The organism is Metabacillus litoralis, assembly GCF_007994985.1.
GTDB lineage: Bacteria > Bacillota > Bacilli > Bacillales > Bacillaceae > Metabacillus > Metabacillus litoralis.
Map to the genome: position 1 here is coordinate 1 of NZ_VOQF01000014.1, position 57,671 is coordinate 57,671.

Genomic DNA, 57,671 nt, shown 5'->3' on the forward strand with positions numbered 1-57,671 from the left:
GTGCAGTGTAAAATGTCGTATTTTACATGTGTCTATTTATTGGGGGCTTGACCACAGGCACCAAAAAAACTATTGACTGAATGCTCATTCATTTATTATCATAGAGGTATAGTTAAAAAGGGAAGAGTTTTAGGGGTAGTGACCAAGAAGTATTGTTACAACTGGGAGATTGGGGGAAATTGAGATGGATGCACTTTTATGGGTGAATTTTATTGCATTCTTAATTGTAACCGCTTACGCTGTACATTTATTTGTTTACTTAATTCGTACAAGGATGGCTTACATTAAGCTTGGAAAAAAAGTTGAATTTGATGGCAAGGTAAAGGAAAGATTCGAAAAGATTTTGGTGAATGTATTTGGTCAGAAAAAGTTATTGAAAGACAAGAAAAGTGGAATTATCCATGTGATGTTTTTTTATGGCTTTATTCTTGTTCAATTTGGAGCACTTGATTTTATTATTAAAGGACTGATACCTGGTGCACATTTACCATTAGGACCACTGTATCCTGCGTTTACATTTTTCCAAGAGATTATCACATTTATGATTTTAGTTGCGGTCGTTTGGGCATTTCATCGAAGATATGTTGAAAAACTTGTTCGACTTAAGCGTGGCTTTAAATCAGGTTTAGTACTGATCTTTATTGGTGGACTTATGTTATCTGTATTACTAGGAAATGGGATGGGTCTTGTCTGGCATGGTCATGATTTAACATGGTCAGAACCTATTGCTTCTTCATTTGCATTTTTACTTAGCTTTGTTGGAGAAACAGGCTCGATCGTTATTTTCTATATTGCTTGGTGGATTCACTTATTATTTTTATTAACGTTCTTAGTGTATGTTCCACAATCAAAGCATGCACATTTAATTGCTGGACCGGCAAATGTTTATTTTAACCGTGTTTCAAATCCAGGAAAGCTTGAGAAAATTGACTTTGAAGATGAAACACAAGAATCGTTTGGTGTAGGGAGAATTGAAGACTTTACACAACCACAACTGATTGATTTATATGCTTGTGTAGAGTGTGGACGCTGTACAAATATGTGTCCAGCAACAGGTACAGGTAAAATTCTCTCTCCGATGGATTTGATTCTAAAATTAAGAGATCATTTAACCTTCACAGGAGCTGCTGTTACACAGAAACAGCCTTGGGTACCTGCGGTTGCATTTAGTGGGACAAAAGGTAATCAAATCGCTATGATGGCTTCTGGTGCTGGTGCAAATGAATCTGCAGCAACAGCAGTTGACTATAGTCCATCATTAATTGGTGATGTAATTACAGAAGAAGAAATTTGGGCTTGTACTACTTGTCGTAACTGTGAAGATCAATGTCCAGTTATGAATGAGCATGTTGATAAAATTATTGATATGCGTCGCTATTTAGTTTTAACAGAAGGAAAAATGGATGCTGATGCACAACGTGCGATGACAAATATTGAGCGTCAGGGAAATCCGTGGGGTCTTAATCGTAAAGAGCGAGAAACATGGCGTGAAGCACGAGAAGATGTTGTTGTACCTACTGTTAAGGAAATGAGCAAAGCTGGAGAAGAGTTTGAATACTTATTCTGGGTTGGATCTATGGGATCTTACGATAATCGTAGTCAAAAGATTGCTCTTTCTTTTGCAAAACTACTTAACGAAGCTGGTGTGAAATTTGCGATTCTTGGTAATAAAGAGAAAAATTCAGGAGACACACCACGTCGTCTAGGAAATGAATTTTTATTCCAAGAGCTTGCAACAAAGAACATTGATGAGTTTGTGAAAAATGACATCAAAAAGATCGTTACAATTGATCCACATGCGTACAATATTTTCAAAAATGAATATCCTGACTTTGGACTAGAAGCAGAGGTTTTCCATCATACAGAATTGCTAGCTGAGCTAGTGAAATCAGGAAAGCTAAAACCAAAGCTTGCTGTTGAAGAAACAATTACCTTCCATGATTCCTGTTATTTAGGAAGATACAATGAGGTATATGATGCACCACGAGATATTCTAAAAGCAATTCCAGGTGTGAAGCTTGTTGAAATGGAGCGTAACCGCGACAAAGGAATGTGTTGTGGAGCTGGTGGTGGACTGATGTGGATGGAAGAAGATACAGGCAGTAGAATTAATGTAGCGAGAACAGAACAAGCATTAGCTGTTAAGCCATCTGTCATTAGTGCAGGCTGTCCATATTGCTTAACAATGTTAAGTGATGGAACAAAAGCAAAAGAAGTAGAAGAAACGGTAAGCACTTATGATGTAGCAGAGCTACTGGAAAAATCGATTTTTGGTGAAATAAAAGAATTAGTTTCTTAAGTTATTTAGGAAGAAAAACGATCATAAAATGAAGAGAGGGGGTCAGACCCCCTCTTCAAAATCGTAAGAAATCGAGCGAGCGTTCAGTCAATTATGTAAGCGCTTGCTATTAGATAAAATTTTATCTTTATTTGAGGAGGAAGTTAACTATGACAAAAACAGTGATTTTAAGTGGTGTAAGAACACCAGTTGGAAAGTTCGGAGGTACACTATCTTCTTTAACAGCTGCTGAACTAGGAGGCATTGCAATTAAAGAAGCTTTAAAAAGAGCAAATGTTGATGGAGAGAAAGTGGATGAAGTGATTTTAGGGAATGTACTACAAGGTGGGCAAGGGCAAATTCCTTCTCGTCAGGCTGCCCGTGCTGCAGATTTGCCGTGGAATGTAAAAACGGAAACAATTAATAAAGTATGTGCATCAGGATTAAGAAGTGTGACATTAGCAGATCAAGTGATTAGAGCTGGTGATGAAGAAGTAATCGTTGCTGGTGGTATGGAATCGATGAGCAATGCTCCTTATTTATTACCAAAAGCACGATGGGGCTTAAAGATGGGAGATAGTGCAGTAAAGGATTCCATGATTCATGATGGCTTAACATGTAGCTTCACAGGTGTACATATGGGCACTTACGGAAATAGTACCTCAAAAGATTTAGAGCTAACTCGTCAAGTGCAGGATGAATGGGCATTAAGAAGCCATCAGCGAGCAGTACGAGCACAAGAAGCAGGATTATTAGCGGAAGAAATTGTATCCGTGCCTGTTCCACAACGAAAAGGTGATCCAATAATCGTTGATCAAGACGAAGCGCCACGAAAAGACACATCAATTGAGAGATTATCAAAGCTAGCACCTGTATTTGATCATGATGGCACAATTACCGCTGGAAATGCCCCGGGAATTAATGATGGAGCAGCTGCACTTGTATTAATGAGTGATGAGCGTGCACAAAAGGAAGGCTTACAACCACTAGCAACAATTTTAGCTCATACGGCAATCGCTGTTGAAGCAAAGGATTTTCCTAAAACGCCAGGTCTTGTTATTAATGAACTTTTAAACAAAGCAGGTAAAAGTGTTGAAGATATTGATTTATTTGAAATTAACGAAGCCTTTGCAACAGTTGCACTAGCTGCAAATCAACTAGCTAACTTAGATCCTGAAAAAGTAAATGTAAACGGTGGAGCCGTTGCACTTGGACATCCAATCGGAGCAAGTGGAGCGAGAATCATCATAACACTCATTCATGAATTAAAGCGCAGAGGTGGAGGCATTGGAATTGCTGCGATTTGTAGCGGCGGTGGGCAAGGTGATGCGATCATGATTCAAGTTTGAGGTGAAAATTAACGTCATTTTTTAGGGGAGATAAGAAATGAGTATAGATAAAATAATGGTTGTTGGAGCTGGGCAGATGGGATTAGGCATTGCCCAGGTTTGTGCGATGTCAGGGATAGAAGTTGTTCTACATGATATATCAGAAGAAATTGTTGAGAAAGGAATAAATTCGATTGATAAACAGCTTACTAGATTAGTAGAAAAAGGAAAAATGTCCGAGAATGAGAAAAATGAAACACAACAAAGATTAACAACCTCAGTTAACCTCTCAAACGCAAGCTCCGTTGATTTAGTTATAGAAGCAATTGTTGAAAAAATGGAAATTAAAACAAAGCTCTTTAAGGAACTAGATAAACTAACACCAGATCATACGATTTTAGCAACAAATACATCATCACTACCAATTACTGAAATAGCTGCTGCGACAAATAGACCAAAAAGAGTCATTGGAATGCATTTTATGAATCCTGTACCTGTGATGAAATTAGTCGAAATCATTCGTGGTCTAGCAACAGCAGATGAAGTTTTTGACCAAATTAAGAATTTAACAGAGAAGATAAACAAAGTTCCAGTTGAAGTAAATGACTTTCCAGGCTTTGTTTCGAACCGAATTTTAATGCCGATGATTAATGAAGCAATATATACCGTTTATGAAGGTGTTGCCGAGCCAGAAGCAATTGATGAAGTGATGAAGCTAGGAATGAACCATCCAATGGGACCTTTAACTTTAGCTGATTTCATCGGTCTTGATACATGTTTATATATTATGGAAACACTTCATGAAGGCTTTGGAGATGATAAATATCGACCTTGTCCATTGTTACGAAAGTATGTAAGTGCTGGCTGGTTAGGGAGAAAATCAGGTAGAGGCTTTTATACTTATTAAATTGCGATACTAGTAGATTTCTAATTCAAAGGGGTATTTTTTTAGAGTGCAAAGTAACGCAAAGGGGTGGATTCGCGTGAATCTACATTTCACAGAAGAACAAATGATGCTGCAAAAGATGGTTAGAGAATTTGCTAAATCAGAAATTGAGCCATTTGTTGAGGAAATGGAAAAGGGGATTTTTCCGAGGGAATTATTAAATAAAATGGCAGCACTAGGTTTAATGGGTATTCCTGTTCCTGAAAAGTATGGTGGAGCGGGAATGGATTTTACAGCATACACAATCGCTATTCATGAAATCTCAAAGGCTAGTGCAACGCTTTCTGTCATCTTATCTGTTCATACTTCAGTCGGTACGTATCCAATACTTGCTTTTGGAAGTGAAAAACAAAAAGAAAACTATGTGAAAAAACTCGCAACAGGTCAGTACTTAGGCGCATTTTGTTTAACAGAACCAAGCTCTGGCTCTGATGCAGCAAGCATGAAAACACGTGCTGTCAATAAGGGAGATCATTATCTATTAAATGGATCAAAGATGTTTATCACAAATGGTGGAGAAGCAGATACGTATATCGTTTTTGCACGGACGGGTGAAGGCAAAGGAAGTGAAGGGATATCAGCTTTTATCGTCGAAAGTGACACTCCCGGATTTGTTATTGGTAAAGATGAACATAAGATGGGGTTAAATGGATCACGAACCGTCTCATTAATGTTTGAAGACGCAAAGGTGCCAGCAGACAATCTTTTAGGTCAAGAAGGAGAAGGCTTTAAAATTGCCATGGCAAACCTTGATGGTGGAAGAATTGGCATCGCAGCACAAGCACTTGGTATTGCTGAAGCAGCACTAGAAAAATCAATTTTATATGCAAAAGAAAGACAGCAGTTTGGCAAACCAATTTCCGCTCAACAAGGAATTGCCTTTAAGCTAGCTGATATGGCAACAAAGGTTGAGGCAGCAAAGCTATTAGTCTATCAAGCAGCATGGCTCAAACAAAATAATCTACCTTGTGGAAAACAAGCAGCAATGGCAAAGCTACTCGCCTCTAAAGCAGCTATGGAGGTGTCAACTGATGCAATACAAGTCTTTGGTGGCTATGGATATACAAAGGATTATTCAGTTGAAAGATACTTCCGCGATGCAAAGGTATGTGAAATCTACGAAGGTACAAGTGAAATTCAAAAAATAGTGATTAGTAAGCATTTATTAAAATGAAGCTATATTCGTAAACTTGTTGTTTTTAGAAATCTGAAGAAAATAGCACTGTATAATCTTTAGAAATATCTTTATATTTTGTCCTTTTAAATAAAATTTACCTGATCGTAATGAGTCCGTTCCATTTCGCTCCAGAAACTTGCTTTCCGCGGGGAGGAAGCTGAGCCTCCTCGGCGCAAGCGCCTGTGGGGTCTCACCCTTTCCTCTGCGCCCGCAGGAGTCAAGTTTCTTCCGCTACATTGCACTATAATTACTGTAAATATTTTGCTTAATTAACATCTTTAGAAAAATTGTTTTACCAAATAAAATACGATAATTTCCAACAGAAAAGGGGAGAAACACTATGTTTTTTAAACTATCAGAAGAACATGAAATGCTAAGAAAAACAGTACGAGATTTTGCTAAAAAGGAAGTTGAACCAACAGCAGCAGAACGAGATGAACAAGAGCGCTTTGATATGGATTTGTTCAAGAAAATGGCTGATTTAGGATTAACAGGTATTCCATGGGATGAAGAGTACGGTGGAATTGGAAGCGATTACTTATCATATGTGATTGCGGTAGAGGAGCTATCAAGAGTTTGTGCAAGCACTGGGGTTACATTGTCTGCACATACTTCATTAGCAGGCTGGCCTTTATATAAATTCGGATCAGAGGAACAAAAGCAAAAATACTTAAAGCCTATGGCATTGGGTGAAAAAATCGGTGCATATGGATTAACAGAGCCTGGCTCTGGTTCTGATGCTGGCGGAATGAGAACAAATGCAAAAGAAGATGGAGATCATTATGTGTTGAATGGTTCAAAAATCTTCATTACAAATGGAGGAATTGCTGATATCTACATCGTATTTGCTATAACAGATCCTTCTAGTAAAAATAAAGGAACAACAGCCTTTATTGTGGAAAAAGACTTTCCTGGATTTTCAGTAGGTAAAAAAGAAAGTAAATTGGGCATTCGATCTTCACCTACGACAGAAATCATTTTTGAAGATTGTAGAGTGCCAAAGGAAAATATGCTTGGTCAATTAGGTGATGGCTTTAAAATTGCGATGATGACATTAGATGGTGGCAGAAATGGAATTGCTGCACAAGCTGTTGGAATCGCTCAAGGAGCGTTAGATGCTGCAATCGCGTATGCAAAAGAACGTGAGCAATTCGGGAAGCCAATCGCTGCACAGCAAGGAATTAGCTTTAAATTAGCAGATATGGCAACAAACATTGAAGCTGCGCGTCTATTAACCTATCAAGCTGCATGGCTAGAATCAGAAGGTCTTCCGTATGGAAAAGAATCTGCTATGTCAAAATTATTTGCTGGTGATACGGCAATGCAGGTAACAACAGAAGCTGTACAGGTATTTGGTGGCTATGGCTATACAAAGGATTATCCGGTAGAACGCTTTATGAGAGATGCAAAAATCACCCAAATATACGAAGGAACACAGGAAATTCAACGACTTGTTATCTCGAGAATGATTACAAAATAAATGATGCTACGGAAATGAAAGGAACTAATAGATAATCATAAGAAAAGAGGTGGGGAGGTAGATGGAAAAACGTGAAGTTCTTGCATCTGTAAAGGATGAAAAATTAATAGAGAAGCGGCGAAATCAAATGATTAAAGGAGCGGTCACTCTTTTTAAGGAAAAAGGATTTCATCGCACAACAACAAGAGAAATTGCCAAAGCAGCAGGTTTTAGCATTGGTACTTTATATGAATATATTAGGCAAAAGGAAGATGTCCTGTATTTAGTGTGTGACACAATTTATGACCAAGTTCATAATCGACTTGAAGAAAATATCGATACGAAGCTAGGTACAATAGAGAGCTTGCAGCTGGCAATAAATAATTATTTTAAAGTGGTAGATGTGATGCAGGATGAAGTGTTAGTGATGTATCAAGAAGCGAAGTCTTTATCAAAAGATGCGCTTCCTTATGTTTTAAAGAAGGAAAATGAAATGGCAGCTATGTTTAAGAAAATTATTGTAAGATGTGTGGAAAATCGCGAGTTAACACTTACAGAAGAGCAGTGTGATATGGTTGCTCACAATATTATTGTTCAGGGGCAGATGTGGGCGTTTAGAAGATGGACACTTCAAAAAAATTACACACTTGAAAAATACATTGAACTACAAACAAAGCTAATTCTACAAGGGGTTGTGGAGAAATAGTCTGCGGACACTTTTGGCATAAGCTTTAGGTGTTACGTAAAACACAGGGGTGGATGTTTATGACAATATCAGAGGTGTATAAGCCAGTAAATGATGTTCGATTTGTTACAGCATCAAGTTTATTTGATGGCCATGATGCTTCAATTAATATTATGCGCCGAATTTTACAAGCAAGCGGAGCTGAAGTGATTCATTTAGGACATAATCGTTCAGTTGAAGAAATTGTTGCAGCAGCAATTCAAGAGGATGCACAAGGTATAGCGATTTCCTCTTATCAAGGCGGTCATGTGGAATTTTTTAAATATATGCATGATCTGCTACAGGAAAAAGGTGCAGGACATATTCGTCTTTTTGGTGGAGGCGGTGGAGTTATTATTCCCCGTGAAATAAGAGAATTACATGAATATGGAATCGCAAAAATCTTTTCTCCTGAAGATGGAAGAGAGCTTGGTTTACAAGGCATGATCAATCATATGATCAAAGAATGTGATTTTTCTACAGTTGAAAATGAAAGAATCGACCTTGAGCACCTTAAGGAAGGGCAGCACAAGGCTGTTGCAAAGCTGATTTCATATGCAGAATCAAAGGTTTCCAAACGAGAAACATCACAAAATGCTGATCAGCTGTTTAGACAGCTTCAAGATATATCTTCATCTGCACCAGTCATTGGGATTACTGGAACAGGTGGCGCTGGGAAAAGTTCATTAACAGATGAATTAATTAGAAGATTTTTAAATGAAGTGCCGGATTTAAAAATTGCTGTGTTATCGATTGATCCTACAAAACAGAAAACTGGTGGAGCATTATTAGGAGATCGAATTCGAATGAATGCGATCTTTTCTCCGCGGGTGTTTATGAGAAGCTTAGCAACTCGTCAATCGAAATCAGAGCTTTCACTTGCTATTCATGATGCGATTTCTGTAGTGAAGGGTGCAGGCTTTGGATTAATAATCGTTGAAACAAGTGGAATTGGTCAAGGTGATGCTGAAATTGCGGAAATCTGTGATCTTTCTATGTATATTATGACAAGTGAATTTGGAGCTCCATCACAGCTTGAAAAAATCGATATGCTTGATTATGCAGATTTAGTTGTAATTAATAAATTTGAACGCAAAGGATCTGAAGACGCAAAACGTCAGGTACAAAAGCAATATCAGCGTAGCCGTCTCTTATTTGATGAGCCTTTAGATAACATGCCTGTGTACGGAACAATTGCAAGTCAATTCAATGACTTAGGTACAAACACGTTATTTTCAAAGCTATTAGAATTAATAAATGCAAAAACAAATCAACAATGGACATCATCACTACCAATCGTAAAAGATGTTGAAAAACAAAATGTCATTATTCCACCAGAACGTCGTTATTATTTACGAGAAATTAGTGAGACGGTAAGAAATTATCATAAATTATCAGAAGATCAAGCTGAAATTGCAACGAAGTTATTTCAAGTAAAAGGAACAATCCAGGCTATTGCAGATCAAGATGATAACGAAGATGCTATGAAAACTTTAGTAGCTTTAAAAGAGCAATTAGAAGGAAAGCTAACAGCTGATTCAAGAGCATTGCTTATTAATTGGAATGACCTAAAGGAAAAATACTCCGCAGACGCATTTACAACAGTTATTCGAAATAAAGAGATTGTGACTAAGTTAAAAACAATATCCTTATCAGGACTGATGATTCCTAAGGTCGCGCTACCAAAGTATAAAAATGAAGGCGATATTTTGGCATGGTTATACAGAGAAAATGTTCCTGGGGTATTTCCATATACTGCTGGTGTTTTTCCTTTCAAACGCGAAGGTGAAGATCCTAAGCGACAATTTGCTGGAGAAGGAACGCCAGAACGAACAAATCGACGTTTTCATTATTTATCAAAAGATGATGATGCAAAACGGTTGAGTACTGCATTTGATTCTGTCACTTTATATGGAGAAGATCCTGCATATCGTCCAGATATCTACGGGAAAATTGGTGAAAGTGGTGTGAGTATTTGTACACTCGAAGATATGAGGAAGCTTTATGCTGGCTTTGATCTTTGCGCACCATCTACTTCTGTTTCGATGACAATTAATGGTCCAGCACCAATCATTTTAGCGATGTTTATGAATACAGCAATCACTCAGCAAGTTAGTAAAAAGGAAGCAGAGCTAGGAAGACAGCTTAGTGCAAAAGAGTTTCAAGAAGTGAAAGCCTTTACTCTACAAACTGTTAGAGGAACAGTTCAAGCTGATATATTAAAAGAAGATCAAGGTCAAAATACTTGTATTTTTTCAACAGAATTTGCTTTAAGACTGATGGGAGATATTCAACAATATTTTATCGATTATAAAGTGAGAAATTACTATTCTGTCTCAATTTCAGGCTACCATATTGCTGAAGCAGGAGCGAATCCTATTTCACAGCTAGCTTTTACCCTTTCAAACGGGTTCACATATGTTGAGTATTATTTAAGTAGAGGAATGGATATTGATTCTTTTGCACCAAATCTCTCATTCTTCTTTAGCAACGGCCTTGATCCAGAATACACAGTGATTGGAAGAGTAGCGAGAAGAATATGGGCTACTGTTATGAGGAATAAATATGGAGCAAATGAAAGAAGTCAAAAGCTAAAGTATCATGTACAAACCTCTGGACGATCTTTACACGCTCAAGAAATTGATTTTAATGATATTCGTACTACATTACAGGCGTTAATGGCTCTGCATGATAACTGTAATTCTCTTCATACAAATGCGTATGATGAAGCAATCACAACACCAACAGAAGAATCCGTTCGCCGTGCAATGGCCATTCAAATGATCATCACAAAAGAACATGGCTTAACAAAAAATGAAAATCCACTTCAAGGCTCCTTTATTATCGAAGAACTAACAGATTTAGTAGAAGAAGCTGTTTTAACAGAATTTGACCGCATAAATGAACGTGGCGGGGTACTCGGTGCGATGGAGACTCAGTATCAACGAGGCAAAATCCAGGATGAATCGATGCATTATGAAATGAAAAAGCATACAGGTGAGCTACCGATCATTGGAGTGAACACCTATCTAAACCCAAATCCACCATCACAAGAAATGATGGATAACATGGAGCTAGCAAGGGCAACTAAAGAAGAAAAAGAAACACAAATTAAAAACCTACAAAATTTCCAAAAAGCAAACGAAGATAAAATCGAAGAAGCTCTAAACCAACTAAAAAGAACAGCAATAGAAAACGGCAATATCTTTGCAGAGCTAATGGAAACAGTAAAAGTAGCAAGCCTAGGCCAAATCACAACAGCACTTTATGAAGTTGGCGGGCAGTATCGTAGGAATATGTAAGGGTGCATAAAGTATAAACTGTATTTTACTTGCTCATGAAATGAAATTCTACTTTATCATGAATATCTTCTTTAACTTTTTTAGAACATTAAATTAAGTAAAAGTAATTTTTAAGTAAATCTCTTTAATAAAGTATAGTTTTTAAATATGTCTTTAGCAGTAACTAATGTAAGGTTGATTGGAGCGGAAGGTGCGAGACTCCTGCGGGTGCGCGGGACAGGTGAGATCCCGCAGGCGCTGTGCGCCGAGGAAGCTCACCGCACGCCCCGCGGAAAGCGAGCAACCTGTAGCGCAAATCAACCAGCACCATACTTTTACAAAGGGTTTAAGAAAAAACTCCAATAATAGGTATTTATCATAACAACAGAGTGACTTAATTGATTAGAAATAATCTAAAAAGTAAGTAATTAATTAAAGCTACCACTAATATAAACTCTGACACAAAGGTGCAGAAGCATTTTTGTGTATTTTTTACGTTATAAAGGTGGCATAAACTACTAGAATTTGTTTATAATGAATGGTATGGTTTGTTGACTTTACAATTTGTACATAATGGTAACGAATAATACTAATGTTCTTATTTCTTAATTTATAGATTGATGACCTAGAAAGGGAGTGCCGTATTTGAGTCTAAAACAATTAACAGATGAGCAAATAAAAGAAATGGCAATGGTTGAGGTTGCATATGAACTTTTTATAGAAGGTAAAAAGCCTTATGTATTCAGTGAATTAGTAGAGGAAATAGCAACTTTACTAGGACTTACAAAAAAGCAGGTTGAAGATAAAATAGCTCAATTTTATACAGACATCAATATCGATGGACGCTTCATTTGTGTTGGAGAAAACATGTGGGGACTGCGTACTTGGTATCCGTATGAGCAAATTGAAGAAGAAATTGTACCTGTTACAAAACCTAAAAAGAAAAAATCTAAAGCTTCTGATGATGATTTAGAAGAAGTGTTTGATGAACTAGAAGATGATTTAGATTATGATGATCTAGATGATTTCGATGATACAGATGATGAAGAAGAAGATGATGATTTCGACGACATTGATGAAACAGATATCGATGACGATGATGATGATCTAATTGATGATGATGACGAAGATTTAGATGAAGATGATGAAGATGACGAGGAAGACGAAAAATAACAGTAAATCGTCTTGACTTTCTTTTTCACAGTAGGTAGAATCTATTTTGGGCTCTTAAAAAGCTATCGTTTGTAATTTTACATTTACAGCTCCCTTTCAACTAGTTTGGAAGGGAGCTTTCTTATTTTGTAGAGAAAAAAACTATGAGAAACTACGGTCCTTTACTATAAAGAACCGTTTTCCAATAAATAAGATGGACAAGCAGTATTGAAACCTTTTTTAGGGAAATATTGCAAGTATATTTCACATTAGCTTAGCACCTCACACTTTACTAATAAGTTTTCCAAATTTATTTTTTAATTTAGTACAAAATAAAAACATATAGCTTCTTTAGGGGGAAGATCATGACAAAGTATATTTTTGTAACAGGTGGAGTTGTTTCATCTTTAGGAAAAGGCATTACAGCTGCTTCTTTAGGTAGATTGTTAAAAAACCGTGGTATGAGTGTGACAATTCAAAAGTTTGATCCATACATAAATGTGGATCCAGGAACAATGAGTCCGTATCAGCACGGTGAAGTCTTTGTAACGAATGATGGTGCTGAAACTGATCTGGATTTAGGTCACTATGAGCGTTTTATTGATGTGAACTTAACGAAGTTCAATAACGTAACAACAGGTAAAATTTATTCAACAGTATTAAAGAAAGAACGTCGTGGAGATTATCTTGGTGGAACAGTTCAGGTTATCCCACATATTACGAATGAAATAAAAGAAAGAGTGTTCCGTGCTGGTAAAGAAACAGGTGCAGATGTTGTTATTACTGAGATTGGTGGAACTGTTGGTGATATTGAATCACTACCTTTCTTAGAAGCGATTCGCCAAATTAAGAGTGATATCGGCCGTGATAACGTAATGTATATCCACTGTACGCTTATTCCATATATTAAAGCTGCTGGTGAATTAAAAACGAAACCAACACAGCATAGTGTAAAAGAGCTTCGTAGCTTAGGTATTCAGCCAAATGTCATTGTTGTTCGTACAGAAATGCCAATTTCACAAGATATGAAGGATAAAATTGCTTTATTCTGTGATATTGATACAAATGCAGTTATTGAATGTCGTGATGCTGAAACTCTTTATTCGATTCCTTTAGCTCTACAAGATCAGAATTTAGATACAATCGTTTGTAATCACTTAAAGCTTCAATGTAATGAAGCAGATATGACAGAGTGGACTGAGCTTGTAAAACGAGTGACTAATCTTTCTAAAACAACGAAGATTGGCTTAGTTGGGAAATACGTTGAACTACAAGATGCCTATATCTCTGTTGTTGAAGCACTTCGTCATGCAGGTTATGAGTATGATTCTGATATTGAAATCAAATGGGTAAATGCAGAAACATTAACTGAAGATACAGTGAAAACACAGCTTGAGGATGTTGATGGAATTTTAGTTCCTGGTGGCTTTGGCGATCGTGGTGTTGAAGGTAAAATTTTAGCAACAACATATGCTCGTGTGAATAAAGTCCCATTCTTAGGAATTTGTCTTGGAATGCAAGTGGCTTCTATTGAATTTGCACGTAATGTAGTTGGGTTAAAAGGAGCAAATTCTTCAGAAATTGATCCAAGCACACAATACCCGGTTATTGATTTACTTCCAGAGCAAAAGGATATTGAGGATCTTGGTGGAACTCTACGTTTAGGTTTATCACCAAGTAAGCTAGTAGAAGGAACTCAAGCTTATGAAGCTTATCAAGATGAAGTGATTTATGAGCGTCATCGTCATCGTTACGAGTTTAATAATGAATACCGTCAAGTGATGGAAGAAGCAGGATTTGTATTCTCAGGAACAACACCTGATGGTCGTCTTGTTGAAATTGTTGAGCTTAAGGATCATCCTTGGTTCGTAGCATCTCAATTCCATCCTGAATTTACATCAAGACCAACAAAACCACAGCCTTTATTCCGTGATTTTGTTCGTGCATCATTAACAGCTGCTGAGAAAATCTAGTACACATTTCTATATATTCTTAAATTAGCTATAATCTAGAGCTAGTTGTTCCTCTTTCTATTGAAAGAGAGGTCAACTAGCTTTTTTTTATTTTATATAGGTATTGGTGAACTTTGGCTTTCTACCTCTTAAAGAAGGATATCCTTATTTGGGCTTGGCTATAACTTATCAGAGCTTGTGCTTTTCCTCTATTATTATGTTCTACTTTCAAAAATTGAGCATAATATCCAATAATAAGAAACAAAAAATCATTCGTTCATTTAGCCTATATGTATATGTTTATTACATTTTACGAAACCGGTTTTTATAAATTTTTAAAAAAATCAAAAAAACAGTTGAATAAAATGTAATAAAGTTATATAATTCTACTTGAAAGCGGTTTCTGTTACTAATAATTGCAACTGATTCTCTAATTTTAGAAATCGGTTTCGTGTAGGTAACTGTTTCCGGTTCAATATGATTAATATTATAAGGGGGAAATACAGATGAAAAGCATGAAAAAATGGTTAGCTTTAGGTTTAACATTAGTGCTTGCGTTCTCATTAGCTGCTTGTAGTGGCGGTGGAAATGAAGGGGCTTCTAATGATGGTGGCGAAGGTGGAGACGAAAAAGTAGAATTAACGTTCTGGGCTTTTGGTGCTACTGGTTATGAAGAATTAGTAAAAGAATACCAGGAAGAAAATCCAAATGTTACAATAAAATTTAAATCATCTGAAACAGCAGAACATCATGATGCATTATTTACAGCATTATCAGCTGGTAGTGGTGCTCCTGATATCGCGATGCTTGAGGTTGATCAATTTGATCGTTTCAAAGTAGCGCAAGATCGTTTTGCGAATTTATATGACCTTGGAGCTAAAGACGTTCAAGATCAATATTTAGACTGGAAATGGAATGCTGGAGAAAATGCTGATGGCGATTTCTTATTCGGTCTTCCTACAGATATAGGTCCTAAAGCTTTATACTATCGTACAGATGTTTTCGAAGCAGCTGGTTTACCAACTGAGCCTGCTGAGGTAGAGGCATTAATTAGTTCTCCTGAAGCTTTTAAAGAAGCTGGTTTACAAGTTAAAGAGAAAACAGGAAAACCGTTTGTTGATAGTATCGAAATGGCATACAGAGCTTATTTAGATTCAGCTGTAGAAACTTATTTAAATCCTGAAGGCGAGTTACTTATTGCAGAAGAAGGAAATGCAGTTAAAAAAGCTTATGATTATGCAGTTGAGTTAAATGAAGCAGGAATTGTTGGTAACTTTGATATGTGGACACCAGAATGGTCTAATGCTGTAAACACTGGTGAATTTGCTGCAGAATTAGGTGCTGGTTGGTTAAAAGGTTGGATGGAAGGTAATGCTCCAGATGCTTCTGGTAATTTCAAAGTAGCTACTTTACCAACTGAATTTGCTGCAAACTGGGGAGGATCTTATATTGCAATCCCAGGTGAAACAGAAAATGCTCAAGCAGCATACGATTTTGTTGAATGGTTAGTATCACCTGAAAATCAATTAAAATCTTTCCAAAGCAATGGATTATTCCCTTCTGCACCAGCTGTGTATGAAATGGAAGAGTTCACTTCTAACCAAGACGAGTTCTTTGGTGGTCAAGTAACTTCTGAAGTATTTGCACAAGCTGCACAAGATATCGAAGGTGCTGTTTATAAAGGTGAGAAATACTTCCCGGTTCACCAAGAAGTTCTGAATGCACTTAAGAACGTTCAAGTTGGTGGAGATCCTGAGGAAGAATGGGAAGCTGCTGTTAAGCGTGCACAAGATCTAGTAAGTCGCTAATCTGACTATTCAATTATTTTGGTTATGGTGCTCATTTGGGCACCATAGCCAATTTATAAAGGAAACGGGGAGTGAAAATGGTTTCTGCAAATGAAAAAAAAGTCAAAACCAAAAGATTTTTGTCTGAAGAAAAGAAAGATATGATATCTGGGTATTTATACGTTTCACCATTCTTCATCATTTTTGCGGTTGTAGGTCTTTATCCAGCGCTATTCAGTATGTATTTAGCTTTCCAAAAGTGGAATGGATTAAGTCCAATGGAATTTGTAGGGTTGAATAATTTTAAGATTGTTTTAGTAGATCCGCTATTTTGGAAATCTGTTTATAATACACTGATTATTGGATTAATGGGAACTGCTCCACAATTAATTGTAGGAATTATTCTTGCATTTTTACTTAACTTATCGTTTCTCCGCTTTAGAAATTTCTTCAGAGTTACGATCTTCATGCCGTATATTACGTCAATGGTTGCAGTGGCCCTCATATTTAGTGTTTTATTTAGTAATCATGAATCTTCCCTAGCCAACTATGTATTGGGTGTATTTGGTTTCGATCCTGTAAGTTGGGGGACTTCCGAATGGGGTACAAAAATAGCCATTTCAATCATGGTTTTCTGGAGATGGGTTGGATATAACACAATTATTTATTTAGCTGGACTCCAAAGTATTTCTAATGATCTTTATGAAGCGGCAACAATTGATGGAGCTAATAAGTTTCAACAACTTATGTATATTACAATGCCGTTATTAAAACCATTTATCACTCTAACTGTTTTCTTCTCAACTGTTGGAGCATTACAATTATTCGCAGAACCAACGGTATTCCTTGGAGCAGCTGCATTTACTAGAGATGAAGCAATGACTGTCGTGATGTATTTATATCGTGATGCATTCAAGCTACAATCCTTTGGTACAGCTTCAGCAACTGCGATTATCTTATTAATCATCATTATCGTATTCTCAGCGATTAATACATTACTAACTTCAGGTTATGGTAAGAAGAGGAAGGAGGCAAAATAATGGGTGAAGTAGCTGGATCAAAGAAGTTTTCGTTAGGAAGAATAGCAATCTATGTTTTTATGAGTTTAGCATCCTTGCTTTCGCTTTTTCCATTTTATTGGATGTTTGTTATGGCAACAAGTCCAAGTTCTGCCTATAACTCGATCCCACCAACAATTACACCGGGTAAACTGTTGGTTGAGAACTTTCAAAAAGTATTAGGATCAATCGATTTCTTCCAAGCAATGTGGAATACGATTATCCTATGTACGTCAGTAACAATTGTTGTTTTGATTATTAGTTCTTTAGCAGGTTTTGCATTTGCTAAATTCAAGTTTCCAGGAAAGAATGCATTGTTTATAGGTATTCTATTAACAATGGTTATCCCACCACAGCTTGGGTTAATTCCACAATTCTACTTAATTTCAAAAGCAGGATTATTGGATACCTTGCAAGGGGTAGCACTATTGTTCTTCTTGAATCCTTTAGGAATCTTCTTGATGAGACAATATGTGACAGGATCAGTGCCAGATGAACTTATAGAGGCAGCAAAGCTTGATGGTTGCTCTAACTTCAGAATCTACAGAAGTATTGTCTTGCCAATTATACTACCTGCATTTGCAACATTAGGAATCATAGTCTTTACAGCTGTATGGGGAGAATTCCTATGGCAATTTACGATTTTAAGAGATCCAGAGATGTATACAATACAAGTTGCGTTAGCGAATTTAAGTAATACGTTCAATATCGACTTTGGAATGATACTATCAGGTGTTTTCTGGGCGACTGTACCATTAATTATCATTTTCTTACTGTTTAATAGATTATTTATTTCAAGTATTACAGATGGAGCAGTTAAGTAACTCTTCTTACCAATATATTCATTGTAGAAGGACATTTATAAAATTGAATTTTCGTGAAAATAATAGTAATCTAACAGTATTAACTTATTATGAAGGCGAAAGGCAAACGGGGACCACTATGAATTTAACAATAAAAGATATCGCGAAAATGGCTGGAGTATCTCCAGGAACTGTATCTAAAATTATAAATAATTATAGTGGCATTAGTGAGAAAACGAAGAAGAAAGTTATGGATATTATAACTGAAACAGGATATCAACCTACTTTTTCTGCAAAGGCACTTGCCACTAAAAAGTCTAATTTAATAGGGTTAATATACGCTGGGAAGGTAAATGTTGACTTTACTCATCCATATTTCAATGAAGTTGTTACTTCGTTTAAAAAGGCGATTGGACTGTTAGGTTACGATATTATTATGTTTTCGAATGAACAATTTTATAAAGATAATGGTAGTTACTTAGCAAGATGTAGACATTTTCATGTTGATGGATGTGTCATCATTGCTGGAGAAGAAATTGAGGATGCCATTTATGAATTAGTAGAAGCTGGCATCCCATGTATGGGAATAGATTTAGAATTATCTGGACCAAGTGCAAGCTTTGTTATGAGTGATAATGTTAACTTGTCAAGACAGGTGATTCAGCATTTTTATTTACATGGTATTAGAGATGTTGGTTTTATAGGTGGAAAACGTGATTCTGCTATTGCCATGTTTAGAGAAAAAGGATTTATAGATGCGATGAACCAGCTTGGTCTAGACGTGAAAAAAGAGTGGATGTATTATGGAGATTTTCATGAGGAAAGCGGTTATGTTGCAATGAAAAAAATATTTGAAAACAAAACGCTTCCTCGTGCAATATTTGCTGCTTCTGATATGATGGCGTTTGGCGCAATCAGAGCAATTAAGGAACAAGGCTTAAGAGTGCCAGAGGATATATGCATTATTGGCTGTGATGATATTGATGCTTGCCGTTATAGCAGTCCTAAATTAACGACTGTCAGACAGGATAAGGATCGACTCGGAAAGCTTGCTGCTTATATGTTAAACGATTTAATTAACGGAAAATCAGAATTAAAGCCTATCTTTATTGATTCGAAATTAATAGTACGAGAATCATGTGGACGTTAATAAAAGGCTCTTTTCTGAATGATTGTTGCTATTTGGCCTAATTATGTAGTAGAAACATTTTTGTTTTAGCAAAAAGGGTACTAATTTCTGAAGAAAAGATGCCACCATGCTTTATACAGTGTTGTTTACTTGGAGTTATTATAAGCAACAAAGTTTACGAAAATAGTCTAATAAAAAGATAGAAAAAATTTAGTGGAGGCAAAAAAATGGCTATCATAGAATTTCCAAAAGATATACGATGGGGAGCTGCTACAGCAGCATACCAAATCGAAGGAGCTGCAACGAAAGATGGAAGAGGTCTTTCAATATGGGATACATTTTCAAAAACGCCGGGTAAAGTTTTAAATGGAGATAATGGTGATATAGCTTGTGATAGCTATCATCGCTATGAAGAAGATATCGAGCTTATGAAAGAATTAGGTATTGATATTTATCGATTCTCAGTTTCTTGGCCACGTATTTTCCCAACAGGAACGGGTGAAGTAAATCAAAGTGGTCTTCAATATTATCACGATTTCGTTGATGCCCTTTTAGCAAATGGAATTGAGCCAATGTGTACTCTTTATCACTGGGATCTACCACAAGCTTTACAGGATAAAGGTGGCTGGGAAAATCGTGAAACAGTTGATGCCTTTGCAGAGTATTCTGATTTAATGTTTAAAGAATTTGATGGAAAGATTAAAAAATGGATAACGATCAATGAACCGTGGTGTGTTTCATTTCTTTCTAACTTTATAGGGATCCATGCACCAGGGTATCAAAATCTTCAATTGGCAACAACAATTTCACATCATCTTCTACTTGCTCATGGTAAGGCTGTAACGAAATTCAGAGAATCAGGTCTTACAGGTGAAATTGGTTATGCTCCAAACCTTGAATGGAACGAACCATATAGCAATAAACAAGAAGATATTGATGCATGTAATAGAGGAATGGGCTGGTTTATTGAGTGGTTCTTTGATCCAGTTTTCAAAGGAAGCTACCCACAATTTATGCTAGATTGGTTCGAGAAAAAGGGAGTAACACTTTCAATTCAAGATGGAGATATGGCATTTATTCATCAGCCAATTGACTTTGTTGGGATTAATTACTACACAGGTAGTGTTGTAAGATATAAAGAAAACCATGAATTATTTGATAATGAAAAAGTAGATATTGGTTATGAAAAAACTGATTTTGATTGGAATATCTACCCTGAAGGTTTTTATAAGGCGTTATCAAAATTAAAAGATCAATATGGACAAATTCCAATATATATTACTGAAAACGGAGCTTGCTATAATGATGGTGTAGAAAATGGGCGTGTTAAGGATCAAAGAAGAATTGATTACTTAAAACAGCATTTAACATCATTAAGTAGAGCAATAGATTCTGGTGTAAACATCAAAGGTTATCTAACATGGTCATTACTTGATAACTTTGAATGGGCTGAAGGATATGACAAACGTTTTGGTATTATTCATGTTGACTTCAATACATTAGAACGAACAAAGAAAGATAGCTACTACTGGTACAAGCAAACAATCAAAAATGGTTGGTTTGATATGTTTTATTAATTTATAGACCCCAATTGGAAATCGGTTTCTGGTTGGGGTTTTTTTCTTATCATTTTTAACAGGTAGATTATGGTTATTATTATATATTTGCAGCGAGAATTGGGGAGATTATAGTGAGGAAATACTGGGGTGAAATCAAGCAATTTTTCAATAATCGAGGAAAAAGGTATAAGGAAGATACACATAGATTCACAGTTGGAAGAAAAATATTTATTGCATTTGCTATTATTTTTATTTTAATTGCAGGATTTAGCTTTTCTGCTTTGAGTGGGATGAATTCAATTAATAAGAAATCAACTGAAGTTGAGGAAACATGGCTTCCTACAGTTGAGAGATTAGGAGAAATGCGCTATCTTGTAGAACAAGTTGTGGCGTTTCAATTATTTTATGCATCAGCAGAAACAATCGGTGAGATGAATAACTTTGATGGTAGATTTGAAGAAATTTTCACTCGGTTAGATGAGTTATTTGTAGAATATGAAAAGGTTTTAACTTCAACTGAAGAAAAACAAGTATATAATGATTTTAAAGCTGAATGGAGTAACTATCTTGAAGTACATGATGAAGTACTTACCTTATCTAGAGCAAATGATGATGATTCAGCTAGCACAATGATAAAAGCTTCTCGTCAACAAATAGAAGTAGTTGAAAGTCATATAAGTAAGCTTGTTGAAATGAATCAAAATAATGCAAGTAAAGCAGCTGAGCAAGGCAAAGAAATATTTGTAAACTCTATGACAATAACAATTGTTCTTATTGCTTTTGTATTAACTGCTGCCATTATCATGGGTATACTATTAGCAAGAAGCATTTCGAAACCAATTTCTGAAGTGTCGGCGAGTGTTAATCAGGTAGCACAAGGAAATTTAACAATTGAGCCGATTATTGTAAAGAATAAGGATGAAATTGGAACATTAGCTAATGATTTTAACAAAATGACAAACAGTTTAAGAATGTTAATACTACAGGTTATGGAAAATTCCGAACAAGTAGCTTCAACTTCTCAGCAACTATCATTAAGTGCTGATCAGACAAAAAAAGCAACAGAGCAAATTGAGTTTGTTATTAAAGAAGTAGCTAGTGGTGCAGAAACACAGGTGAATCGCGCATCTGAAGCAAATCATGCTGTATCGGAAATCTCAAAAGGCATGGAGCAGGCGGCTTCCTCTATTCTAGCTGTTTCTGATTTGACAGTTTCCACAAATAATAATGCACATATGGGACAAGAAGTTGTTTCACAAACAATTAGTAGAATGAATGAGTTGGAAAACAAAGTGAAACATGCGTCAGCTGTTATTGATAATGTCGGTGAATTATCTAAAGAGATTGGTCAGATTGTGTCACTAATTACAGGTGTAGCAGATCAAACAAATCTTTTAGCATTAAACGCAGCTATAGAAGCAGCAAGAGCAGGAGAGCATGGTAGGGGATTTGCGGTTGTTGCAGATGAAGTACGAAAGCTTTCTGAGCAAACGGGTCAATCTGCAGAAAAAATCAAACACCTTATTCAAGACATGCAGATAGAGGTAGAGAAGGCAGTAGAATCAATGACCGATGGAATGAATGCAGTAGATAATGGGATGATAATGGTTCGAAAAACGGGTGACTCTTTTGAAGAAATTGTGCACATGATTACTGAGGTATCATCGCAATCACAAGAGGTATCTGCTATTGTTGAAGAAGTAAATGCTAGTACTCAAAGTATGGTCACATTAATTGAGGGAATTGCCAATATTTCTGTGCAATCTGCTGGGAATTCTGATTCTGCCATAGTATCTGTTGTACAACAAAATGCTACAATGAATGGTATCACCACTTCATCTGAAGAGTTAAGCACCAAAGCCTCTGAATTACAGGAGCTAGTAAAGAAATTCAAGGTTAAATAAAAAAGACTGAATTCTCAAAGATTCAAGACCAGCCTAAGAGAATATATCAATTATTAAGGCTCTTTTCTGAAAGATTGTTGTTAATTAACGTAATTTCCTATTAGAAACAATGTTGTTTTCATATAAAAGTTACGAGTACAAGAAGAAAAGATGCCACTAGACTTTATACAGTGCTGTTTTCTTCATATTACAAAAAGCAACAAAGTATACGAAAACAGCCATTATTAAAGAGAAAGAAGAAGGATATTATGCGAGATAAAATTCAAAGAATATTAGAGATTTTAACAGCATTCTTTTTTCTAAATATGCTATGGATCATTTTTTGTTTACCGATCATCACAATCTTTCCTTCTACAATGACGATGTTTAGCATCGTGAGAAGGTGGAAGCAGAATGAAATTGATTATGATTTAGCAAAATTATTTTTTTCAGAGTTTAAAGAAAATGCAAGGAAATACTTCTTGCTAGGTGTTGTATGGCTAATTTTTGGTATATTGCTTATCATTGATTACTTCTTTATCATTACCATCCAATTTGAAGCGAGAAATCTACTTTTTGGACTTCTCTTTTTGGGTACTTTTATATATTTAGGTATGTCGCTATTTATCTTTGGAATTGCTGTGAATTTTGATCTTCCTAAAAAGGCAATTATCAAGAATGCCTTTTTATATACAATAGGAAAATTAGGAACAACAGTATTAACGGTTATGATTTTAGTAAGTATGGTGATTATTTGTTATATTGTGCCTTATTTGTTATGGATAATCGGTAGTATTACAGCATTTTTCATTTATACGACAATGAGTAATATGAACCGAGCTACATGGGAAAAAGATAGCAGTCAAAAATAAATGTTTTTTTCATGGATAGTAGCTTTCAAAATTCTTCAAAAAAGAGACAACATAAGTATTTAAGCAAATGATAACCCTAATTAACAGGTGATATGTCAATTAATCTTTCACCTGATAGTTAGGGTTTTTTTGTTGTCTTCAATAAATTTTTTGATTGTTCCTATTATTTAGTGGAATGGAGCGGCAGGCACTCAACTGCTACCATTAAGATTTAATTGTCTTAATAGATGAATTATTTAATGATATCCCAACCCCTTTTTCATTTTGGGAAAGGGGTTTCCTATTAGAAAAAGTATTTATCAGAAAATTTCAGTTTATTAAAGAATATTCCTTTTATTTTATTTGAAAAACTAGTATAATTAAAAATGTTAGCGTTTACAATCTAATAATAGCTTTCAAATACTATAAAAAGAGAGTAATTGCTTAAAATTACATAAGGGGGAGAAGGGGAACGGAGTTTTTTTATATCTATCAATGAAACCGTTTTCGTTAATTATAATCTTTTGAGAAATCGGTTTCCAAACAAAAACAAGGGGGATTTATTTTGATAAAAAAGATGTTGAAAAAATTCACAGTCTATATGATGATTTTCGGATTAATAGCTTCCATGCTTCCATCTTTGGCAGCTGCTGAGGAATCTGATTATGGTAGTTTACTAGGTAATCCAGGTAAAAAACCATCTCAAGCTGGAGCTTTAAAGCTAAATGAAGTAAATGGACAAAAAACACTTACTGATAGTAGTGGTGCCCCAATTCAATTACGTGGAATGAGTACTCATGGGTTGCAATGGTTCCCAGAGATTATTAATGATAATGCATTTACAACACTATCAAACGATTGGGGTTCAAATTTAATTCGTCTTGCAATGTATGTTGGAGAAAATGGATATGCAACAAATCCAGAGGTTAAGCAAAAGTTAATAGAAGGAATTGAACTTGCAATTAAGCATGATATGTATGTAATCGTCGACTGGCATGTTCATGCTCCTGGAGATCCTAATGAAGAAGTTTATAGCGGAGCTTTGGATTTCTTTGATGAAATTTCTACTAAATATAAAGATGTTCCAAATATTATTTATGAAGTAGCTAATGAACCAAGTAGTAATAGCAATGGTGGTGATGGAGTAACAAATGATGAAGCAGGTTGGAATGCGGTAAAGTCGTATGCTGAGCCTATCATCGAAAAGATCCGTGAAAATGGAGCAGAAAACATTGTTATTGTTGGAAGTCCAAACTGGAGTCAACGTCCTGATTTAGCGGCAGATAATCCTATTAATGACGAAAACACAATGTATACTGTTCATTTCTACTCTGGCTCACATCCAGCAGCAGCTGATAGCAGTGATCGTGAAAATGTGATGAGTAATGCTAGATATGCGCTTGAAAATGGAGTAGGTGTTTTTGCAACAGAATGGGGAACAAGTGAGGCTAATGGTAACAATGGTCCTTATTTGGATGAAGCTGATGTGTGGATTAATTTCTTAAATGAAAACAATATTAGTTGGGCAAATTGGTCTTTAACAAATAAAAATGAAACGTCTGCAGCATTCACACCATTTCAACTAGGTAAGTCAGAGGCAACAGATCTTGATCCAGGTGCTGACCATATGTGGTCGCCAAAAGAATTGAGTATTTCTGGTGAGTATGTACGAGCTCGTATTAAAGGTGTTTCATATGAGCCAATCGATCGTACGAAGTTTACAGAGGTTTTATGGAATTTTAATGATGGAACATCACAAGGATTTGGTGTTAATGGTGATAGCCCTGTAAAGGATATTACTACTACTAATCAAGATGATGCGCTTAAAGTTTCAGGTTTAAGTAATAGTGAGAATGATCTTTCAGAGGGTAATTTTTGGGCAAATGCTCGACTTTCAGCAGATGCTTGGGGTCAATCTGTAGATATACTAGGAGCAGAAATGCTAACTATGGATGTCATTGTTGATCAACCAACAACTGTATCTATTGCTGCTATAGCACAAGGACCATCAGCACCATGGGTAAATCCTGCACGTGCAATTCAAGTGAATAGTGAGGAATTTGTGGCTCATGGAGATCAATATAAAGCAGTTTTAACAATAACAAAAGAAGATGCTCCTTCACTTGCTACTATTGGGGAAAGTCCTGATGATAGTACAATGAACAATCTTGTTCTTTTTGTAGGTGCTGAAAATGCGGATAGTATTTCTTTAGATAACATTACAGTTTCAGGAACAATGACTGAAGTAGAGGTAATAAATGACCCAGAAGGTGTAGCAACAATTCCGTCTACCTTTGAAGATGATACACGTCAAGGTTGGAAATGGAGTGGAGATTCTGGTGTGAAAACAGCTTTAACCATTCAAGAAGCAAATGGCTCAAAAGCTCTTTCATGGGATTTTGCTTATCCAGAGGTTAAACCATCTGATAATTGGGCATCTGCGCCTCGTTTAGATTTTTGGATGGATACATTAGCACGTGGTGATAATGATTATGTTGCATTTGATCTTTATATGGATCCAACTCGTGCATCAACAGGAGCGATAGCGGTTAACTTAGTATTCCAACCAGAAGCTCTTGGCTATTGGGCACAAGCACCAGGAACATATGAAATCAATTTAGAAGAACTTGACTCTGCAAAGAAAACATCTGATGGCTTATATCACTTTGAAGCAAAAATAGATGTAAGTACAATTGAAAACTTACAAGACGACACCTTGCTTCGCAATATGCTGCTTATATTCGCAGATGTCGAAAGTGACTTTGGTGGAACAATGTATGTTGATAATGTGAGATTTGAAAAAGCGGATCCAGGCACAGGTGGAGAAGAAGGAGAAACACCAGCACCAAACCCAGGTGAGGGAGAAGGAGAAACACCAGCACCAGGAACGGGTGAGGGAGAAGGAGAGGCACCAGCTCCTAACACAGGTGAAGAAGAAGAAAAAGCACCATCTTCAGATAAAGATAAAGATAAAGAAGGAGAAGTACCAACAGTCGAAAAAGTTAGTTCAGGTAAAGAATTACCCGATACTGCTACAAGCTCATATTCTACTTTATTAGTGGGAAGCTTGTTATTTCTTGCTGGAATCATGTCTTACTTTTTTATTAAAAGAAGAATAAGTGTGAGTAAGTAATAAAAGAAGATAGCACATTTGATTAGTAGAGATTCAACAACAAAAAGCACCTTATCTTAGGTGCTTTTTGTTATATATTATTTTAAATGGAATTATCGGCTAGTGATCTCTTTTTAAAAGGCTGTTTTCACAAACTTTATTGCTTACAAATATCCGGAGAATTGAGTATTGTATTAAGTCTAGTTGCAACTTTTCTTCATAAAGTAGTAGCCTTATATGCGAAAATACACTGTTACTACTGCATATTTTAGTTACATAGCAACAATCTTTCAGTAAAGAGCCTCTTTAAATGGTCCTAAGTTATTGTTCTCTAATCATATTTGGCTTTCTAAATATGAAAGGGGTTATTAATCTTCTTCATATTCATTCAAAATCTCTTTAATTGTAAAACTTAACGCGTAGTATACATATAATGCTGTCATTAATGCAGGGTAACCATATCTTTCACCGTCATCACCAGGAATTAATGGTTGACGAAGCTTAGCATCTATATGTAAATCTGTGTTTTGATTTAATCCATCGACTGTATTTTTTATTAAGGCAGAAACGCCGACTGTTTGGATACCTTTATCTGAAAGTTCTTTTGCAATTGTAATCGCTTCTTCATCAGTTGAACGGTATGTGAATAGAATCACTCTGTCTGCAGATGTGACCTTTTTTATAGCTCCCTCTGAATCCAATAATGATTCTGCTCCTACTAAGCTTTCCGAACCCGTTAAAGCCTCTAACACAACCCCATGTAGCTCTTTGTGTCCATACAAATAAACTTTGCCGTCCCCCACTAAAGCTTGTGCTAAGAGTCTTGCACTGTCTTCTATGTTCATTTCCTCTTGTTCAAGAATCCGATTAAAATGTCCCGTAATTTGTGTTGTGAAAATTTTCATCATTGAAAGTGAACTCTCCTTCTTTTCAAATACTATTCGTATTATAACGAAGAAACATAAAATCTAAAAATGTTTAAAATCATTGAATTGACCATAAATGTGATATTCTAAAGAAGGATTTTAGGATAAATTACGACAAACTAGGCAGAATTTGTCGACAAAAGATTAACTAAGAATGCAGGAGATAAACGGAAAAAGAAGAATTATTAATAAACAAGAAACCGTTTTAGTCGTTCAACTTTTTTTGATAGAATTGAATACTTTAACAAAATTGTCACCAAGGTTTATACATAGGCTACGTAAAAACGTGATATTCAAATAATAATTGTGTGGATTTCAGCAGACAAAGGAGCTGGAAGATGACCAATTTTTGTTCACAACTTTATATTAAGCTTTTTAAGTGCTAACTAGCGTTTAATAATAATGAGAGCAAAGGTACTAAAGGTATCAGTCCTAGAGAAAACTAAAAAAATTAAGAGGTGTAATATAACATGTTAAAAGAAAAAATATTAATTGTTGATGATCAATACGGTATTCGTATATTGCTAAATGAAGTATTTCAAAAGGAAGGCTATCAGACATTTCAAGCAGCTAATGGCTTTCAAGCTCTAGAAATCGTTGATAAGCATTCTCCAGATTTAGTTCTTCTAGATATGAAAATACCAGGTATGGATGGGATTGAAATTCTAAAAAGAATGAGAGTTGTTGATCAGGATATTCGTGTCATTATTATGACTGCATATGGCGAGTTAGATATGATTCAAGAAGCCAAGGATCTTGGAGCACTTACTCATTTTGCAAAACCATTTGATATTGATGAGATTCGTGGAGCTGTAAAGAAATACTTACCACTTAAAGCAAACTAGTAACATTATATTACCCAAATATCTGCAGAAATGTTGCCGTTTTCCGGGATTATTGGTATGCTAGTACATATGAAAAGTGATCATGCGGAATCTACATATTAGTGATAAATTCTGGTCAAGCTAGGTATGATATACTTTTCTGTACTAGAAAAATAAGGTTTCTTAGGAGGATTTTTCGACATGCCTTTAGTTTCAATGACAGAGATGCTGAACACAGCAAAAGACAAGGGATATGCAGTAGGACAATTTAATTTAAACAATCTTGAGTTTACTCAAGCAATCCTGCAAGCAGCTGAAGAAGAAAAATCACCAGTTATTCTTGGTGTATCTGAAGGTGCTGCTCGTTACATGGGTGGATTCAAAACAGTTGTTAAGATGGTAGAAGGTTTAATGGAAGATTATAAAACAACAGTTCCTGTTGCAATCCATTTAGATCATGGATCAAGCTATGACAAATGTAAAGAAGCAATTGATGCTGGTTTTACATCTGTTATGATCGATGCTTCACACCACCCATTCGAAGAGAATATTGAAACAACGAAACAAGTTGTTGAATATGCTCATTCAAAAGGTGTTTCTGTAGAAGCAGAATTAGGAACAGTTGGCGGACAAGAAGACGACATTATTGCAGAAGGCGTAATCTACGCTGATCCTCAAGAATGTGCTGAACTTGTTAAACGTACTGGTATCGACTGTTTAGCTCCTGCACTTGGTTCTGTTCATGGACCATACAAAGGTGAGCCAAACTTAGGATTCAAAGAAATGGAAGAAATCGCTAACCTTACTGGTATGCCATTAGTACTTCATGGTGGTACTGGAATTCCAACAAAAGATATTCAAAGATCAGTATCTTTTGGTACAGCTAAAATTAATGTTAACACTGAAAACCAAATTGCATCTGCTAAAGCAGTTCGTGAAGTGTTAGCTGAAAAGCCAAACGAATATGATCCTCGTAAATACATGGGGCCAGCTCGTGACGCGATTAAAGCCACAGTAATCGGAAAAATGCGTGAATTTGGTTCTTCAAACCAAGCTTAATTTTATAGAATATATTACCGCCTTTGTCGAGAAAAGGCGGTAATATTCAGAATATAAAGAAAGCGCTATCAAAGTATGTCGAAATTCCTCTAAACCTGTTATATACTAGCTGACCTAGTTTAAAAGAATAATAGGAAACGGACTTGCTGCTGCTTGTCCGTTTTGTTATTTTCGATCTTTCAGCATCAAAACAACTAGGTTTAACAAAAAGACGTATGCTGGTGTTATAAATAAACCTTTCATGTTAAGAGCGAGTATGACATACTCATATACTTACCACTAATAATGTAAATCTCCTATAAACTCAAAAAAAATCCAAAATTGTTATGATAAAACTTAAAGTTAAACGTTGTTGTCCTGCTTAATAGATGGTTTAATAATAGTAGAGCTTATTTTATCAGGTAAAGCTTATTTTATTATTTTCCTCTAAGTTAATTAAAACGGAAATAAAAAGAAACTTTTAGATTGCCTTTTTATAAACTTAAATTATAAAGATATGTATTGACAATGCTATAAAAGGAAATAAAAGAGATAAACAACTTGTTTTTTATCGCTAGTGTTACAAACCTAGTGGATAGGAGAAATGAAGTTAATCTATAACTTCACTGACAGGACGGTAAGGATTTATCTCTACTATTATTAGTGATTAAACTTTGTTGACAAGAGATGTTTTATTCGGAAAACATGATGGTAAGGAAATAGAAGCATGTTTCGTGTACGAAAGAATACATAATTATGTGAAATTACCGAAAAAGCTCATCCTCCATGTTCTTTCCGCAAAGTCAACTTCATTAGAAGGGAGACTATTATGGAAAAATTAAAAATAGCAGGTGGAGATTTACTGAAAGGTTCAGTATCGATCAGTGGTGCAAAAAATAGTGCAGTAGCATTAATTCCTGCGACGATCTTAGCAGAATCTCCAGTTACAATTGAAGGCCTGCCGAATATTTCTGATGTAAATATACTTGGTGATTTGTTAGAGGAGATTGGAGGTAAGGTAGAGCTTACCAACAATGAAATGATTGTAGATCCTTCGAATATGATTTCAATGCCTCTTCCAAACGGAAAAGTTAAGAAGCTTAGAGCTTCCTATTACTTAATGGGAGCGATGTTAGGTCGCTTTAAAAAAGCTGTGATTGGTCTTCCTGGTGGATGTCATTTAGGACCACGTCCAATTGATCAGCATATTAAAGGATTTGAAGCATTAGGTGCAAAAGTAACAAATGAACAAGGTGCAATATACTTACGTGCAGAAGAACTTCGAGGAGCTCGAATTTACCTTGATGTTGTTAGTGTAGGTGCAACAATCAACATTATGCTTGCTGCGGTTAAGGCTACAGGAAGAACAATCATCGAAAATGCTGCCAAAGAGCCTGAAATCATTGATGTAGCAACTTTACTAACAAGTATGGGTGCAAAGATAAAGGGTGCTGGAACAGATGAAATAAGAATAGATGGTGTTGAGAAGCTTAGCGGCTGTCGTCATTCAATTATTCCTGATAGAATTGAAGCTGGAACTTATATGATAATTGGTGCAGCTATGGGTAAGGAAGTAATGATTGATAATGTTATTCCACTCCATCTAGAATCACTAATAGCGAAGCTTCGGGAAACAGGTCTTCATATTGAAACAAGCAATGACCAAATTTTAATTATTGGTGGACAAAAAGAGTTAAAATCAGTTGATATCAAAACACTCGTTTATCCAGGTTTTCCAACGGATTTACAACAGCCATTTACTTCTTTCTTAACAAAAACAACCGGTACTAGTGTTGTAACTGACACGATATATTCTGCTCGTTTTAAACATATCGATGAATTGAGAAGAATGGGTGCCGAAATCAAAGTTGAAGGTAGATCTGCTATTGTTTCTGGTCCAACAAGATTACAAGGTGCAAGAGTGAAGGCAAGTGATCTTCGTGCAGGTGCTGCTCTAGTATGTGCGGGATTGATGGCAGACGGCATTACCGAAATTACAGGTCTAGAACATATCGATAGAGGGTATAGTCAGCTAGAAGAGAAGTTAACAGGTCTAGGAGCAACAATTTGGCGTGAAAAATTAACTGAAAAAGAAATTGAACAACTACAAAATTCTTAAATTGATTCGTGTAGCTAGAATGAGAAAATATATAACCACCTGGATGAACTCCAGGTGGTTGATATAAAATGTTATCGTTATTGAATCTAGATGTAAAACATTCGTAGGAAGCATAACAAGTCTTGATCTAAATTCTTCAAAGAAAAGCCTCTAGCTTACAATGAATTTTCCAAAAATGATTGATTAAAGTTGAAAAATAGGGTAAAAATAAAGAGTGCTGCATTGAACAACTAGCTTCAAAATCTACTTCAAGCTCACCTTCATTCCTTCTCTATCCAAATGTACTGGTTTTTATCTTCATTTGATTAGGCTCTTTTCTTTAAAAATTGTTGTTAATTGACCTAATGATTGTGAAAAACAGTGTTTTCTTCGCATGAAAGAAATCATTTTGAGAAGAAAAAGATGTTATACAGTGCTGTTTATTTCGAGTATAAAAGGAAGCAACAAAGTTTACGCAACAGCCATGACTAATTGGTTATAAATCTTCAATTAAGCAGCAACTAGACAAACTTCCATAGCTGAAAATTGAGTTTGAAATGATAAATAGAAATTAAAATTGAAAATGAAAAAGAGTGGTGTTTGTATGAATCAGGTTTCAATTTCTTCATTAGAACATTTGAAATTGAAGGAACTATATGAACTTGCGCGTCAGTATAAAGTTTCATATTATAGCAAGTTAACAAAGAAAGAATTAATTTTCGCTATTTTAAAGGCGAATGCTGAACAAGAAGATCTTTTATTTATGGAGGGTGTTCTTGAAATTATTCAGTCTGAGGGCTTCGGTTTTTTAAGACCAATCAACTATTCTCCTAGCTCTGAAGACATTTATATCTCTGCATCACAAATTCGACGCTTTGATTTAAGAAATGGTGACAAAGTTTCTGGTAAGGTTCGTCCTCCAAAAGAAAATGAGCGTTACTACGGATTGCTGCATGTAGAAGCTGTAAATGGTGAAGATCCTGAAACAGCTAAGGAACGTGTTCACTTCCCAGCATTAACTCCTCTATATCCAGATAGACAAATATTCTTAGAAACAAAATCAAATAATTTATCTACAAGAATCATGGATCTTATTGCACCTGTGGGCTTTGGACAACGTGGTCTGATTGTTGCACCTCCTAAAGCAGGTAAAACAATGCTATTAAAAGAAATTGCTAATAGTGTGACAACAAATAATCCAGAAGCAGAGCTTATCGTCTTATTAATTGATGAAAGACCTGAGGAAGTAACGGATATTGAGCGCTCTGTTGCAGGAGATGTTGTTAGCTCAACATTTGATGAAGTTCCAGAAAATCATATTAAAGTAGCAGAGCTAGTGCTTGAGCGTGCGATGCGTCTTGTTGAACATAAAAAGGATGTTATTATCCTAATGGATAGTATCACTCGTTTAGCACGTGCTTATAACTTGGTCATTCCTCCAAGTGGACGTACATTATCTGGTGGTATTGATCCTGCAGCATTCCATCGTCCAAAAAGATTCTTTGGAGCAGCTCGTAATATCGAAGAAGGCGGAAGCTTAACAATTCTTGCTACTGCATTAATTGATACAGGATCTCGTATGGATGATGTTATTTATGAAGAATTTAAAGGAACAGGAAATATGGAGTTGCATCTAGATCGTTCTCTAGCAGAAAAACGAATCTTCCCTGCAATCGATATTCGTCGTTCTGGAACAAGAAAAGAAGAGCTTCTTATTCCAAAAGATCATTTAGAAAAATTATGGGCTATCCGTAAATCAATGACAGATTCTCCTGACTTTGTTGAGAAGTTCTTTAGAAAGCTTCGCCAAACAAAATCTAACGAAGAATTCTTTAGTAATTTAGATGCTGAGATGAAGACTGCAAGAAATCGATAGAATTGGTAGTGGGTGCTGGGGCTTTCTTAGCCATCTTGCCTAATGCTTGTTGCCGATAAGCAGGCACCTTCCGCTTTTCTAGTAATATTTAACTTCAGCTTGCATTTGGTCTTGGCACTTGTTATAATTTGCTCATGTGCTTTTCTAGTTGTGATTTATCTTTTGATGAATCCACTAGATATTACTCTGTTTCAGATGATTCAGGGCGGAAGGAGATGAAAAGAATGAAAACAGCAATTCACCCAAACTTTAATAAAGTTATGGTTAAATGTGCATGTGGTAACGAATTCGAAACTGGATCTACTAACAAAGAGATCAAAGTTGAGGTTTGTTCTGAGTGCCACCCATTCTACACAGGACGTCAGAAATTTGCGGATGCAGGTGGACGTGTAGATAAATTCAACAAAAAATACGGCATTAAGTCACAACAACAATAATGCTTCTTTCAAACAGGCAAGACGAAACTGCTCTTGCCTGTTTTTTCACGCCTATTTTACCAATTTAAGCATATCCTACATACTATAGTAGGCTATTTTTAAGACATTTAGTATCATGTAAAGCATGTTTATATAGATAATAAAAAGATACGATTAGTGTACCTTCTTAATAATGGTACATGTCAATCGACTCCAAGATGAAAACGACGAAGGGAGAGCCGTTTCATGTATATAATGAAGCAAAGTGGTTGGCTTGAAGTCATCTGTGGTAGTATGTTTTCAGGTAAATCAGAGGAACTCATTCGTAGAGTTCGACGTGCGAAGTTTGCAAAACAAGAGGTTAAGGTATTTAAGCCTGTCATTGATAATCGCTATAGTGAAGAAGAAGTTGTTTCACATAATGGAACAGCCATTATATGTAAGCCGGTAGCTTCTTCTATAGAGATTTTAGAATATATATCTGATAAAACAGATGTGATAGCTGTTGACGAAGTTCAATTTTTTGATGATAATATTGTGGATGTTCTTACTTTATTAGCAAATCAAGGATATCGTGTTATTGCCGCGGGTTTAGATCAAGATTTTAGAGGAGAGCCTTTTAGTGTTGTTCCAGGTCTGATGGCTATTGCAGAATCAGTGACTAAGCTACAGGCTGTTTGTTCGGTGTGTGGATCTCCGGCAAGTCGTACGCAAAGGTTGATAAATGAAAAGCCGGCGTCATATCATGATCCGATTATATTAGTTGGTGCATCTGAATCGTATGAGCCAAGGTGTAGGCATCATCATGAAGTGCCAGGTTCACCTGTGAAGGATTTTAAGAAAGAGGAAAGTACTACAACGAAAAATAGCATTTAAGATGAATAGGTAGACTTATTGAGGGGTCTTTCATTAGTGAAAAAGAGGACAGGCTTATAAGTAGTGATGAGATTCGATTAGGTGCAAATAATAGCTCTATAATAGACCGCTGTTGATGTAAGTTCAACAGCGTTTTTGATTTAGGCTCTTAGGCAAATCTATATGCATTAAAACAAGTATTGTGAGGTTGATTTGCGCTACAGGTTGCTCGCTTTCCGCGGGGCGGGCGGTGAGCTTCCTCGGCGCATAGCGCCTGTGGGATCTCACCTGTCCCGCTGCACCCGCAGGAGTCTCGCACCTTCCGCGCTAATCAACCTTAAATAGTTTTGGTGATCAAACCCTTTAAGACTACATTATTACCATCTTCTATAACCCTGTGTAGATAGATTTAAGTAACCTAAGTAACAAGTAACGTTTCGAAGAAGAATATTACTACAAGCTGAATTAAACAGAACCGATTAACCTGTACATCTCCATCGTACTTAATCATCATCCATTGAAACCATCCTTTATTTTAATGTATCTCAAAACTATTGGATATCCGATCTCCTATAATTTTAAATCAACTCTTCCTTCCATTATTACTAGTCTTATTGCTAAAAGATCTTATTTATTGTAGGATTGTTCATCTTTGTACTGGACATTTTTTAAGATTGCCATTTTGCTATCTCTTTAATTACAGCACCTCATGACACTCTAATCAGAGCACAATCATTACTATCATTAGTTTGAACAGAACTGATTAACCTATCTACTTCCCTCGAACTTAATAATCATCTATTGGAAACCATCCTTTATTTTATGAATATCAAAACTCTATTGGATATCCCATCCCCTATTATCAACTCTTCCTTATAATTTTAGGTTCTTTATTACAAGTCTTATTGCTACAGCATGTAATACTATTCTTCTTAGATAAAATAAAACTCCCTTCCAGAGCATTTCATTTAGTTCGTTAAATTAATAACTATTAACCAATATTTATTGGAATTGTATATATGTATACTCTTTACAATTCCTTAATAATATATGGAAAAGTTTATAAATATTTACATCCTTTTTAAATTCAGTTTACATAGTTGAATTAGAATTAACATGAACTAGATTACTAGAGTTTGAGGAGGATATTATGGGCGGAAGAGCAGTATTTAGATTTAGTAAGAAATTGTTTATTTATGTTTGTTTAGTTATGATTGTTTTTTCTAATTTTATATCAGTACTTCCAGTGAAGAAAGTTTATGCTGCGGAGAGTGGAGACCAACCTACTATACTGAACGTTGAGGAAACAGAAGGAAAAGAGAAGGTAAATGAGGAGGTAGACGGTACATCTGATGATTCTATAGATCAAGTAGAGCCTGAAGAAAGTGCTGAAGTTATTGATTCGGAAAAGGAAATACAAAAAGATTCTCAAGAAGAAGCTAAGCAGATAGAAGTTGAGAAATCCGAGCAACTAGTAGAGAAATCACAAAACACAACAAAGACTCCTACAACTGAAACTGATCTTGTACCTACTCCACAAGATGAAAGCACAGAAGAAACACCTCCTACTAAATCTGAAGAATCTACTAATAAAGTAGAAGAAGATTTTAATCGTTTTTCACCAATTTTAATCACTGAAATAACTCCTAATTCAAAAGGAGCAGATAATTACGAGTATTTTGAGCTATATAATAATACAAATCAACAGCTATCATTAACAAACTATTCTTTTGTTTATCACTACACAGATGGTAGTTATGGAGATAAAGTATTTCAACTTCCAGCTACAGTAATGGAAGCACAGGAAACTCTTATATTTTGGTATAATCCAAAAAATCTTTCATTAACTGATTTTAACAATCAATTTGGAACGAATTTAGCTAGTAATCAAGTGATCGAATTTACTGATGTTTTCCCAGGCTTTGCAAACGGAGGGAATCGTGCACTTATTATCAAGGATAAAAATAATCTTGAGCTAGTATCAGCAAGCTACCTTGGTAATGAAGCTGATAATACTACTGGAAATGGGATTGATTATAAATACCCAGCTACAGGAACTATTATGGACAAGCTTAAAGTAGTAGCACCACCAACTCCTGGTATAATTGAAGCTGCTCAAGTTCCTGCTAAACCAGTAGAATTAGAGGAACCTCCAGCAGAAGACACTAAAGCACCTGTTATTGACCATACACCTGTAAATGAAAGTAAAGCGTTTACTGAAATTAACATTTCTGCAAAAATAACAGATGATAAGGCAGTTAATTCAGTTTCAACACTATATTATAAAAATGAAGAAGATACTGATTTTAGATCTTTACCAATGGTTGTTGATGGAGAAGATTCAACAATAGCTGCAGCAAAAATCCCTGGCGATTATGTTACTTCTACGATTACATATTATCTTGAAGCATCAGATGGGGTAAACATAGCTAAATCAGAGGAATATACGATTTCTGTAGAATTACCTGAAGAAACGTTTAGTGAACAGCCGGTATTAATTACTGAAATTTCGCCAAACTCCGCTGGTGGTGGAACGGATTATTATGAGTTCTTTGAACTTTATAATAATACAACTCAGCCTTTAACATTAATGAACTATTCATTTGTATATAAGTATACAGATAGTGGAAAAGAAGTTGCTTTTCAAGTACCTCAAACGACAATTGAACCACAAGAGACTCTGGTATTTTGGTTTAACAATGGAAGTCGTACATTAGATGATTTTAATGCAAACTTTGGTTCAGCATTAACAGCTGATCAAGTGATCGAATATAAAGATGTATTCCCAGGTTTTGCTAATGGAGGTAATCGTGCAATCATTCTAAAAGATAGCATGAACTCAGAGGTTATCTCAGCAAGCTATCTAGGAAATGAAAATGATAATACAGGTGCAGATATTCATTATATGTTCAAAGCTAAAGGAACTGAAATGGAGAAATATCAAGTACTTGCAGCACCAAATCCGGGAATCATTTCACCTGTTCAAGTACCAACAAAGCCAATTGAGCTTGAAGAAATTCCTAAGGATACAGAAGCACCTGTTATCAACCATGTACCTGTGACTGAAAGTGATGCCTTTTCAGCAATCACAATAGAAGCAGATATTACAGATAATATGGCAGTTCCATTCTCTACTCTTTATTATAAAAAAGCTGGTGGGGAGAACTTTACTACCTTATCAATGAATATGAGTGCAGATACAGCCAAGTATTCTGCTACCATTCCTGGTTTAGATGTAGAAGAAAATATGATCTATTATATTGAAGCGGGAGATGGGACAAATACATCAACTACTGAAGAATTTGCTATCACCGTCACAAAAGATGAAGTAGATTATGAAAAAATTCCGCAGTTTTTAGTGACTGAAATCGTTCCTGATACAACAAATGTTGGTTCAGCTGATGGATATGAATTTGTTGAAATCTACAATAATACAAATCAGGATCTGAACTTTAAGGAATACAAGCTTCAATATCGTTATGGAAATGACCCAGCTAGTGATGTTGTATGGGCTTCTGTACCAGATGATGTTGTTATTCCGTCTAAAGAGACACTTGTGTTTTGGATTATTAATTCACAAAATGGTGAGAAAACAGTTGCAGATTTTAATGCACACTATGGGTCAAATTTAGTAGAAAATCAAGATATTACTAGAATTTATAGTGATGGAATGGCCAATGGTTCACCTAGAGGACTTGTTGTTGCTACAAATACGAAAGAAGAAATCACCGTTTCATATTACAACGATGTCGTTAATGCTGATGATACTGTCGCAGATAAAGGAATTGTTTTCAAATATCCTGAAAACGGATCAAAGCAATCGGTGAAAACTAGTGCTGGTCTTCTTGACGCAACTCCAGGAGCTGTTGATGCTAATCAAGTACCAAAAAAACCAGTGCATATCGTCAGGGATACAGTAGCTCCAACATTTGACAATAAAACAAACATCACTGAAATACTGCAAACTGAGGATATAAAAATTTCAGCAGCAGCATCAGATGATGTAGAAGTAAAATCAGTAAGATTGTTTTATCGTACAAATGATCAAGATGTTTTTAATGAGACATTATTAACATTAGACTCTGAAACGCATTTATATGAAAATATGATTTATGCTTCAGAGCTTATCGGCAAAGAATATGTTGAATATTTCTTTACTGTTTCTGATGGTACAAATGAAGTAAAAAGTGAAATCAACAAGATTATCATAAAAAATACAATTGATAATTCAGATATTCGCTTAAACGTAGAAGACAAGCAAGTTCTGTCTAAAAGTAAAATATTAAAGGCTACTTCTAAGGAAGAAGAAGCAAAAAATGTGAAGCTATTTGTTGATAACGAAGAGTTAACAGAGGAAACGTATCACTCCTTAGAAACAGAAGCTTATTTAGCGCTTGAAGTGAATGGACTGAATACGTATTTCCAAAACGCAGTGACAATGGGTGATGATATTTTGTTCTTAATGGACAAAGACTGGTTATCACATTGGAAAACATTCACGATACCTGTTGAAGCAGATCGTTTACAGCTTGGTGAAAACATCCTTACTGTTCGAGCAGGTAATAAAGCATCACCCTTCCAGCTTGAAGAAGATGAAGAAAATCGTGATGACTATAACTTACGTAATGTACGCTTGATTTTAGCGGATGGCACTGTTTTAAGAGATACTGATAAAAGTGATCCCACAAAGGTCTATGATATGGGTGATGATGGTACATTCCGTCCATTTGAAGACTTTACCTTCACGATTACTGAAGAGCATACAACATCTAAAACATATACATGGAACACAACAACAGTGGAAGATGGAGAACATGTTGTTAAAGCTCAAGATTCAGATCATGATATTACAAAAACAGTATTGGTTGATAACACAGCTCCTTCTGTTGAAACAACGATTATTGAAGGAAAAGAATATAAAGGCAGCTTTACAATTGATGCCACTGTAACAGACGAGATAGCAGGAGTGAATACAGTTAAAGCATTACTAGATGGTGAACAAATACAGCTACCGTTCAACACTGCATCATCTCAGCTAGAAGCAGGTGAACATACACTTTCCATTTTGGCGACAGATTTAGCTGGAAATGAAGCGGAAAAGGCTGTCACATTCTCTGTCACTAATGAGAATCCTATTAAACCAGAGCTTATTTCTCCAACAGATGGTAGCTCTACACCTGTTACTGGTGATCCTAGATTAAAAGTAAAGGTTACAGATCCCTCAGGAGATGATTTAGATGTAAAGTATTATCAAGGCTTTAAATATGATATGAACAGCACGGACAAAGTTCATGCCTTTAAAAATTCAACTGATTTTGAACCACCACAAACGATGGTACCAGAAGGGGAAGCAGCCTTTACAGACGAAGATATCTCATCTGTTTCAAAGAAAGATGGAACCTATATGATCACTGACTCAAGTGAGAAGTTTCCATATCACCGATTTGATGTTCAAGTTGATTCATCCATTGATGAAAATGATGAAATTGAGTTAACTTGGAGTGGAAATTCTCTAGAGGGAAGAAAGGTGTCCATGTATGCTTGGAATCATAGTGAAGCGAAGTGGCAGCTTGTTACGTATAAAGTTGCAGGAGCAGAGGATTTTGAATTAATAGGGTATGTTGAGGTTAGTGATTTTGTAAAAAATTCAAACATCAATGTATTGATTCAAGATGAAATTCCAAGTACTCCTGATGAATATGATTATACATTTGTGTGGATGTCTGATACTCAATATTATTCAGAAAGCTATCCTTACATTTTTGAAAGACAAACAAATTGGATTGCTGAAAAACAAGAAGAATTAAAGATAAAGTACGTGTTCCATACAGGTGATTTAGTTGATAACTTTGATCAGCTGCAAGAGTGGAAATATGCTGATGAATATATGAAGGTTTTAGATGATAACAATGTTCCATATGGTGTTTTAGCAGGAAACCATGATGTTGATCAACTTTCTAATGATTACACTGAGTATTATAAGTGGTTTGGTACTGATAGATTTGAAGATAAACCATACTACGGTGATACGTATAAAAACAATCGTGGACATTATGACCTAATTTCAGAAAATGGTAATGACTTTATCATGGTTTATATGGGCTGGGGAATTCAAGATGAAGATTTAGAATGGATCAATGATGTGTTAAAACAATATCCTGATCGAAAAGCGATTTTAAGCTTTCATGAATATTTACTCGTTTCAGGAAATCGAAGTCCTTTAGGTAACGAGATATATGAACAAGTAGTTGAACCAAATGAAAATGTCATCGCGGTTCTTAGCGGTCATTATCATGATTCAGAGACATTGATAAGTGAAATTGATGATAATAATGATGGAGTTACAGATCGCAAAGTATATCAAATGCTTGGTGACTATCAAGGTGGTCCTGAGGGTGGTCAAGGCTATATGAAGCTTTTACATTTTGATCAAGATAATAATAGAATTATCGTCAATACGTATTCACCATATTTAGATGATTATAACTACTATGATCCAAGTGAATATCCAGGTAAAGATGAAATGATCATTGATTTAGATCTGAGTGTAGATGAAAAAAGAGTAGCCACTGATTATTTTTCTGTAAATGTCAAAACAGATACAGAAATCGGAAAACAAGAAAATGTGCCGAGTGGTAGTGAAGCTGAAGTGACTTGGACAGGCCTTACAGAGAATAAAACATATTCTTGGTATGCTGTTGCCGAAGATCAATACACTGGAAAATCAGTATCTGATATTTGGACATTCACAAAAGGTAAAGATGAAACAACGAATCCAACTGATCCAGGAGAAAACCCAGGACAGCCAGGTGATGGAGATAATCCGGGCGAAAATCCAGAGCAACCAGGAGAAGGAGATAACCCAGGAGAGAATCCAGAGCAACCAGGAGAAGGAGATAACCAAGGGGAGAATCCAGAGCAACCAGGAGAAGGAGATAATCCAGGCGGAAATCCAGAACAACCAGGCAAAGGTACAAATCAACCTGGTAAAGATGTGTCTAACGATAATCAACATATTACTGTTAAAATACAGGATGGAAAAGCAACAATTAAAACAGAAGATTTAAAGAGACTATCAAAGAATACAAAAGTTATTTTAGACCTAAAAAAGGAATACAACGTTAAAGTTCAATTAACAAAGCAACAAATTCAACTAATAAAAGAAAAACAATTAGTGCTTTCGATTCAAAATCAAGATGTGAATGTATTAATTCCAACTGCTAACCTACCTGTTGGAAATGATGTTGTTATTCATATTGAGCGTATGAAGGATATTCAAGAATCGGTAAGTGCTGTGTATGATTTTAGTATTACATCAGGAGATAAGACTTATCATGAATTTTCACAGAATATGATCCTGGAGTTTAAGATAAAAGAAAAAGTGAAGAATCAAGATAACGTGAAGATTTATTACTACAATGAAGATTTGAAAAAGTGGGAATTTGTTGGTGGAAATTATGCTAACGGAGTAGTTACTGCAACTACTGATCATTTTAGTACATTTGCTGCTTTTGAAATGACACCAGATGATAAGGCGGATGAAATGGATATTCCAGAAAGTGGCTATCATTTACCGGCCACAGGGACTAACATGTTTACTATTCTTCTTGGTGGAATGTTTCTCTTTGTGATAGGAGTTGGATTTTCTCTTAATCAACGGAGAAAAGTAATATAAAATATGTTTAAGCTAAATATTGTTTTTTTGCAAGGTGCTTATGAGATTGAATTATATTAAAATGACAAACTACCCATCATTAGATTGAACTAAGTCAGATAAAAAAACCTAAAGGCAGATAGATACGAAAAAGTAGTAAATTTGTCGGTGAGAAACATATAAAAGTTGGAGACCAAATCACGCATAATTTGGTCTCTTCGCATTTTTATCAGTAACTTTAATGGGTGAATTAGCATAAGAATTTTCATCAAAAATAACACGATAACATAGAGTGATTTCATGCATAGATGAAGCTAGACATTTATCCAGTGCATGTTTCAACAAGGTATTAAAAATGTAAAAAGTATGCAAACCTTACCTTTGATGGAGGAATTTTATAGCCTTTTGCGAAATTTAATTGTTAAAATAAGGTAATTATGTTAAAATGACTGTAGTCAATAAGTGACTACGATCATTTTTATGGAGGTGAAGTATGCTTGTTAAGAGAAGAAAGAAAAAAGGAATTAAAAAAACAAATTTTTCTTAAATCAATTAAATTGTTTAAGGAGTATGGATATGACAATGTTACTGTTGAGAAAATCGCATCATCCTGTGGCATTGCAAAGGGGACATTCTTTAATTATTTCCCGAAGAAGGAACACCTATTACTGTACTTAGGCAATTCACAAAATGATTTTCTTTGTGAAATCATACAAAAATATCAGAATGTGAAAATTAAACAAAAGCTCCTACTCATCTTCAAGGATCTCTTATCTGTTTATCTAGAAAATTCAGACCTCTTAAAAATCACTTTATCTGAGACGATTCGTTCTGCATTAAAAGATGAATCAAGAAACATAAACTTATTTACAGAAACCCTAACTGCACTGATGGAGGAAGCAAAAACAAATAAAGAAATAAATACTCGTTTCGAGTCAAGAGTGATCGCCTCTGTTCTAGTAGGAATCTATTTTAACACCTTAATAAATTGGTCTGTTAGTCAAGACATAAGTGATAATATTTTCCCTATTTTTCGTGAACAGTTTGAAATGATTTGGGAAGGCGTTGAACAGGAATAAAATGAGAGTGGAGGTATGTAGATGCGTCTATTTTTGGTTTACTCATCGGTTATAATCTTAGCTCTGGTAAGCGTGTTACATTTTTATTGGGTATTCGGTGGAACAAAGGGAATTCAAGCTGTTTTACCAGAAAAAAAAGAGGGGAAAGTTGCATTTACTCCAAGAAGGGTTGAAACGGTAATTGTTGCAGTTGGCATGATTGGTGTGGCCTTTATATTATTAGTACAGAACAACTTAATTTCCTTTTTTACACCAAATTCCTTTACGAAATGGTCAAGCATCATCCTTAGCATCATTTTTTTACTTAGATCTATTGGCGATTTCAAATACTTTGGTTTCTCCAAGAGAGTAAAAAACACTACTTTCTCTAAGTACGATACGCAATTATACACCCCTCTTTGCTTATTTTTAGGAATTATATTAATGACTTCTTGGTTATAATTTTGGCTCTATTAATGCTTAGTAGTCGATTTTGTTATAGGCATTCGGTTTCCTAATGACAAAATAAACTCTTTTTTCCTAGATCCAAGAGCCTCTTCTTAAGCTAAGCACCTGTGGTTTTTTTTGCGAGCTTCTCTGGATGGACAGAAGTGAGTAATATTATATTTACTTCATTGAACATAGTGCTGAAAATTCAACATTGAGTTAAACCTAGCTTAACATTTTGAGATGATAGTAAATTATTCATTTTAATCGAGAACTCTTTATAATAACAAATTATTTTAACCTCTTTATGCTCATGAAAAAAATTCTATTCGGGTAACATAAAGCATAGGAGGTGGTGCAAAAGTGAAAAAGTTGTTACTTTTATCAATTTTTTCTTTATGTCTAACAGGCTGTCAAATGCAAGCGCGAGAAGGCTATGAGCCTCAAGCGGAGGATATTAATGGAACACGTTTGATGAAGGATGGCCATGCTACTTATGAAAATCAGGAATTAGCAGATGAGCCGTATGTGCCGAATCAGAATCCAAATTTTATTGATTTGACAGAATCCAGACCTGATCTCGGATCAGATCAGAATAAGCTTGAAGAAGCAATTATGGATGAAGAGGAATTATCATTAGGACCGGTTATGATGTTTGGAAATAAAATTCACGTAACAGTGTATACAACAGAAGATCTCTCAAAGAAGGAAAAGAAACAAAGAGTGAAAGAAATACATGAAAAAATGATCACAGCATTACCTAGATATCGGATTGATGTTGAATTGAAACAAAAATAATAAGGGGCGTTGATGCCCCTTGTTAGAAACCAAAAATTGAACTAATTAAATTCTTCTTTCTGGTTTTTTTAGGAGCTGAAATGCTATCAAAAACAAGTAATTGATCTTTAGCAGGAGCCTCGCGTTTTTGTCCATTTTCTAGCTCATCTATTCTTTGTTCAAGCTTTTGTATGGTAGATGTTAATTCTTCCATTTCTCTTCTATGCTGTAAAACTTGATAGGAAACAACATCATCTGCTTTATTTCTAATTCGTCTTTCTAGTTCATCAACACGATTATTTATTTCAGTAAATTTAGTAGTATCGATTGTTGTTGTCATTCTTTTAAAAGACCCCTTCCGAATGTTGTCTAATGTATCAGGTTGTTGAGGTGTTTGATGTAGGGTTTGCTGTTGGATTTGCCTAATTTTCTCAATATCATCTTCAGAAAATTGATAATGTCCCAGTTCATTTTTCTCTAACTCCATGTCATATTGACTAACCCATCTCATCAATGTTCTTCTAGAAACCCCAAGTAACTTAGTGACAGTTGTTGTACTATTCATCTTCTTCCTCCTTAACATTATCAGTACATAATCAAACTGCAGCTTTCTTATCATCCAAAAACAAACCAACAGACATGTGAACTTCTATTAGTAGGTTTTCGACTCTTAAAGCTAGTTACCTTCACGTTAGACAAAACAAGTATGTATTCGGCAAAGAAAGTGGATGTTTTACATAATATGATGCTGTAATGTCGAACCTAATTTATTTTTCATATAATTCTAGTGGTAAACCGTCTGGATCAGGAAAGAATGTAAACTTTTTATCAGTAAAAGGATCTACCCGAATATCTTCTACTTCTATCCCTTTTTCTAGTAACTCTTCTACTGCAGACTGGATATTATCGACTTCAAATGCTAGATGTCGTAAACCTAGAGCCTCAGGATTTGTAGGTCGTTTAGGAGGGTTTGGGAATGAAAACAACTCAATTTGATATGTATCATTTACCTTTAGATCTAATTTATATGACCTACGTTCCTCACGATAAACTTCTGCAACTATTTCAAATCCGAGAATATTGGTATAAAAATCCTTTGAAACCTCGTAATCAGAACAAATAATGGCTACATGATGAATTTTATTAATATTCAAGCTAACTACCTCTTTTCATTGTGGAATTATTTAATAACTGGTGTGATCTTAACTCATACTATTATAATATAAGCCAAATAAGATGAATTTGCTTTTGACGCTTTATGTGACCTATACTATAATTATAATGTTATGCATGAAAATTGAGGTGACATGTATGTTAGATCGTTTAGAATCGGTAGAATATCGTTATGAAAAACTAAATCAGCTATTAATGGATCCTGACATTATCGGAGATTCTAAAAAGCTGCGTGAATATTCAAAGGAACAATCCGATTTACAGGAAACAGTTGAAGTGTACCGTGAATATAAAGAAGTTCGTGAGCAAATTGCTGATACGAAATCAATGCTTGATGAAAAGCTTGATGCAGAAATGCGCGAAATGGCGAAAGAAGAGCTATCAGAGCTAGAAGATCGTGAAGAAGAGTTAACAGCTCGACTTAAGATTCTTCTTGTACCCAAGGATCCTAATGATGATAAAAACGTTATTGTGGAAATCCGTGGAGCTGCTGGTGGAGATGAAGCTGCGTTATTTGCTTCAGATTTATATCGCATGTACAGTCGTTTTGCAGAAATGCAGGGCTGGAGAACAGAAGTAATGGAAGCAAACGCAACAGGTACTGGTGGTTATAAAGAGATTATCTTTATGATTAATGGTAAAGGTGCTTATTCGAAGCTGAAGTTTGAAAATGGTGCTCACCGTGTTCAACGTGTTCCTGAAACAGAATCAGGTGGACGTATTCACACATCTACAGCGACAGTTGCAGTCCTTCCAGAAACAGAAGAAGTTGAAGTAGAGATTCACGAGAAAGATATTCGTACAGATACGTTCGCGTCAAGTGGACCAGGTGGACAAAGTGTTAATACAACAATGTCTGCTGTTCGTTTAACACATCTTCCTACAAATACAGTTGTATCTTGTCAGGATGAAAAATCACAAATCAAAAATAAAGAAAAAGCAATGAAGGTTCTTCGTGCTCGTGTGTATGATAAATTCCAACGTGAAGCACAAGCAGAAATTGACCAAAACCGAAAGCTAGCAGTTGGTACAGGTGACCGCTCAGAGCGAATCAGAACGTATAACTTCCCGCAAAACCGTGTAACAGATCACAGAATTGGTTTAACAATTCAAAAGCTTGATCAAATTCTAGAAGGAAAGCTTGATGAAGTCGTGGAAACATTAATCGTTGAAGATCAATCAAGCCGACTTCAAGATGCGGAAGAGTAGAATAAGGTGAAATTTGTATATGAAGCCCTTAATTGGGCTTCTTCTTTTTTAAAGGAAGCGGGAAGAGATGAAAATGCTGGAGAGTTATTGCTGCGTCACCATTTAAATATGGAGCGTGCGACACTACTGTCAAATTTGAGACTGGTCCTCTCAGAAGAACAAAAGGAAATCTTCATACATGATGTAAAAAAACATGGAGAAGGCATACCTGTTCAATATTTAATCGGTTATGAAGAATTTTATGGACGACGTTTTAAAGTGAACAAAGAGGTGCTTATCCCTAGACCAGAAACAGAGGAGCTTGTTGAAGGAATTCTAACAAGAGCTACAAAAATGTTTGCAGATCAAAAAGAGATCAATGTAGTTGATATAGGCACTGGAAGCGGTGCGATTGCCATCACATTAGCTTTAGAAAAATCGGAATTCAAAGTGAGTGCTGTTGATATTGCAGAAGAATCCTTACAAATTGCTAAAGTAAATGCAGTAGCTTTGCAGGCTAATGTAGAATTTTTACACGGTGATCTACTTGAACCGATTGCAAATAAAGCTGAAGAAGGAAAAATCGACATCCTCGTTTCAAATCCTCCATATATACCTGATTGGGAAATTGAAACTCTTTCACCTGTTGTGAAGGATTATGAACCAATGCGGGCATTAGCAGGAGGAAAGGATGGACTCGACTTTTATAGAAGATTAATTTCAGATATGAAGGAACTCCTGAATACTCGAGCTTTAATCGCATTTGAAATTGGAGCAGGTCAAGGAGAGGATGTACAAAACCTTCTGAAGCAAGCCCTTCCACATGCAAATGTTGAGGTTGTTTATGATATCAATGGGAAAGATCGCATGGTGTTTGGAGAATTGAAGCAAGATTAACGGGTTCTGTTGAATATATCAAGATACACATATCATATATCAGTGTTTTTTATAGAATGAGGTTGGACATAAGTATTTAAGTTAATGAAAAATCCGAAATATTAGGAGATATTTCAATTAATTATTCGCCTAATATTTCGGGTTTTTATTTGCATACTTCGATAGATTTTTGGATTTTGCATACTATTTTTAAGAACTAGTGGAATGGAGTGGAAGACATTTGACTCCTGCGGGTGCAGAGGAAAGGCTGAGACCCCACAGGCGCTTGCGCCGAGGAGGCTTAGCTTCCTCCCCGGCGAATCTTATGTCTGCAGCGCAATGGAACGAACTTGTTTCTTTCATCTTAACTGAATTTAGATTTATTCGTCTTTTTGTATGACTTCTTTAATTAGTCCCAACCTCATTATCTGTATTCATTTTCAATCGGTTTATCTGCTTTTAACCTTTAACCTAATGGATCTTCTCCAAATCTTTCCCATAGAACAGGAAATAGATTTTCAAGATCATCTTCTTCCCAATCAAATTCGATGTCATTTACAGGTTGCAATCCCTTTTTATCAAGAGCTTCTAATAATTCGTCGTGTATATTGTCATCCCATTCAATATCACCAGTCTTTATCAGGGTATAGGCATCAAGTCCAACGGAAAGTAACTCTTCATTTTGAGGGTACCCTTCGTCATCAAGGTTATCTTCATTTATATATTCTGCTAAAAATTCAGGGTCTTTCAATACCTTGTTAAATACTACTTCTCCTTGTCCAATAAGCCATCCCCGAAAATAATCAAAAGCATCATCAGAGCAGCCACCCATTAAAACAAACGCTGCTCCCCATAAACGGGAATTATAACTAGCATTCATTAACTCTTGAAATAGAAATTCAAATTCCACAACTTCCTCTACTTCTTTTTCAGCTAATAACTCAGTTAACCATTCTGCTTGATCATCAAATTCTCTGGATTTCTCGATTAAACTCCACAATTCTTTCTGATCCATTATAAAGACCTCCATTTTATCTTCGCTAATTGGTAAATTTGACATATAATAATCGATTTTCTCACTTAAATGAACCTACCTGTTATAGTAAGTATAGTATTTCTCAATTAATACATATTTTAACATATTTAAGTTCATACCCATATTTTTTCAGAAAACATAGAATACATCCTTAATTTTGGTAACTAACTATTATTCTATCTATTAATCTATTTTTAAAAATTTTTAAAAAACATAGTTTAAGAATCTTTTACGCTGTCCATACTGTCTACCAAGGGAGGCGTTAGATGATGAAAAAACAACAATTAGCACTTATATATATTATCCTATTATTTGCAGGGGCAATCGCAAATGTTTATAAAGAACCAGTAGCAGCAACAAGCACAGAGGAACCAGTGGTGATACCAGATGAGGCCATTCGTTTACGAATTCTAGCTAATAGTAATTCTGATGAAGACCAGGAATTAAAAAGAAAGATTCGTGATGAAGTGAATAAAGAAATCACAGAATGGGTGGAAGAATTAACTTCTGTAGATGCTGCTAGAAAATTAATTCAATCAAGATTACCCGAAATAGAAGCTATTGTGGAAGATGTTCTAGAAAAGGAAAATATACAACAATCATATTCAGTAGATTTTGATAATGTTAGCTTTCCAACTAAGCTATATGGCAATTTTATTTACCCAGCAGGAGATTACGAAGCAATTCTTATTAGCTTAGGTGAAGCAGAAGGTGCTAACTGGTGGTGTGTACTCTTCCCACCATTATGTTTCCTAGACTTTTCAAATGGTGAGGCTGTTGCAAATGCAGAAGAAACCGAAGAGAAGCAAGTAGCTGAAAACGACCAAGCTAAATCAACAGAGAAAGCAGCAGCTCTTGTTATAGATGAAGAAGATGAGAAAGAAGAAGTAGAAGTGAAATTCTTCTTAGTAGAGTGGTTCGAAGGGATATTTTCATAAGGTAGGAAAAAGGCGGGGGTCAGACCCCCGCTTTTTTTTGGAATAAAACTAGATTTCATCTCATAGAGTTGTAGTAGAGAAAAATGATATGGGGTGAGATCATGTTTTATCAGTTAAAAATAGCAGAAGAAAAGGATCTTGGTAGATTAACAGATTTTGTCGAAAAAGCTGGTGTAAGTTCTGATGGTGTATCAGAAATTATTGATTATTTTGTACTAATGGAAAATGGAGAAAATGAGATTGTTGCGACTATTGGCGTTCAACCATTAAATGAAAATGGATTGTTAAGGTCTTTAGTAGTGTCAGATAAGCTTAAACAAGCACATATCCTAACACTTTTCCAAAGTATTCAAACATTAGCTGAGAAAAAAGGTATTAATCATTTATTTTTGGTAACTAATAAAGAAGCATCAGTTCAATTTTTATCACTAATGGGCTTCGAAGAGATAGATTTTAAAGCAATTCCAAAGGATCTTTTAACTTTAGAGCATATGAATGGCTCACTTAAAGAAGAAAATGCAAAGATTATGAGAAGAACTGCTTAATATCCACACAGTTATCCACATTACTGCAAGTCTTATCCACAAATTGTGGATAAGACTTGTTTTATTATAGGACTTCTTTTATACTTTCAAGAGTCAAGAATCTACAAAACCGCGAAATTTGTAGATAAATCGAACGGTTGCAAAAGGAGTTATTATAGATGAAAACGAAACTTTGGACTGTGGATGATCTTAGTAACTTATCCACTAGTTATCCACAAATCACACAGGCAGCAGATTTTATCCGAAATAATGAGGTTGTCGCTTTTCCAACTGAAACGGTGTATGGGCTAGGAGCAAATGCATGCTCAGATGATGCTGTAAGAAAAATCTTTGAAGCAAAGGGTAGACCAAGCGATAATCCACTAATTGTCCACATTGCATCAATTGAACAGCTAGAGGAAATCGTTGAAGATGTATCTGGTTATGCCTATCAACTAATTAAAGCCTTTTGGCCGGGTCCATTAACACTAGTATTAAGAAAAAAGGCAAATCAGTTATCCACATTCGTGACGGCGGGCTTAGATACAGTTGCAGTGAGAATGCCAAATCATCCAGTTGCTTTAGAGATCATTGCTAAATCAGGGGTCCCGGTCGCTGCGCCAAGTGCGAATCGATCTGGAAAACCAAGTCCAACACAAGCTAACCATGTCTATCATGACCTTGATGGAAAAATAAGCGGAATCATTGACGGAGGCCCAACAGGTGTTGGTGTTGAATCAACAGTCCTTGATTGTACATCAGATATCCCAACAATCCTTCGACCAGGTGGAATAACAAAACAACAACTAGAGTCAATCATTGGAAAAGTTAATGTCGATCAAGCACTAATTGAAGAAGGTCATACTCCAAAATCACCTGGAATGAAATACACCCATTACGCACCAAATGCACCTGTTGTGATCATAGATGGAAGTCATAAATATATGCAAAACATAATTAATCAATATGAAGAGCAAGGTAAGAATGTAGGTGTACTCACAACAGAAGAAGGATTAAATCACTTTCAAGCACAAAAAGTAATTGCCTGTGGAACGCGTAAAGACCTGAATACAGTTGCAGCAAATCTTTATGACGTACTACGCCAATTTGATAAAGAAGAAGTTGACGTTATTATAAGTGAAAGCTTCCCCCTAGATGGAGTCGGTGAAGCAATCATGAACAGATTACTAAAAGCAGCAGGAAACAATGTGATTGTGGAAGAGTGAATGATTTGATTTCCGAGCTAGTAGTTTGCTTTCTGAAAATTAATTTTCGAGTAGTTTTATTCCGAGGTTATCGTGAATGATCATTTATATAGAGAAATGTTGAATACAACTGTGAACTAAGTTTTTTTATAACAACTTATATTTTGGTACTTTATATAGAAATGTAAACTATTTAGGTTGATTGTAGCGAAAGGTGCGAGACTCCTGCGGGAGCAGCGGGACAGGTGAGATCCCACAGGCGCTTGCGCCGAGGAAGCTCACCGCACGCCCCGCGGAAAGCGAGCAACCTGTAGCGGAAATCAACCAACCCGCTACACTTTATTAGACTCCCTTAAATAGAAATATCTGGTCTCAGGTTTCAAAACATCATAATGTTCTATTCCAAATCGGACGTGCATAAAGTTAAATAGGCGTGTCCGAGGAGGGGGAACATGGATATTCAATCAATAATCGGTGAATTAATCACACTATTAATAATGGCTTTAGCTTTAGGAATGGACGCATTTTCCGTAGGCCTTGGAATGGGCTTAATTAAGTTGAGATTACGACAAATATTCTACATTGGTGTAACAATCGGTGTTTTTCATATATGGATGCCGCTAGTTGGTATGTTAATTGGACGACTTTTAACTGACACCTTTGGAACAATTGCAACTTTATTAGGCGGAGGTCTCTTAATACTATTAGGAATACAAATGGTTTTTTCATCATTTAAAAAAGACGACGAACCACTGATCACTCCTGTAGGCTTTGGGTTAATTGTATTTGCGCTAAGTGTAAGCTTAGATAGCTTTTCAGTTGGCTTAAGTTTAGGGATTTATGGAGCCAAAACATTCCTGACTGTCGCTATTTTCGGGATCGTAAGTATGGTTCTAACATGGTTGGGTTTACTAGTTGGAAAAAGAGTGCAAAATTGGCTTGGCTCATACAGCGAAGCACTAGGTGGCGCCATTTTATTAGCATTTGGAATTAAGCTTCTATTACCTTTTTAATTGAAAAATCGGTATAAGTAATAGACAGGGAGAATAGAAATGATCGAATCATTTAAAGTACATATGACCCAATTAAACGAGGAAAGAAATATCAGAATCTATCTTCCAAGAAAATATGAGAAAGAAGATAAACGATATCAAGTGCTGTATATGCATGATGGACAAAATGTTTTTCAAAGTACTGATGCAATTGGTGGTGTTTCTTTAGAATTAGAAAACCATTTAGATGATAATGGTATAGAGATAATCGTTGTAGCAATCGATCAAAATAGTAAGAAACGAGTAGATGAATATTGTCCATGGGTGAACGGTGAATATAGCAAGGAAATCTTTGGTTTGACTGAAACAACAGGTGGCTCTGGGAAAGAATATATTGATTTTGTTGTTAACGATCTAAAGCCACTTATCGATAGAAAGTACCGAACAAAAAAAGATGTAACTTCAATTGCAGGTATTTCATTAGGTGGATTAATCTCCACTTATGCTGCATGCTGTTATCCACAAGTGTTTAAGAAAGTCGCAGTATTATCTTCTGCTTTCTATAGAAATCAGGAACAAATAGAAAAACTTTTAATAGAAACAGATTTATCTTTTGTTAATGGATTTTATATCGATTGCGGAACAGCAGAGGCGAAGAAGGATATTAGAATTAGTGAAGAGTTTTTGGCTTCAAATGAAAAAATCTATCATATTTTAAATAAGAAGCATCATCATGTTATATTTGAAAAGCATCATGATGCAGAACATAGCTATACGGAATTTAAAAAAAGAGTTCCGAAGATGATTTCTTTTATAATAGATTAATGAAGAGGCTGGGACATAAATATTTAAGCTAAAGATAAACCCGAATTATTAGGTGATATGTCAATTAAACATTCGCCTAATATCTCGGGTTTTTATTTGCTTTCTTCAATAGATTTTTTGATTTTGCATACTTTTTTTAAGAACTAGTGTAATGGAGCGGAAGACATTTGACTCCTGCGGGTGCAGAGGAAAGGCTGAGACCCCACAGGCGCGCAGCTTACGAGGAGGCTCAGCTTCCTCCCCGCGGAAAGCAAATGTCTGCAGCGCAATGGAACGAACTTATTTCTTTCAACTTAACTGAATTTAGATTTATTCGCCTTTTTGTATGACATCTTTAATTATGTCCCAGCCTCTTCGTTTTCTATGTTAAGTGTAAAAAGGTTTGCTCGTAAGATTCTTTTATTGCATCACTATTAATTCCGTTACCGATTAAGATTATGATTGGTTTTAAACCATTTTTTGATTTTACTTCTTCTAATGCAAGCTTTTTAGATGCGTATTGAAATGAATATAAATTTGAGTCTTTATGAAACTGAACGATTCCTTTTCCTCTGAAAACATTTTCTGGTAAACCTTTTAACCACTTCTCAAATACCTTTTTATCAAATAGTGGTATATCTTCCAACTTAACAGCTTTAATAGCCGCATGGTTAACATGATCATGACTACATGATGAATCTACTGAACATCCGCATGCAGATACTTGTTTGTCTGTTAAGTTAATTGTACGTACTCTCTCCGTCAACAGCTCAGCTACTGAGACATCTCCATATGAAGCACTAACAATTGGTATTTCTTCATGAACTAATTTCTTAATTTGAGTATGAATTTTATCGAGTTTTTTTTCGGAAACAAGATCTGTTTTATTTAAAATAATAAACGAAGCACTCGTAATTTGTTCCTTTAATAGTGTTCGAACCTCTTTTGAGCTAGAAAAAATACTTTGGTAGTCTAGGTAATTACTTGCATCTACTAAACTAATAACTGATTGTAAATTAAATTGATCAATATATAGTGGGCTTGAAAGCGCCTCGATAATTTCATTAGGGTTCGCAACACCAGTACCTTCTATTAACAAGATGTCGACAGGATTTTTGACAAATTGATCTAAAGTTGTTTTTAAATCCTCTTGAATAGAGCAACAAATACAACCGTTTAAAAGCTCATACATTTGTTCCTTATCAAATAGATGGTTCTCAACATTTGTATCGCCAAGCTCATTGAGGATTATACCAAGCTTTTGTCCTCTTGTATTGCATTCTTCAACGAGTTTTTTCAACACAGTTGTTTTACCACTTCCTAAAAATCCACTAATTATATAAACATTTATAGGTAGTTTCAACACAAACCCCTCACTTTTCATTATTGGTATCAAATAGGAATCGTTACGATTATACACGTATATTATACACTTCGACAAGCAATTCCTCAAAAATTTACAAAAAATTTACCTTATCTACAAAATATATACATTTTCCCTTAACATTTACAAACTACCATTATAGTTGTGAGAAAAATAGATTAAGGGAGGAATATGATAGTGGTAGTTAAAAGAGGCTTTACTAAGAAACTAGTTACTCTTGGTGTTATATCATCATTAGTAATCGGTAGTTTTGCTGGATTAAATCAAGAAACAGCAAAAGCTAATACCGCAGAAACACCAGAAATCAAGAATGTAATTTTCTTAATCGGAGATGGAATGGGACCTTCGACAGTAACAGCACATCGTTATATGATGGATAACCCTGACACAAAACAGATTGAACTTACTGAATTTGACAAGTATTTAGTAGGAATGCAAACTACATACCCAGATGATCCTGCACAAAACATTACAGATTCCGCATCAGCTGCAACAGCAATGGCATCAGGAATTAAAACGTACAATAATGCGATCGGAATGGATAATGAAAAAAATCCATACGAAACAGTACTTGAGCAAGCGAAAGAAGATGGAAAAGCAACTGGATTAGTTGCAACTTCAGAGGTAACACATGCAACACCAGCATCTTATGGTGCACATGATGAAAGTCGTAGAAATATGGATGCGATTGCAAACGATTATTTTGATGAGCTGGTTAATGGTAATCATAAAATTGACGTTATTCTTGGTGGTGGCTCTAAAAACTTCGTACCAGAAGATGGTCGAAAAATCGATAATCGTAATCTAGCAGAAGAATTCCAGAAAAAAGGCTATAGCTATGTAACGAATAAAGATGAACTAATGAAAGATGAAAATGGACAAGTATTAGGATTGTTTGCAAAGGGCGGTCTTCCAAAAATGATCGACCGTGATGACAGCATTCCTTCTCTTGAGGACATGACATCTGCTGCTATTGAGCGCTTAAGTAAAGATGAGCAAGGCTTCTTTTTAATGGTAGAAGGCAGTCAAATCGACTGGGCTGAGCATGACAATGATATTGTTGGAACAATGAGTGAAATGAACGATTTTGAACAAGCCTTTAAAGCTGCAATCGATTTTGCTAAACAAGATGAGCACACATTAGTTGTGACAACAGCTGACCATGCAACAGGGGGTTTATCTTTAGGAGCTAACACGAAGGCTAAACCAAATGGAGATTATAATTTCCACGTTAATCCTATTCAAGCTTTCTCGAAAACACCTGACTATATCGCTGCTGAAATCTATGCAGCTGGAGCTGGTGCAGATGTTGTAGGAATTATGCAAAAGCATATTGATTCAAGCTTCTATAATCAAATTACAAATGAAGAAATCCAAGCGGTAAAAGATGCTGCTGCAGCAACAGATGGTATTGCAATTGATAATGCAATCGAAGCTATTGTTAATGATCATTCCGTAACAGGCTGGACAACTGGTGGACATACTGGTGAAGACGTTCCTGTTTACGCATTTGGTCCACAAAGCGATCGTTTTGCTGGATTAATCGATAATACAGACCAAGCGAAAATTATCTTCCAACTATTAGAAGAAAATAAAATGCCAGAAACACCTGAAGTACCAGAAAACCCAGAAACACCTGAAGTACCAGAAAATCCAGAAACACCTGAAGTGCCAGAAACACCAGAAGTGCCAGAAAATCCAGAAACACCTGAAGTACCAGAAAACCCAGAAACACCAGAAACACCGAACCCAGAAACACCTGAAGTACCAGAAAACCCAGAAAACCCAGAAAACCCAGAAACACCAGAAACACCAGGTGATGAAACAGAGCAACCAAAACCACAAGAACTTAAAGTAACAATGAAAAATGGTAAAGCTACAATTGATACAGAGGACTTAAAGTCATTAGAAGACGGTTCGACAGCTGTTCTTGATTTTAAAGATGTATACAATGTGGAGCTATCTTTAAGTAAAGATCAAATTGAATTATTAAAAGCTAAAAACATTGATCTTCACATGAAAAATAAAGATGTAAAAGTAAATGTTCCTTTTGAAAACCTTCCAGAAGGTGATGTGAAAATTAAGGTAGAACGCATGAAAGACATTGATGATGCTCTAAGTGCTGTTTACGATTTCACAATCTTTGCAGGAGATAAAGCAGTTCATCAATTTAAAGAAGAAATGACGTTAGAATTTAATGTAACTGGTGAAGTAGAAAAAGAAGAAGATGCGAAACTATTCTACTATAACGAAGAAGATAAGAAGTGGGAGTTAGTTGGTGGAGAATATAAAAATGGTGTTGTAACAGCAGGTACAGACCACTTTAGTTCTTTCGCGGTATTTGAATTAGAGATGGATAATGCAAAAGACGTTGATAAACTGAAAAAGCTTCCAGCAACTGAGGGAGGATATGGCTTACCTCAAACAGCTACTAATGTGTTTAATTTACTAGGATTAGGAATTGTTGTTTTACTAGCAGCTGGTGCGATCTTCTTTTACCAAAGAAGAAAAACGAAATTGAACGTTTGATAATTTAACTAAGCTTAATACAGTTAGGACGGGAGGTACACCAGTACTTCCGTCTTCTCTACATTAAGAGATTACTAGCATTATAAGAAATTAGGAGGGAAATCCATGGTTTTTAAACGATCGATTACGAAAAAACTAGTAACAGCAGCTGTACTATCAACAGTAGTTGTTGGAAGTTTTGCAGGCTTAAATCAAGATGAAGCAAAAGCAGAAAAAGAATCTACAGCTAAAATAAAGAATGTCATATTCCTAATTGGTGATGGAATGGGACCTTCTACAGTAGCTGCTCATCGTTATATGAAAAATGATTCTTCAACTAAAATGATGGAGCCTACTGAATTTGACAAGTATTTAGTAGGGATGCAAACAACATATCCAGATGATCCAGCACAAAAGATTACTGACTCAGCATCAGCTGCGACAGCAATGGCATCAGGTATAAAAACGTACAACAACGCAATTGGAATGGATAATGAGAAAAATCCTTATGAAACAGTACTTGAACGAGCTAAAGAGTATGGAAAAGCTACTGGATTAGTTGCAACATCTGAAATCACTCATGCTACACCAGCTT

At 35.6% G+C, this 57,671-nt stretch carries 41 protein-coding genes and 1 pseudogene (1 of these 42 running past the window's edge); 37 read left to right on the forward strand and 5 right to left on the reverse strand.

The annotated features are described in order from the left end of the window. Positions 1–184: 184 nt before the first annotated feature. The 17 genes from FS935_RS18725 to FS935_RS18805 all read left to right on the forward strand — a co-directional run bounded on the left by FS935_RS18725 (position 185) and on the right by FS935_RS18805 (position 26,500). Complete coding sequence (locus tag FS935_RS18725) at positions 185–2,299, forward strand: (Fe-S)-binding protein (RefSeq protein WP_146950175.1); 2,115 nt, start codon at positions 185–187, stop codon at positions 2,297–2,299. 149 nt (positions 2,300–2,448) lie between these two features. Continuing rightward, positions 2,449–3,627 carry an acetyl-CoA C-acetyltransferase gene (locus FS935_RS18730; protein WP_146950176.1) on the forward strand — a complete coding sequence of 393 codons (1,179 nt, stop codon included), beginning with the start codon at positions 2,449–2,451 and terminating at the stop codon, positions 3,625–3,627. 37 nt (positions 3,628–3,664) lie between these two features. Further along, positions 3,665–4,513 (forward strand): 3-hydroxybutyryl-CoA dehydrogenase, encoded by an 849-nt coding sequence (locus FS935_RS18735; RefSeq protein WP_146950177.1) that lies wholly within the window; start codon positions 3,665–3,667, stop codon positions 4,511–4,513. 76 nt (positions 4,514–4,589) lie between these two features. Next, positions 4,590–5,726 (forward strand): acyl-CoA dehydrogenase, encoded by a 1,137-nt coding sequence (locus FS935_RS18740; RefSeq protein WP_146950178.1) that lies wholly within the window; start codon positions 4,590–4,592, stop codon positions 5,724–5,726. Between the two features lie 343 nt (positions 5,727–6,069). Beyond that, positions 6,070–7,209 carry an acyl-CoA dehydrogenase gene (locus tag FS935_RS18745; protein WP_146950179.1) on the forward strand — a complete coding sequence of 380 codons (1,140 nt, stop codon included), beginning with the start codon at positions 6,070–6,072 and terminating at the stop codon, positions 7,207–7,209. A gap of 61 nt (positions 7,210–7,270) precedes the next feature. Then, a complete protein-coding gene (locus tag FS935_RS18750; RefSeq protein WP_146950180.1) occupies positions 7,271–7,894 on the forward strand; it encodes a TetR/AcrR family transcriptional regulator in 624 nt (207 codons plus the stop codon). Positions 7,895–7,953: 59 nt separating this feature from the next. Continuing rightward, complete coding sequence (icmF, locus tag FS935_RS18755; protein ID WP_146950181.1) at positions 7,954–11,214, forward strand: fused isobutyryl-CoA mutase/GTPase IcmF; 3,261 nt, start codon at positions 7,954–7,956, stop codon at positions 11,212–11,214. Positions 11,215–11,838: 624 nt separating this feature from the next. Next, on the forward strand, positions 11,839–12,366 hold the full coding sequence (rpoE, locus tag FS935_RS18760) for a DNA-directed RNA polymerase subunit delta (RefSeq protein ID WP_146950182.1): 528 nt from the start codon (positions 11,839–11,841) through the stop codon (positions 12,364–12,366). Positions 12,367–12,710: 344 nt separating this feature from the next. After that, positions 12,711–14,318, forward strand: coding sequence for a CTP synthase (gene pyrG, locus FS935_RS18765; protein WP_146950183.1), 1,608 nt, complete (start codon positions 12,711–12,713; stop codon positions 14,316–14,318). A 485-nt stretch (positions 14,319–14,803) separates the two neighbouring features. Beyond that, positions 14,804–16,105, forward strand: a complete 1,302-nt coding sequence (locus tag FS935_RS18770; protein WP_146950184.1) for an ABC transporter substrate-binding protein — start codon at positions 14,804–14,806, stop codon at positions 16,103–16,105. A gap of 77 nt (positions 16,106–16,182) precedes the next feature. Next, complete coding sequence (locus FS935_RS18775; RefSeq protein WP_146950185.1) at positions 16,183–17,124, forward strand: carbohydrate ABC transporter permease; 942 nt, start codon at positions 16,183–16,185, stop codon at positions 17,122–17,124. Continuing rightward, on the forward strand, positions 17,124–17,966 hold the full coding sequence (locus FS935_RS18780; protein WP_146950186.1) for a carbohydrate ABC transporter permease: 843 nt from the start codon (positions 17,124–17,126) through the stop codon (positions 17,964–17,966). Before FS935_RS18775 ends, FS935_RS18780 begins: the two co-directional genes overlap by 1 nt. Positions 17,967–18,084: 118 nt before the next feature. Further along, positions 18,085–19,095 carry a LacI family DNA-binding transcriptional regulator gene (locus FS935_RS18785; RefSeq protein ID WP_146950187.1) on the forward strand — a complete coding sequence of 337 codons (1,011 nt, stop codon included), beginning with the start codon at positions 18,085–18,087 and terminating at the stop codon, positions 19,093–19,095. A 206-nt stretch (positions 19,096–19,301) separates the two neighbouring features. Then, positions 19,302–20,651, forward strand: coding sequence for a GH1 family beta-glucosidase (locus tag FS935_RS18790; RefSeq protein WP_146950188.1), 1,350 nt, complete (start codon positions 19,302–19,304; stop codon positions 20,649–20,651). Between the two features lie 113 nt (positions 20,652–20,764). Then, positions 20,765–22,537, forward strand: coding sequence for a HAMP domain-containing methyl-accepting chemotaxis protein (locus FS935_RS18795; protein ID WP_146950189.1), 1,773 nt, complete (start codon positions 20,765–20,767; stop codon positions 22,535–22,537). A 248-nt stretch (positions 22,538–22,785) separates the two neighbouring features. Continuing rightward, on the forward strand, positions 22,786–23,388 hold the full coding sequence (locus tag FS935_RS18800) for a YesL family protein (protein ID WP_146950190.1): 603 nt from the start codon (positions 22,786–22,788) through the stop codon (positions 23,386–23,388). A 544-nt stretch (positions 23,389–23,932) separates the two neighbouring features. Then, entirely contained in the window at positions 23,933–26,500 is a 2,568-nt protein-coding gene (locus tag FS935_RS18805; protein ID WP_240050963.1) for a carbohydrate-binding domain-containing protein, read from the forward strand. A gap of 347 nt (positions 26,501–26,847) precedes the next feature. On the opposite strand, the gene FS935_RS18810 is transcribed toward FS935_RS18805, so the two are convergent. Next, positions 26,848–27,387, reverse strand: a complete 540-nt coding sequence (locus FS935_RS18810; RefSeq protein WP_146950191.1) for a DUF2529 family protein — start codon at positions 27,385–27,387, stop codon at positions 26,848–26,850. A 488-nt stretch (positions 27,388–27,875) separates the two neighbouring features. Between FS935_RS18810 and FS935_RS18815 the strand changes: the two genes are divergently transcribed. The 10 genes from FS935_RS18815 (at position 27,876) to FS935_RS18860 (ending at position 44,469) form a co-directional block, all read left to right on the forward strand. Continuing rightward, positions 27,876–28,250, forward strand: coding sequence for a response regulator (locus FS935_RS18815; RefSeq protein WP_146950192.1), 375 nt, complete (start codon positions 27,876–27,878; stop codon positions 28,248–28,250). A 180-nt stretch (positions 28,251–28,430) separates the two neighbouring features. Continuing rightward, a complete protein-coding gene (locus FS935_RS18820) occupies positions 28,431–29,288 on the forward strand; it encodes a class II fructose-bisphosphate aldolase (RefSeq protein ID WP_146950193.1) in 858 nt (285 codons plus the stop codon). A gap of 808 nt (positions 29,289–30,096) precedes the next feature. Continuing rightward, positions 30,097–31,386 carry a UDP-N-acetylglucosamine 1-carboxyvinyltransferase gene (gene murA / locus FS935_RS18825; RefSeq protein WP_146950194.1) on the forward strand — a complete coding sequence of 430 codons (1,290 nt, stop codon included), beginning with the start codon at positions 30,097–30,099 and terminating at the stop codon, positions 31,384–31,386. Between the two features lie 583 nt (positions 31,387–31,969). Continuing rightward, the gene (gene rho, locus FS935_RS18830; RefSeq protein WP_146950195.1) at positions 31,970–33,241 is read left to right on the forward strand and encodes a transcription termination factor Rho; all 1,272 of its coding nucleotides are present in this window, start codon (positions 31,970–31,972) and stop codon (positions 33,239–33,241) included. Positions 33,242–33,465: 224 nt separating this feature from the next. After that, positions 33,466–33,678: a 50S ribosomal protein L31 gene (gene rpmE, locus FS935_RS18835; RefSeq protein WP_146950196.1), complete on the forward strand. Its 213-nt coding sequence runs from the start codon at positions 33,466–33,468 to the stop codon at positions 33,676–33,678. Positions 33,679–33,903: 225 nt separating this feature from the next. Continuing rightward, complete coding sequence (locus FS935_RS18840) at positions 33,904–34,533, forward strand: thymidine kinase (protein ID WP_146950197.1); 630 nt, start codon at positions 33,904–33,906, stop codon at positions 34,531–34,533. A 1,129-nt stretch (positions 34,534–35,662) separates the two neighbouring features. Next, positions 35,663–42,187 carry a lamin tail domain-containing protein gene (locus tag FS935_RS18845; protein WP_146950198.1) on the forward strand — a complete coding sequence of 2,175 codons (6,525 nt, stop codon included), beginning with the start codon at positions 35,663–35,665 and terminating at the stop codon, positions 42,185–42,187. Between the two features lie 476 nt (positions 42,188–42,663). Continuing rightward, positions 42,664–43,245 carry a TetR/AcrR family transcriptional regulator gene (locus FS935_RS18850; RefSeq protein WP_158638655.1) on the forward strand — a complete coding sequence of 194 codons (582 nt, stop codon included), beginning with the start codon at positions 42,664–42,666 and terminating at the stop codon, positions 43,243–43,245. Between the two features lie 21 nt (positions 43,246–43,266). Next, positions 43,267–43,686 carry a DUF3995 domain-containing protein gene (locus FS935_RS18855; RefSeq protein WP_146950200.1) on the forward strand — a complete coding sequence of 140 codons (420 nt, stop codon included), beginning with the start codon at positions 43,267–43,269 and terminating at the stop codon, positions 43,684–43,686. 348 nt (positions 43,687–44,034) lie between these two features. Continuing rightward, positions 44,035–44,469 carry a hypothetical protein gene (locus FS935_RS18860; protein WP_146950201.1) on the forward strand — a complete coding sequence of 145 codons (435 nt, stop codon included), beginning with the start codon at positions 44,035–44,037 and terminating at the stop codon, positions 44,467–44,469. A gap of 22 nt (positions 44,470–44,491) precedes the next feature. Here the strand turns inward: FS935_RS18860 and FS935_RS18865 are convergent, their stop codons facing one another. Continuing rightward, positions 44,492–45,013: a MerR family transcriptional regulator gene (locus tag FS935_RS18865; RefSeq protein WP_158638656.1), complete on the reverse strand. Its 522-nt coding sequence runs from the start codon at positions 45,011–45,013 to the stop codon at positions 44,492–44,494. Between the two features lie 202 nt (positions 45,014–45,215). After that, positions 45,216–45,602, reverse strand: a complete 387-nt coding sequence (gene gloA2 / locus FS935_RS18870) for an SMU1112c/YaeR family gloxylase I-like metalloprotein (RefSeq protein WP_146950203.1) — start codon at positions 45,600–45,602, stop codon at positions 45,216–45,218. 157 nt (positions 45,603–45,759) lie between these two features. On the opposite strand from gloA2, the gene prfA reads away from it, so the two are divergent. Beyond that, positions 45,760–46,830 carry a peptide chain release factor 1 gene (gene prfA / locus FS935_RS18875; protein WP_146950204.1) on the forward strand — a complete coding sequence of 357 codons (1,071 nt, stop codon included), beginning with the start codon at positions 45,760–45,762 and terminating at the stop codon, positions 46,828–46,830. A gap of 6 nt (positions 46,831–46,836) precedes the next feature. Further along, positions 46,837–47,706, forward strand: a complete 870-nt coding sequence (gene prmC / locus FS935_RS18880; protein WP_146950205.1) for a peptide chain release factor N(5)-glutamine methyltransferase — start codon at positions 46,837–46,839, stop codon at positions 47,704–47,706. Positions 47,707–48,151: 445 nt separating this feature from the next. Here the strand turns inward: prmC and FS935_RS18885 are convergent, their stop codons facing one another. Beyond that, positions 48,152–48,700 carry a DUF4240 domain-containing protein gene (locus FS935_RS18885; protein ID WP_146950206.1) on the reverse strand — a complete coding sequence of 183 codons (549 nt, stop codon included), beginning with the start codon at positions 48,698–48,700 and terminating at the stop codon, positions 48,152–48,154. A 290-nt stretch (positions 48,701–48,990) separates the two neighbouring features. Between FS935_RS18885 and spoIIR the strand changes: the two genes are divergently transcribed. The 5 genes from spoIIR (at position 48,991) to FS935_RS18910 (ending at position 53,205) form a co-directional block, all read left to right on the forward strand. After that, positions 48,991–49,659, forward strand: a complete 669-nt coding sequence (gene spoIIR / locus FS935_RS18890; protein ID WP_146950207.1) for a stage II sporulation protein R — start codon at positions 48,991–48,993, stop codon at positions 49,657–49,659. A 101-nt stretch (positions 49,660–49,760) separates the two neighbouring features. After that, complete coding sequence (locus tag FS935_RS18895) at positions 49,761–50,204, forward strand: nucleotidyl transferase family protein (protein WP_146950208.1); 444 nt, start codon at positions 49,761–49,763, stop codon at positions 50,202–50,204. A 158-nt stretch (positions 50,205–50,362) separates the two neighbouring features. Then, on the forward strand, positions 50,363–51,409 hold the full coding sequence (locus FS935_RS18900) for an L-threonylcarbamoyladenylate synthase (RefSeq protein ID WP_146950209.1): 1,047 nt from the start codon (positions 50,363–50,365) through the stop codon (positions 51,407–51,409). 431 nt (positions 51,410–51,840) lie between these two features. Next, complete coding sequence (locus tag FS935_RS18905) at positions 51,841–52,401, forward strand: manganese efflux pump MntP (protein ID WP_146950210.1); 561 nt, start codon at positions 51,841–51,843, stop codon at positions 52,399–52,401. A 39-nt stretch (positions 52,402–52,440) separates the two neighbouring features. Continuing rightward, positions 52,441–53,205, forward strand: a complete 765-nt coding sequence (locus FS935_RS18910; RefSeq protein WP_146950211.1) for an alpha/beta hydrolase — start codon at positions 52,441–52,443, stop codon at positions 53,203–53,205. 361 nt (positions 53,206–53,566) lie between these two features. On the opposite strand, the gene FS935_RS18915 is transcribed toward FS935_RS18910, so the two are convergent. After that, entirely contained in the window at positions 53,567–54,547 is a 981-nt protein-coding gene (locus FS935_RS18915; protein ID WP_158638657.1) for a CobW family GTP-binding protein, read from the reverse strand. A 192-nt stretch (positions 54,548–54,739) separates the two neighbouring features. On the opposite strand from FS935_RS18915, the pseudogene FS935_RS24015 reads away from it, so the two are divergent. From FS935_RS24015 to FS935_RS18925, 3 genes and pseudogenes are all read left to right on the forward strand, one after another. Further along, a pseudogene (locus FS935_RS24015) lies at positions 54,740–56,152 on the forward strand (alkaline phosphatase); the annotation flags it as partial. Positions 56,153–56,920: 768 nt separating this feature from the next. Further along, positions 56,921–57,097 (forward strand): LPxTATN C-terminal sorting signal domain, encoded by a 177-nt coding sequence (locus tag FS935_RS24020; RefSeq protein WP_239589529.1) that lies wholly within the window; start codon positions 56,921–56,923, stop codon positions 57,095–57,097. A 105-nt stretch (positions 57,098–57,202) separates the two neighbouring features. Further along, a protein-coding gene (locus FS935_RS18925; RefSeq protein ID WP_146950214.1) for an alkaline phosphatase crosses the window boundary here: on the forward strand, positions 57,203–57,671 show its start. Its footprint extends 956 nt past the window's final position; the window shows 469 of its 1,425 coding nt (coding positions 1–469); it begins with the start codon at positions 57,203–57,205; its stop codon lies beyond the right edge, outside the window.

What these genes read in the sequence shown, in the direction of transcription:
- FS935_RS18820 (WP_146950193.1), top strand. Translation starts at nt 28,431, where the DNA reads ATGCCTTTAGTTTCAATGACAGAGATGCTGAACACAGCAAAAGACAAG.
- icmF (WP_146950181.1), top strand. Translation starts at nt 7,954, where the DNA reads ATGACAATATCAGAGGTGTATAAGCCAGTAAATGATGTTCGATTTGTT.
- FS935_RS24020 (WP_239589529.1), top strand. Translation starts at nt 56,921, where the DNA reads ATGGATAATGCAAAAGACGTTGATAAACTGAAAAAGCTTCCAGCAACT.
- FS935_RS18900 (WP_146950209.1), top strand. Translation starts at nt 50,363, where the DNA reads ATGAAAACGAAACTTTGGACTGTGGATGATCTTAGTAACTTATCCACT.
- FS935_RS18780 (WP_146950186.1), top strand. Translation starts at nt 17,124, where the DNA reads ATGGGTGAAGTAGCTGGATCAAAGAAGTTTTCGTTAGGAAGAATAGCA.
- spoIIR (WP_146950207.1), top strand. Translation starts at nt 48,991, where the DNA reads ATGAAAAAACAACAATTAGCACTTATATATATTATCCTATTATTTGCA.
- rpmE (WP_146950196.1), top strand. Translation starts at nt 33,466, where the DNA reads ATGAAAACAGCAATTCACCCAAACTTTAATAAAGTTATGGTTAAATGT.
- murA (WP_146950194.1), top strand. Translation starts at nt 30,097, where the DNA reads ATGGAAAAATTAAAAATAGCAGGTGGAGATTTACTGAAAGGTTCAGTA.
- FS935_RS18745 (WP_146950179.1), top strand. Translation starts at nt 6,070, where the DNA reads ATGTTTTTTAAACTATCAGAAGAACATGAAATGCTAAGAAAAACAGTA.
- prfA (WP_146950204.1), top strand. Translation starts at nt 45,760, where the DNA reads ATGTTAGATCGTTTAGAATCGGTAGAATATCGTTATGAAAAACTAAAT.
- FS935_RS18855 (WP_146950200.1), top strand. Translation starts at nt 43,267, where the DNA reads ATGCGTCTATTTTTGGTTTACTCATCGGTTATAATCTTAGCTCTGGTA.
- FS935_RS18770 (WP_146950184.1), top strand. Translation starts at nt 14,804, where the DNA reads ATGAAAAGCATGAAAAAATGGTTAGCTTTAGGTTTAACATTAGTGCTT.
- pyrG (WP_146950183.1), top strand. Translation starts at nt 12,711, where the DNA reads ATGACAAAGTATATTTTTGTAACAGGTGGAGTTGTTTCATCTTTAGGA.
- FS935_RS18775 (WP_146950185.1), top strand. Translation starts at nt 16,183, where the DNA reads ATGGTTTCTGCAAATGAAAAAAAAGTCAAAACCAAAAGATTTTTGTCT.
- FS935_RS18910 (WP_146950211.1), top strand. Translation starts at nt 52,441, where the DNA reads ATGATCGAATCATTTAAAGTACATATGACCCAATTAAACGAGGAAAGA.
- FS935_RS18725 (WP_146950175.1), top strand. Translation starts at nt 185, where the DNA reads ATGGATGCACTTTTATGGGTGAATTTTATTGCATTCTTAATTGTAACC.
- FS935_RS18845 (WP_146950198.1), top strand. Translation starts at nt 35,663, where the DNA reads ATGGGCGGAAGAGCAGTATTTAGATTTAGTAAGAAATTGTTTATTTAT.
- FS935_RS18840 (WP_146950197.1), top strand. Translation starts at nt 33,904, where the DNA reads ATGTATATAATGAAGCAAAGTGGTTGGCTTGAAGTCATCTGTGGTAGT.
- FS935_RS18790 (WP_146950188.1), top strand. Translation starts at nt 19,302, where the DNA reads ATGGCTATCATAGAATTTCCAAAAGATATACGATGGGGAGCTGCTACA.
- FS935_RS18815 (WP_146950192.1), top strand. Translation starts at nt 27,876, where the DNA reads ATGTTAAAAGAAAAAATATTAATTGTTGATGATCAATACGGTATTCGT.
- FS935_RS18800 (WP_146950190.1), top strand. Translation starts at nt 22,786, where the DNA reads ATGCGAGATAAAATTCAAAGAATATTAGAGATTTTAACAGCATTCTTT.
- FS935_RS18895 (WP_146950208.1), top strand. Translation starts at nt 49,761, where the DNA reads ATGTTTTATCAGTTAAAAATAGCAGAAGAAAAGGATCTTGGTAGATTA.
- FS935_RS18810 (WP_146950191.1), bottom strand. Translation starts at nt 27,387, where the DNA reads ATGATGAAAATTTTCACAACACAAATTACGGGACATTTTAATCGGATT.
- rho (WP_146950195.1), top strand. Translation starts at nt 31,970, where the DNA reads ATGAATCAGGTTTCAATTTCTTCATTAGAACATTTGAAATTGAAGGAA.
- FS935_RS18865 (WP_158638656.1), bottom strand. Translation starts at nt 45,013, where the DNA reads ATGAATAGTACAACAACTGTCACTAAGTTACTTGGGGTTTCTAGAAGA.
- FS935_RS18885 (WP_146950206.1), bottom strand. Translation starts at nt 48,700, where the DNA reads ATGGATCAGAAAGAATTGTGGAGTTTAATCGAGAAATCCAGAGAATTT.
- FS935_RS18785 (WP_146950187.1), top strand. Translation starts at nt 18,085, where the DNA reads ATGAATTTAACAATAAAAGATATCGCGAAAATGGCTGGAGTATCTCCA.
- FS935_RS18730 (WP_146950176.1), top strand. Translation starts at nt 2,449, where the DNA reads ATGACAAAAACAGTGATTTTAAGTGGTGTAAGAACACCAGTTGGAAAG.
- FS935_RS18735 (WP_146950177.1), top strand. Translation starts at nt 3,665, where the DNA reads ATGAGTATAGATAAAATAATGGTTGTTGGAGCTGGGCAGATGGGATTA.
- FS935_RS18750 (WP_146950180.1), top strand. Translation starts at nt 7,271, where the DNA reads ATGGAAAAACGTGAAGTTCTTGCATCTGTAAAGGATGAAAAATTAATA.
- FS935_RS18905 (WP_146950210.1), top strand. Translation starts at nt 51,841, where the DNA reads ATGGATATTCAATCAATAATCGGTGAATTAATCACACTATTAATAATG.